The following is a 57,671-nucleotide window of genomic DNA, read 5'->3' on the forward strand; positions in this document are numbered from 1 at the left end:
CCGTCACCGTCGAAGTCACCCGCCACGTACGACGCCCGGCCCGACTCCCAGTTGCCGACCCCGGAGTCCCACACCTGCCGGGGGGCGGTCCCGTTGTCCACGTCCAAGAACACGAACAGCTTGGTGTGCCCGTTGCCGTAGTCGTAGAAGGCAGCCACGTCCTGCACGCCGTTGCCGTCGAAGTCACCGGCCACCGGCTTGCTCCGGGCGGCGTCGTAGTTGCCGGCACCGGAGTCCCAGTTCTGCGTCTCGCCGGCCGCCGGGCCACCCAGTCTGCCGAAGGTGAACAGGCGGGTCGTGGCACCCGGGTAGTCGTAGAACGCCCGGATCTTGTGGGCCTTGCGGGCGGCGGCCTCGTCGAGCCCGTACGCGTCGTACTGACCCTTGCGGAGGAACTCGGCGACGTCACCGGCCGAGCCGGCCAGGGCCTGCCGCGCGGCCTTGGCGAGGTTGCGGTGCAGGGCCTGCTCGGCACGGGTGAGGACGTCCTGCACCCGGCGGCGGTCCTCGGCCTCCAGGTCGTCCAGGGCCTTCTGGTGGTCGGCGTCCTTGGCCTGGTGGATGCCGGTGTCGATGAAGGCCTTCCACACCGCCGGGTCGGTGCTGCGGGCGGCCGACACGGCGGCGGCGTGAACATTGCTGCCGCCGGCCGCATGGTTCCAGACCGCGCTGACGAAGTCGCGGTCCGGCAGGTTCAGCAGCTCCTCGGTGACGGGCAGCCTGATGCGGTGGGCGGCGGACTCCTTGGCGGCGCGGGCGAGCGCCCGAGCCTTCTGCAGGGCGTCCTGGATGTCGTCTTCCTCGATGCGGCGCTCGATGGCCTTCTTGGCCGCGGCCGCCATGCCGGAGGAGATGAACTGCTTCTGCTCCTCGGGGCTGCCCTTGCGGACCGCCGCCGCGGCTACCTTGACCTCGACCCACTTGGGGTCTTCGACGACGCGCTCCCAGATCAACTGGACGAACTCGGCGTCGGCGCCCCGGAGCAGGTCGTCGCCGGCCACGACACCGATGCTGGCGGCCGCCGCGGCGCGCGCCTGGTCGGACAGGCGCTTGGCGGCAGCCTTCTGCCTCTCCCGCTCGATGTCGCGGTCGTAGGCGGCCCGGACCCCGGTGACGATGAACTCGGCACAGGCCCGGTCCGCCGAGGCGCCGGCGAACGCGTCCTCGGCGGCGACCCGCACCTCGAAGAACTCGGGCTTGTCCTTGACGTGCTTCCAGATCTCGATGACGAAGTCGCGGTCGGCGCGCTCGACGAGCGCGAAGTCGTCGCCGCGGCCGAACATCCGGGCGACGGCGAGCTTCTGCTCGTACGTCGCCTCGGCGGCGTTGCGAAGAGTGACGGACAGCCCGGGTACCGGTGCGGCGTGGGCGACCGCCGGCAGGCCGGCAGTGAGGGTGACCGTGGCCAGGCCGGCGGTCAGCAGCCGCCCGGTCAGGGCGCGGGTGGAGGCGTTCATGCGTGTGAGTTCCCCGTTTGACAACTAGTGACAAGGCATCCGGAGACAGCCCGCCGCAGGGTCCGTCCGGACCGGAGCAAGCAGGCTGGTCGGCCCGTGACGGCCGTGGATGCGATCGGGAACGGTAACGGGTGTGCGGCGGCAAGGCAACGTACGCCGGTCGGCGTCCCGCCGCGAGATGCTCCGCCGCTGGTGGACGGCATGGAGTTCTTGATCACCCGGCGCCGGGGGAACTGCCAACCGACCAGCGACAGCGGCAACCTTGACCCGAGCAAAGCTGTGGAACCTTCGGGTCGCGGCCCGCTGTGCCGGTGGGTGAACCGCCCTACTCGATGACGGCGTACGTCCAGAACGTCTGCTCGGTGAGCGGTGCGGCGGACGGGTCCTGAGGTGGAGAAGCCTTTGTTCCCCGCCTACGAGCGTTGATATCCATGCCCAACGCGATGAGCAGCGCCGGGACGACCACGGCGGCAACAGCGAGGATGATCATCTTGGACACATCCTTATGTCGGGTACTCATGAGCATACGCAGTTGACTCCAGACGTCACACCACCTGCACGAACAGGTTCACGAGAGGAACCGAGCGACCTCGGTACACGCTCTAGTGCCGTACGGAATCCGAGCGGGGCACCGCGGGCTCGGTCCTGGTGCTTCTGGCGTAGGCGACCCGGGTGTCCGATGCGCCCGCGCTGGCGGCGTCTTCGATGTCCCGGTGGGCGGGAGCATCGGACACCGGAGTACGGTCCTCGCCGACCGTGGGTTCGGCCTTGGGACGCCCGCGGCGGGTGTCCCAGATGTCCCGGGCGAGGATCTGCAGGATGCCGGCGACCGGGATGGCCAGCAGCGCACCGAGGATACCGGCCAGCTCCACCGCGACCAGGATCGCGACGAGGACGGTGAGCGGGTTCAGCTTGACCGTACGGGCGAAGATCATGGGCTGGAGAAGGTGGTTCTCCAGCTGCTGGTACAGCACGAAGAAGACGAGGACCACGATGCCGGCGGTGGTCGACGCGACGAACGCGGCGGCGGTGGCGACGACTGCGCCGAGCGTGGCGCCGACCAGCGGGATGAGGTCGGCCAGCCCGACGAACAGGGCGATCAGACCCGCGTACGGGACGTCCAGCACCGCGAGCACCACGTAGGTGAGCGTCCCGCAGATGACGCTGATCAGGAGGTTGCCGGTGAGGTAGCCGGTGATCGTCCTGGCGCAGTCCTGACCGACGCGCCGGATGTGCTCGGCGCGGCGGGGTGCGAACAGGGCCAGGAAGCCGTCGACGATCTTGGGCGCCTCCAGGACCATGAGGTAGGCGAGCACGAAGATGGTCGCGATGCCCGCGACGCCGGTGGCCACCGAGCGGAGGAAGGCCAGCGTCGGCGCGCCCAGGCCGGACGCGTACTCGCGGATCCGGTCGGCGTTGTTCTGGGCGTACTCCATCAGGTTGAACCGGTCGACGAGCTGCCCGGCCGGACCGCGGCCGTTGCGGAGGTCCTCGACGATCTTCGGGAAGTCGGCGATCACCTGGCCGCTCTCGCGCACCAGCGGCACGACGAAGAGCGTGATCAGACCGCCCAGGAGCGCGAAGGCCGCCACGAAGACCAGCAGTGTGGCCAGCCAGCGCTTGCAGAACGTCGCCTTGCGGGTCATCCAGGTCACGGCCGGGTGCAGGGCGACCGCGAAGAAGCCCGCGATGACGATCCAGGTCAGCACCCTGCGGGCCTCGTACCCGAGGAACAGCACGGTGACCGTGGCGAGCAACAGCCCGATGACGACCATCGTACGGCGCGCGACCATCCTGGTGTCCGTTTCACCCATGACGTTCGGTTACCCCACGACAACCAGCAGTAACCTTCTGGCGACCGCAGGCCGGGTCACGGGACGTCCGTCAGCGCGGGCTCGATGGGCCGGCGCAGGAACTCGTGCAGATCCGCCAGCGGGGCAGGCCTGGCGAAGAGGTAGCCCTGGGCGAGATCGCAGTCGAGGCTACGCAGACGCTCGGCCTGCGCCGGGGTTTCCACTGCCTCGGCGATCGTGACGAGGTCGAGGCTCCGGCCGAGTTCCAGGATCGCGCGGATGAACGCGAGCTCGCGGGCGCCGCCGTTGTCGATCTGCCGGGCGGTGAAGGAACCGTCCATCTTGAGGATGTCGACGGGCAGCTCCCGCAGGTACGCCAGCGACGAGTAGCCGGTGCCGAAGTCGTCGATCGCGATACGGACCCCGTGCTCGCGCAGTTCCTGCAGTTGCGCGGTGACGGTGGCCGCGTCGGTGACCGAGGTGACCAGCACCGTCTCGGTGATCTCGACGATCAGAGCCGCGCCGGGCACCTCGCCGGCGTGCAGCACCTGCAGCAGTCGCGCGGCGAACAGCGGATCGCGCAGCTGGTGCGCGGACACGTTGACGGTGACGGCGACCCGATGGTCGCGCCAGAGCCGGTGAAGGTCCCGGCACACCCGGCGGATCACCCAGTCGCCGATGGCGACGATCGCCCCGCTCTGCTCGGCCAGCGGAATGAAGCGGTCCGGCGGAATCCGGGTGCCGTCGGGGCGGGTCCAGCGCAGCAACGCCTCCGCGGCCGCCACGTCGCCCGTCGCGAGATCGATGATCGGTTGATAGTGCACGTCGAACTCGCCGGCATCCAGGGCGTCGTGCAGCTGTGCCACGAGCTCCGTGTTGGCCAGGCGTTCGGCGTGCATCTCCGGGTCGAAGACCGCGATCTGATCGCCGCCTCGCATCTGGGCCGTGTGCAGGGCCAGATCCGCGTCGCGGAGCACCGGCGGGCTCGGCTGCCCGGCCGTCACGGCCACCACGCCGATGCTGGCCGCGAAGCGTCGCGAGGCCAGCCCTTGCAGCCGGTACGGCTGGTGCACGGCGACGAGGATGCTCTGCGCCAGCTCGTGGTCGCCCGCGTCGGCCTCGGCGAGCACCGCGAACTCGTCGGCCGCCAGGCGTACCACGGTGGCGCTGCTCGGCACGGCGGCGCGGATCCGTTCACCGGTCTCGACCAGCACGGTGTCGCCGGCCTGGTGGCCGAAGGTGTCGTTGAAGTCCCGGAAGCCGTCGAGGTCCACCAGGAGCAGCACTCGGCGGCGACGGCCGGGGCGATCGAGGTGCTCCTGCAGCATGACCCGGTTGCCCAGGCCGGTGAGCGTGTCCAGGTGCGTACGACGGTTGAGCAGCGTGGCCAGCTGCGACAACCGGACGATCAGCAGCACCGCCATGGCGGCGCCGAGGACCTCGAGCACGATCAGCCGCGGCGACTGGCTGCCGGGCAGGGCGGCGGAGAGGCTGAGGATGGTCAGCAGGCTGATGCCGAGGGTCAGGGACACGTAGATCGCCATCCGGCGGCGCGACGCCGGCGACGGGTTGCCCGGCACGCTTCCGGTGCTGCGGGCCATCGACGGGTGCAGGCCCGCGGCACCGATGATCACGTACGCACCCAGCCAGCCGAGCGCGGTGAGCCGGTCGTAGCTCTCGCCGGCCAGCAGCAGCGCGTAGTAGCAGGAGTCCGTCAGCACGAGCAGTCCGGCCGCGGTGACCATCAGCCGGTAGGCGGGAGTGCGCACCCGGGAGATCACCACGACCCGTACGGTCAGCACCAGGATCAGCAGGTCCATGCCCACGTAGAACAGGTAGCTGGCCATCCGCAGCCCCGTGAAGCGGCCGTCGAACAACAGCGGCGCGACCACCAGCGTCCACAGCGCGGCGGCGCCGGCGACGGCGACGATGGCGGCGTCCACGACGCCGCTCCGCTGCTGGGCGGGCCGCACCCAGCGGTAGACACTGACCGCCAGGAGCACCAGCGTGGCCGCGTAGCAGGCATCGCCGACGGAGGGGAAGCGCGGCACCCCGGCCGGATCCATCGCCAGCGCCCAGCCGATGTTGGCCAGCAGCGACATTCCCATCGCCGCGGCCAGCAACCACCACGGCGCCGGCCAGACCGGCCGGTGCCGCCGGACACCGACCGCCAGCGCCACCATCGCCGAGGCCGCGACCAGCATGTACACCCACACCCGCACCGCCGGGACCAGCAGCGACCCACCGAGCAGCGCGAGCGCCCCTGCGCCGAGGTACCAGCGGTGCACGGAAATCTCGCGGCTCACCACCTCTTGATAACAACGCTCGGTTGCCATGGAGCCACGATCCGGAAGAAGCCCACGTTCCGGACGAATCTCTGCAAACCGCAACAGCGACTCCGCCAGTGCCGTTTTCCGCAGTAGATGATCTTGTGTAAGGTGTCGCGGTCATCGATGGACGGGGAGCACTGGTCATGAAGATCTACCTGCGTGCGCTCGGCGCCGGCTTCGTCAGCGCCGGCGTGCTGGCCATGCCGGCGGCCGCCGCGGCCGAGCCGGCGACCGACACGGCGAAGGTCGTCGCCGTGGACGAATACGACGCCGCCGGCAAGCCGCGGATGTACCCCATTCACCGGGGTGAGGAGATCCCCCTCACGTTGCGCGTGGCCAACGCCGGCGCGGCGCCGACCAAGGTCGTGGTGAACGTCGGGGTGGTCAACGACCTCGACCTCCCCAGGAGCTCCGAGAACTGCTGGTACTACGTGGACAGCAACCTCGACGGCGCCTGGTGTGAGCTCGACCAGGAGCTGGCCGCCGGCGCGGCGTACGAGACCTCGCCAGTGCGCATCGCCGCCACCGCGGACGCCAAGCCGGACCGGGTGCAGACGGTCATCCACCGGTGGTTCACCCAGGACTGGGCGGAGAAGCAGGGCGGCATCGAGGCGCTCGCGAAGAAGGACAGCGGGCGCGGCACGGCGCCCGTCAAGGGCACCCGGGACACACTGCGGCTGCAGCCCAAGGCGCTGACCATTCCGGCCGACGCCAAGTGGGTCGGCTTCACCGGCGTCAGCCTGATCACCCCGCCGGGCGCACCCACCGGCACTCCGACCGCCCGCCCCAGCGCCACCGCCTCGGCCGGCGCCGAGGCGCCGGCCAGTGCCGGCCCCTCGTTCCCGCCGAGCGTCACCGCCACCCCGGCGGCCGCGGGCGCCGGCGGGTCGGCCGGCGACGGCGGCCTGCCGGTCACCGGGGCGAAGGTGGCGACCGTCGCCGGCGGCGGCGTTGCGCTGCTGGTCCTCGGGCTGGCCGGCCTCCTGCTGGCTCGCCGGCGGCGGAACCGCTTCGTCGCCTGAGCTTGCCGCACGAACGGGCCTCGCCGACCCCGGCGGGGCCCGTTCCGCTCGGCGCCCGTCCACGGTGGCCGCCGGTGCCTCTGGTCCCGCCGGCGTCCCACCGCTAGAACGGACGTATGGGCGCATGGCAGAGGTGGAGTACCGCTCGAGGCGCGTCCGCGCGGGGCCGGGCGACGGGACGGAATGTCGTGCTGCTGGGGGCCGGTGTGCTCGTGGCGGCTACCCTCCTGGTTCTGGTGCCGGCGCTTGCCCACCCGCCGCTGAGTCCCTCGGATCTGGGCGGCGTGGCGACGGCGGAACGCCAGATCGCGCTGCAGCAGGCGCAGGCACAGTTGCGGGACGGCCTGCGGGCCAGCCTGCTCCAGGCCGTTGCGGGTGTCGTCATCGCGCTCGGCGCGCTGGCGACCTGGCGGCAGGTGCGCGTCAATCAGGACGGTCATCTGACGGCCCAGTTCTCCCGCGCCGTGGAGCACGTCGGGGAGGAGAACCTCGATGTCCGCATAGGTGGGATCTATGCGCTGGAGCGCATCGCGCGGACATCGCCCGAAGACCAGGTGACGATCATCTTCATGCTCACCGCCTTCGTGCGTAACCATGCGCCCTGGCCGGACGGGGGTGAGTCCCATCCCACCCCGGTCGTCGACACCACGGTCGCCTGGCTGCGGGTCCGGCAGCCGGACGTGCAGGCGGCCATGAACGTGCTGGGACGGCGGGCGGCCGGCCGCAGCAGCGGACGGCTGTATCTCGCCCGCACCGACCTCCGGAGCCTGCAGATGAACGACGGCACGGAGCTGACCGATGCGAACTTCCATCACGCCAACCTGGCGCGGGCCTGGCTGCGGGCCGTGAATCTCCGAAACAGCGGGTTCCGGAACTGCGACCTGCGGCTGGCCAACCTGGCGCAGGCCGACCTGCGGTCCGCGGATTTCCGAGGCGCTCACCTGCGCGGCGCGGATCTGCGCGGTGCCGATCTCCGGAACGCAGACCTGCGAGGCGCCGACCTCACCGGCGCGGACCTCACCGGCGCCGACCTGACGGATGCGGTGCTCGATCAGGGACGACCTTGACGCGCTCCGGCCTCGCGGCGGCACTGCGCCGAGCCGGCAGGAATCAGGTGAGCCCCAGAATGGCGGCTCGCGTCGGGCGACGGTCGATCTCCATGTAGCGGTCGGCGCCCTCGAGAACCTCGAAGCCGGACCGCCGGTACACCTCGTGAGCGTCCTTGGTGGCGAGCAGGAAGCGGGGAACCCCTACCGCGGAGAGGTCCTCGAGGATGCTGTCGACCAGCCATCCGCCCAGGCCCCTCCCCCGGTGCCCGACGTCGACGAACACGTCACAGATCCACGCGAAGGTCGCTCCGTCGGTGACGGCCCGGGCGACGGCGACCTGGTCGCCGCCGGCGAAGACGGAATAGGGCCGCGAGCCCTCGATGGAGCGCCGCACCTCGTCGTAGGCACGTCCGGCGGCCCAGTAGGACTGCTCGCACAGCCACTGGTGGACCCGATCGACATCGACGCGCGCCGCGTCGGTGGTCAGTACATAGCCGTCACGCTGACGATCCCCCATGAAACCTCCTCGACTTGCCCGCCCAGGATGGTAGACGGACGGTACACGGCGCCACCGCGTGGCCTAAATGCGTTGTGCGGCGGGGGACCACCACGGAGAATCCCGCTCGTCCGATCTTCGGGAGGCTGGGTTGGCTGGCGGGGACGTGCGCGGGTTCGTCCGTACGGACATGGCAGGCGTTCGCGCCGCTTTCGTGCAGAACTTCAGCGACGGTGCGGAGGTGGGAGCCTCGTTCTGCGCCACGGTGGACGGTGAGACGGTCGCCGACCTCTACGGCGGGTACGCCGACGCGGCCCGCACCCGGGTCTGGGAACGCGACACCATCGTCAACGTCTACTCGACCACCAAGACCATGGCGGCCCTGACCGCCCTGCTGGTCGCCGACCGGGGCGAGCTCGACTTCGCGGCGCCGGTGGCCCGCTACTGGCCGCAGTTCGCGGCCGGCGGCAAGGACGAGGTCACGGTCGCGCAGGTGATGAGCCACTCCGCGGGGCTGTCCGGCTGGCGCGAGCCGTTGCGCCCGGAAGACCTCTACGACTGGGAGAAGGCGACCGCGTCGCTGGCGGCCCAGGAGCCGTTCTGGAGGCCCGGCACCGCTTCCGGCTACCACGTGGTCACCCAGGGGTTCCTGATCGGCGAGGTCGTGCGGCGGATCACCGGCCGATCGCTGGGCAGGGTGTTCCGCGAGGAGATCGCCGAGCCGCTCGGCGCCGACTTCCACATCGGACTACCGGAGTCCGAGGAACCCCGGGTCGCCGAGCTGATCCCGCCCGATCAGGAGCCGTTCTCCGGCGACGTGACGGAGCTGCAGGACAACGCGGCGCACAACCCGCGGCTCGACACGTCGGTGGTCGACTCGCGGGCGTGGCGCGCCGCCGGGATATCCGCCGCCGGCGGCACCGGCAACGCGCGCGCCGTCGCGCAGATCCACACCATCCTCGCCAACGGCGGTGTGGCCCGGGGCCGGCGCTTCCTGTCCGAGGCGACGTGCCGCAGCGCCCTGCAGGTCCAGGTCGAGGGCACGGACCTGATCCTGGGCACACCCGTCCGCTTCGGACTCGGCTTCGCGGTGGGAGGCGACTTCATGCCCAACCCCCGCACCCTGTACTGGGGCGGCGCGGGAGGCTCGCTGGCCATCATCGACATGGACGCGCATGCGACCTACGCGTACGCCATGAACAAGATGAGCGGCGGCCGCACGGGCGACCTGCGCGCCTTCGGACCCGTCTCCGCGGCCTGGGAGGCCCTCGCCCGATCCGGCGGACCGGCCGTGAGCTAGCCAGCTGCCCGCCGTCAGCCCGCCGCGACCGTCACTCCCGGGTACGGCTGGTAGGACTGGTCCGGGTTGCGACCGTCCGTGGCCCTGCAGGTGGCGCTGACGTGCCAGCCGCCGGCCCCGGACCCGGCCGGCAGGGTCAGCCGCACCGCGTTCCAGCGCCCGGCGACGCTCACCGGGGCGGTGCCCTCGACGACGGGCTTTCCGCCGCGGATCGCGTCGTGCACCGCGACCTCGACGGTCTGCGCGGGCTTCGGGTAGGCGCCACAGCCGCCGCCGTCGGTCACCGTCAGGACCTGACCCGGCCGCGCCGCCGCCGGGCTGACCCCGAGGATCGGCTTGGTGGTGGTCACGGTCTGGGTGAAGGTGTACGCGGCCAGGCTCCGGCCGCCGGTGCGCTCGTTCGGATCGGTGGACGCTTCGCAGTCGACGGTCGCCCGATGGGTGCCCGGCGCGGCGTTCTCGGACGTGCGCACCCAGGCCCCCCTGCTGAACTCGTCGTACGGCTCGGCGTAGGCCTCGGACGGCGCCTGGCCCGCGCCGCGCGTCACGACGAGGACGTAGCCGCTGCTCACCGCGGGGCAGGCGAAGTCGGTGGCGTACGAGACGAACCCGGCACGGCCGCTGGGCCGGTACACCGTCAGCGGGCCGCGAAGCTTGGCCGCCGCCTTGGCGCCCAGGTCGGCGAGTTGCGGCCCGAGCCGGTAGCTCATGTGGACGACCGTGCCGGCGACCATCGCCATCCGGCCGGCCGAGGTGAGCGGGTTGTAGAGGGCCGGGCGGTGGTCGCAGACGATGTCCGCCAGGTTGCACAGGCTGAGCACCCGGGCGCCGATCGCGCCGAACCTGCGCCCGCTCGCCAGCGAGAACTGGGGATACCAGAGGCCGACGCCCTTGGCTCTGTTGCCCGCGGTGCCGAGCATCTGCCCGTCGTCGCCCGGCAGCCGGTCGCCGTCGCCGATCAGCACGATCGCGTCGATCCGGTCGGTCACCCGGCTGCCGAGGACCTGCACGCTGCGGTGGATCACCATCGCGCCCTGCGAGAAGCCGGCGAGGACCAGCCGCTCACCCCGGCACAGCCGGGTCCGCTCGAGCAGGAACGTGTTCAGGTCACGTTCTCCCTCGATCAGGCTCTCCATGAACGTACCGATGCCGGGATGGATCATCGTCGGGAGCACGGGTGCGGCCCGGTAGGGCAGCGCGTACGCCGTGACGCTGCGGCCCTTCGCCTTCGCCTGGAGGGCGTGGTAGACCGTGGTCACCTCGGCGCCCATCCCGGACTTGTCGTACCCGGGCCATCCCTTGTCGGCCTCGCCGGACCCGGCGACGCCGACGAACAGCACGTCGCCGCACTTCGGCGGGGCGACCGCAGCGTGGGCGGGGGCGGGCACGGCCAGGGCGGCGGCGGCCAGGACCAGCGCCGCGAGGATGCGTCTCATCAGGGCAGCATGGCCCTCGCGGACGCGGATCCGGGGCGCCATCGCCGGATGAGCGGTCAAAGCCCTCCGGAAGGGGTCGGCCGCTCGGCCGGCTCCGCCCGCCAGGTGGACCACTGCCCGCGTGCGGCCACGCGGGAGCCGGTCAGGCGGGTTCGGCGGGGAGCGTGGCCGGAGGGTGCGGTCCCGCGTGCACGACCACCCGGTTGCGCCCGCCCTGCTTCGCCAGGTACAGCGACTCGTCGGCCCGGGCGAGGAGGCCGTCCGGCTCGGTGTCGGCGGCGGCGAGGTGCGCCACCCCGACGCTGATCGTCACCGCGACCGGGCCGGCGGCCGTCTCGATCGGGGCCACGGCGACGGCGGTGCGCAGCCGTTCGGCGGCGTCCACGGCGCCGTCGCCGATGTCCGGCAGCAGGACCGCGAACTCCTCGCCGCCGTAGCGGCCGAGCACGTCGGTCTCCCGGCTCTCCGCGCGCAGGCGCGCCACCACACCGCGGATGACGTCGTCGCCGACCTGGTGCCCGTACGTGTCGTTGATCTTCTTGAAGTGGTCGATGTCCAGCATGACGGCCGCCAGCGAGGTGCCGCGGCGCCGCGCCAGCGCCAGCTCCCGCCGGCCGGCGTCGAAGAAGTGCCGCCGGTTCGCGATGCCGGTCAGGCCGTCGACCGTCGCCAGGTGGTGGACCTGGCTGAACAGGCGGGCGTTCTCGTACGCGACCATGCCCTGACCGGCGAGCGCCGCGGCGACCTCCACGTCGGCCTGCCGGTAGGCGTCCGTCCCCGGCGAGGTCAGCACCAGCACGCCGAGGGACTCGTCGCGGGCCCGCAGCGGGACGGCGAGTCAGGAGCCGGCCGCCGCCGTGCCGCCGGTGAGCAGCGCCGACCATGCCGGCGGGGCCGGATACACCGTGGCCTGCGCGACGCCGAGCAGGTCCACCACGGCCGGCCCGGGGTCGGTCACCAGCGTCTCGGTGAGGCCGTCGCCGTCCGCGGCGTGCAGGACCGCCACCGTCGTCGCCGCCGGCTCGCCGAGGACCAGCCAGGCCCGGTCCCTGCCGCGGGCCCGGGTCATGGTGACGAGCAGCCGCCGCAGGACCACGTCCGGCTCCAGGGTGCCGGCCAGCCAGGTCATCGCCTGCCGCAGGCCCTCCGCCACGTCCCGTTGCCGGTTGGCGGCCTCCACGGTCAGCTCCAGCTGGGCGGTGCGGGCCGTCTCCAGCGCCACGGCGACCTGGTGGGTGACCGCGGTGAGGATGTCCACGTCGTCGGCGGTGAAGACGCCCTTCGCCACCCGGCTGTCCAGGTACACCACGCCGAGGAGCCGGCCGTCGAGCTGGAGCGGGGCGACCAGGATGCTGCGCAGCCCGTACACGAGCATGCTCTGCGAGCCCAGCGCCTCGCCCTCCTCCGAGCCCGTCACGACCAGCGCCTGCCGGTCCGCGCGGACCCGCTCGACCAGGCTCGCGCTGTACCCGGTCAGCTCGGCGAGGTCGGCTCCGGCGGCGTCGCGGCCGACGTGCGGGACGAGGCCGCCGGTGGCCGGGTCGAGCAGGAGGAGGAAGGCACGCTCGGCGCCCAGGATGCGGATCGTCTCGTCCAGCGCGATCCGGGCCAGCTTCACCGGGTCGAGCACCCGGGAGGCGGCCAGGCTGACCTGCTCCAGGGCGGCCCAGCGCTGCCCGTGCCGGGTGCCGGAGACGCTCACCGCGTCGCGGTTCGGCGTCCGGGCACCGGAGACGGCGGTGCCGAACTCGGCGGCCACCCGCCGGGAGCGGTGCGCCCAGCCCTGCTCGTCGGCGATCGCCGTTGCGAAGCGGGCGTGGCGCAGCGCCGCGCCGGCCACCCCGAGGGCCCGGTATGCGCGGGCCTGGACGAGAGCGGCCTCGTACGCCGGCAGCGGCCCGTCGGCCGCGCGCAACGCCGGCTCGGCCGCGGCCAGGGCGGCCAGCGCCGCGGCGGGATCGCCGGACACCTCGTGCAGGGCGGCCGTCAGGATGCGGTGGTGGGCCACCAGGATCGGCCGCTGGGGCACGGTGGCGAGGACGGCGATGGTCCGCCGGGCCCCGGCCAGCAGGGCGTCCCGCTCGGCCTCTCCCCCGCGCCGGCACCGCTCGAGCTCGCCGTAGGCCCGGTAGACGAAGAGGCTGTGCTGCATCGCCAGCAGGTCCCGCGGGCGCAGCCCGGTGGCGTCGAACTCGCGGACCGCGGCGTCGAACTCCTCGCCCGGCTCCGGCCGCTCCAGCGTCGTCGCCAGCGCGGCGACGAGCCGGTCGATCCGCTGGTGCGTCGCCGCCCCGTCGTCGGCCAGCCCGGCCAGCCGGGCCGCGGCCTCGCCGTACCGGCCCTGCAGGGCGATCAGGGCCGCGTCGGTGGCGACCACGTTGCTCCGGGAGGCCTGCCCGCTGGCGACCGCCCGGGTGGTGCGCCGCGCGAAGAACGGCTCCATTTCGGCCATGTCGCCGCGCAGCAGCGCGTCCCAGCAGAGGATCGCGCAGCCGTCGAGGTAGAGGCCGGCGTCCAGCCAGCGGTGATGCTCGTCGAGCGCCCGGCGGATGCTCTCGCCGGAGTCCCGGCCGCTGCTGTAGGTGCCGATCGACTCGTGCCAGGCGACGTAGCCCGACGCCACCCGGTCGCCCAGCTCGACGGCGGTGCGGGTGGCCACCGCGATCAGCCGGTCGGCGAGCCGGTGCAGCTTGAGGATCCGCGCGACGAACCCGAGGGAGCTGTAGAGCCGGGCCATCTCCGGCGACCGCCCGGCCCGGTTCGCCACGTACGGCGAGCGCAGGGCGTAGACCAGCGACCCGGACGGGTTCAGCCGCCGGATCTCCGCCGCGCCGGAGCTCTCGTACAGCAGGCACATCAGGCGGTAGCGGTCGCGCCGGGCCGCCGAGGCGGTGCCGTAGCCGATGCCGGTCAGCCCGATCAGGCAGCCGACGACGAAGAACCACAGCGTCGTCAGCGCGCGCACGACCGGGTTGCGGGGCAGCGCCCGCCCCAGCTCCTCGAGGGCCCGGGCGTTCGCGTCGAGCTGCGCGGCGTTGTTCCAGCGGGTCTCCTCGACCCTGGCGATCTGGTGCAGCAGGTGCGCCCGCCGCACCGGCTCGCGGACGTCCCGCAGCGTCTCCTGCAGCGTCTCCACGGCCTCGTCGAACCGGGACGCGTGGTGGTACGCCACGCCGAGCAGCTCGCCGAAGTCCGCGTCCGTGGCGATCCCGGCCCGGGCGGCCGCGGCCGCCGCGGTCTCGAGGTGGAACAACGCCGTCTCCGGGGCGTGCTCGGCCAGGGCGAGGGTGCCGGCGCGGCGGCAGGCGTCGAAGCGTCCGGCCGGGTCGTGGCCGGGGCTGCCGGACGCCCGGTGGTGGGCGAGGGCGTACACCTGCTGCGGGTCGTCGCCGGCCACCCGGGCGAGCGCGTCGGCGATCCGGTCGTGCAGCGTCTGCCGGTCCCCGGCGTCACCGGCGCCTCGCAGCAGCGCCTCGCGGATCCGGTCGTGCAGGAACGCCACGTCCCCGTCGTCGCGGCGCTCGACCAGGCCGTGCCGGACGGCGTCGGCGAGGACGTCCGCGAGCACCCGGGCGTCGACCCCGCAGACGTCGGCGACCAGGCCCGGCGCGAAGCGTGACCCGACGACGGCGGCGACCCCGAGCAGGCGGCGGCTGCCGCTGTCCAGGGCGTCCACCCGCTGCAGGACCAGGTCCGCGGTGTCCGCGGGGAGGTTGAGGTCGTCCAGTCGGGGCACGTCGATGTGCCAGGTGCCCCAGCTGACCCGGGCCAGGCCCGCATCCACGATCGCCTTGACGTACTCCAGCAGCGTGAACGGATTGCCCTGGCTGCGGGCGGCGAGCCGGGCCGCCACCTCCCCGGTGATCCGCAGGCCGCCGTTGGCGCCGGAGACCAGCCGCCCCACGGCGGCCGCGTCGAGCGGTTCGAGGCGCAGCGTGGTGTCCAGGTGGTCGCCGAGGCGGGCGCGGAACTCCGCCACCGCGTCCCGGCTGGCCGCGTCGTCGCGGGCGGTGGCCACGACCAGCAGCGGCGCGGTCGCCAGCTCCGGCGCGAGCTGGTCCAGCACCCGCAGGGTCGCCTCGTCGAACCACTGCACGTCGTCGAGGTGCAGGACGGCGCCGCCGGCGGCGCGGGCGAGCCCGGCCAGGAACGCGGCCACCGCCGCGGCGTACCGGTCGAGGCCGACGTCGCCGACCGGGTCGGCCGCGTCCAGCGCCCCGGCGAGGGCGGGAGAGAGGTTCTTGACCAGGGAGGCGGTGGAGCCGGCGGCGACCTGGAGCCGGCGGACCGCCGGTCCGGCCTCGGTCGCGGGCAGCCGCAGCACCGCGCGGACGTAGGCGTCGACGGCGGACCGCAGCGGCGCGAGCGGCTGCGGATCATCCGCGGAGCTCTTGCCCCGCAGCACGAGGTGGCCGTCGCCGGCCGCCGCGTCGGCCAGCTCGTGCGCCAGGCGGCTCTTGCCGCCGCCCGGCGCGCCCTCGACCAGGACCACGCCGCCCCGGCCGCGCTGCGCCTCCGCCCACCGGACACTCAGGGTGGCCAGCTCGTCCGCCCGCCCCACCAGCGGGCTCTCCTGCGGCGCGACCGGCCGGTCGGCGGTGCCCAGCGGAAAGTCCGCGGTACCCGGCTCGGCCGCGGCGCGGCGCAGGTCCGCGAGCAGGCCGTCGCCGCTGGCGTACCGGTCGTCGGGGTCCTTGGCGAGCAGCCGGCGGATGATGCCGGACAGGGCGGGAGACAGCGCCGGGACCACCGCCCGCGGGTCGGGGACGGGGGCCACGGCGTGCCGGCGCAGCAGCTCGGCGACGTCGTCGGTGACGAACGGGGCGGCGCCGGTCAGGCACTCGAAGAGCACGGCACCGAGCGAGTAGAGGTCGGACCGGCCGTCCACGGCGCGGTGCAGCATCCCGGACTGCTCCGGCGCGCTGTAGGTCAGGGTCCCGGCGACGTGCTGCTCCGGCCCGTCCGCCACCCGGGTGGCCAGGCCGAAGTCGATCAACCGCGCGGTGCCGTCCGGCGCGATCATGATGTTGTCGGGCTTGACGTCGCGGTGCACGAGGTGCGCGCGGTGCGCCGCCGCGAGCGCCCCCGCGACGTCGATGCCGATCGCGATCACCCGGGCCTCGCTCAGCGGGCCGGCGCCGAGCAGCGCGGCCAGGCTCTGCCCCTCGACCAGCTCCATCAGCAGGTACGGCCGGCCGTCGGCGACGCCGACCTCGTGCACCCTGGCCAGGCCGGGGTGGTCCACGGCGGCGAGCAGCGCCACCTCCCGGCGGAGCGCCACCGCGGCCTCGTCGTCGTACCCGGCCGTCGCGCGCAGCGCCTTCATCGCGTAGACCGCGCCGTCCCGGCGCACCCGGTACACGACGGCCCGGCTGCCGCGGCCGATCTCGCCCAGCACCTCCAGCCCGGCGGGGCCGCCGGGCTGGGCCTCGCGGGCTGATCCGGCCGGCGCAGCGCTGCTCACCCTATTTCCGTCGGCGGGTGGACCGCCGAGTTGAGCGGATCCGCCGGAGGCGGCCGGGCCACCCTCGCCCGTACCAGGGAAAGATGTTCATGATCCCGGGCAACGTCGGCGACCGGCGGGGCGTATTGATCAGCGACACCCCGTTGAAAGGCTCCGCTGTGACGACTGAAGGATTCGACGAGTTCGTGGTGGGCCGCTCCGCGCGGCTGCTGCGGACCGCGTTCCTGCTCACCCAGGACTGGGCACTCGCCGAGGACCTGTTGCAAACATCCCTGGTCAAGGCCTGGTCGGCGTGGCGGCGCATCGACGGCGACCCCGAGCCGTACGTCCGCCGCGTCATGGTCAACACCAACACGAGCTGGTGGCGGCGACGGTGGCGGGCCGAGGTGCCGACCGAGCGGCTGCCGGAGTCGGCGACCGACCCGTACCCCGGGCACGACGAACGCGAACAGCTCTGGCAGGCGCTGCGCCGGCTGCCGGCCCGGCAGCGCGCCGTGATCGTGCTGCGCTACTTCGAGGAGCTGTCCGAGGCCGAGATCGCCGAGGCGATGGGCTGCTCGGTCGGCACCGTCAAGAGCCAGGCCAGCAAGGCCCTGGCGAAGTTGCGCCTCGACGAGACCCTGACCCGCGAAGGAGCCCTGCGATGAACCTGACCGAGCTGCGCGACGTGCTCGACGAGCGCTCCGCCACCGACCACAGCGACTTCCCGGGCCACCGGATGCTCGACGGCGTGCACCACCGGCTGCGGATCCGGCGCCGCCGCCGGCAGGTCGCCGGGGCCGCCGCGGCCGTCGTCGCGGCCGCCGCCGTGGGACTGGGCACGCTGGTCGCTCCGGGCCAGCACCGCGGCACGCCGGCCGACACCCCGCCGGCTCCCCCGCCGACGGCGACCATCGAGGGCTTCCCCGAGTACGACTCCGGCCACCGGGTCATCGCGGCGAACACCGGACTGCCGCCGGCGAAGTCGGTCTCGTTGACGTTCACGCCCCCCACCGTCGCCGGCCTGTCCTTCATGACCCGCTGCGAGGGCGGCCACCCGTACGTGCTGAGCCTCAACGGCCAGCCGATCAGCCAGGGCGAGGGATGCTCCGGGTTCATCACCATCCCCGAGCCGGGCAAGGAGCTCAACCTCGCGGCCGGCAAGCCGGCCACCGTCGTGCTCACCTTCACCGGGACGGCGCCGGCCGCCGAGTTCGCCGTGGCCGTGGGCGCGCCGGTGGACCCGGCCGCCTACCCGTACCCGGCACGACCGGCCACCCTGACGCCGCTGGACCTGCCCACCGACAACCCGCGCGCCAAGGACCCGGCCGACCGCATCCACGTCCTGCGGTCGTCCCCCGCCGACCCGCGGGTGGAGGTGACGAGGATGCTGACCTGGCCGGGCACGGACGTGACCGTCTACGCGAACACGCCCGGGGCGGTCACGGTGACCATCGACGGCACCAGGATGGAGCCCTGCCGGTTCTGGAGCTACGTCCTGGCCGCCTGCGGCCGGGGCAACGCCACGAAGGTGCGCAAGGGAGACGTGGTGACCCTGTCCGCCATCCCGGACGGCATGACCGGAGAGTGGGCGGTGGTCATCGAGGACTCCACCGTCGACGTCACGGAAGACTGAGGTTCCGGGTGCGGCGGCATCTGAGTCACCGGTGGACGGGTTCCGTGCGGTGTGCGGAAAGCGTCCCGTCGCGGTGGCCGACCAGGATCCATGGCTGGTCCCCTGCGGGGTGCAGTGTGGTGATCACCGCGGGCTCGGCGCGCATGCCGGGCAGGACGCCCAGGTAGCCGGCGGTGGCGTAGTCGTGGTGGTCGACGCTCAGTCCCGGCGTGCAGGTGAAGACATGTCCGTTGGCGACCACGGCGTCGGCGACCGGCGCCGCGGCCGGCGCGGACCAGCGGCACACGACGCCCTCACCGACGACGATCTCCTTGAGGCCGCCCCGGCCCGCGAGGAACACCCGGTCGCCGTGTGCCCACAGCCGGGCCGGGGTCTCGCCCTGCCGCCACTGCCAGAGCCGTCTCCCGTCCGGCCCGGTGACGGTGAGGGTGCCCCGCGGTCCGGCCGTGATCCGGCGGCCGCCGGGTAGGTAGGCCGCGGCCAGGACCGGCGTACGGTCGGCCGACGCGTCGAGCACGGCACCGGTGCGGGCGTCGGCCTCGACCGCTCCGGCGTCCGTGGCGACGACGAGCCGGTCGCCCGCGGGATCCGCGGCGACGGTGTGCACCCGGGCCGGCAGGTGCGTGATCCAGCCCTGCCGCCCGTGCCGGTCGAGCCGGAAGAGCACGCCGTCGGTGGTCGTACCGATGACGCCGCCCGCTACCGGGGTCACCTGCCGGACGGCGCCGAGCCCGGTGCTGTGATGGTCCTCGACCACCAGGTGCCATCGGAGGTCGTGCCGCAGGTGAACGACGCCGATGCCGGAGTCGGTGGCGACATAGGCGAGCGTGGCGTCGTCGACGGCGGCCTCCACGCCCTGGACGGCGCAGGAGTCGAAGGCGGTCTGCACGCTGTGGGCGGCGCAGGAGCCGAAGGTGGTCCGCACGCCAGAGGTGCGCGGTGCGCCGGGCCGCCGGGCGGTGCCGGGAGCGCCGTCGTCGACGATCGCGGTGACCTCGGCCGTGGCGGCGTCCACGCTCGCGGTGCAGAGCCAGGTGTCGCGGATGAACTGCACCAGATAGCCGGCGCGGCCGTACGCGTGGGTCGTGCGTACCCCCGCGACCCGGCCACCGCCGGCCTCCCGCAGCGCGACGTCCACGGCTCGCGCGATGGCGGGCTGGTCGGCCGCCCCGACGGGTTCCTCGGCGACTGCCCGCCACGACGTCGCGTCCGGCATGGGTGTCTCGCGCATCTGTGCCTCCGTGGTCTCGCCCATTTCCGTGAGGGGTCACGCACGCCCTCACACCACGGATCGGCGGTACACCGGAAACTGGTCCGTCCCTGGACGTTTTCTGGTCTTAGGGGAAGCGCTTGTCCCTCACGTGGCGTCATGCCACATAGTCGGAGGCGTGGAGGAGCACCTGACCGTAGGGCGTGTGGCGGAGCTGGCCGGCGTAACCGTTCGCACGCTGCATCACTACGACGAGATCGGCCTGTTGCAGCCGTCGGCGCGGACCGCCGCGGGATACCGGGCCTATTCGGCAGACGATGTGGAACGGCTGCGGGAGGTGCTCGCCTACCGGCGGCTGGGTTTCGGATTGCGGGAGATCGCGGATCTGGTTGGCGACCCGGCCACCGACGCGGTCGCGCATCTGCGCCGGCTACGGGGTCTGCTGGTGGAGCAGCGTGACCGTGCCGCTGCCATGGTGACGGCCATCGACAGGGAACTGGAGGCACGAGCAATGGGAATCAGGACGACCCCGGAGGAGCAACTGAAGGTGTTCGGCGCGCAGTTGTACGACACCATCGGATCCGCCTACCCTGCCACGCGGCGCACCGAGCCGCGGATCGCCGCGCGCATCTGGGACGCGCTCGGGGACGCCCGAACGGTGTTGAACGTCGGGGCAGGCACCGGCTCCTACGAGCCACCGGACCGTGACGTCACGGCGGTGGAGCCGTCGGCGGTCATGCGAGCACAACGTCCCCCAGGTGCCGCACCGTGCGTGGCCGCCGGAGCCGAGAGCCTGCCGTTCGCCGACCAGTCCTTCGACGCCGCGATGGCGGTCAGCACCCTCCATCACTGGCCGGACCCGGTCGCCGGGCTACGTGAGATGCGGCGGGTGGCCCGCCGCGTGGTGGTGTTCACGTACGACGCCGACAACACCGGTTGGCGCGAGCGGTTCTGGCTCACCCGCGACTACCTGCCAGAGTTCGCCGGCCTTCTCGTCGGCTGGCCGTCCTTGGCCGACTTGACCCGGGCGATCGGGGGCCGAGCGGAGCCGGTGCTCATCCCGTGGGACTGCGCTGACGGCTTCTTCGAGGCGCATTGGCGCCGGCCCGAGGCGTACCTGGACGAGGATGTGCGCCGGGCGGTTTCGGTTTGGACCAGGGTCGGGTCGCGGGCTGAGGAGCGGGCAGTAGGCAAGCTCCGCGAAGACCTGTCCTCGGGCCGGTGGGCTGAGCGCAACCGCGACCTCGTCGCCCTCGACGCGGCAGAACTCGGCCTCCGTTTGCTCGTAGCCTGAATACCATCCGCCGGGGCCGCTACGCCGGCACCCGCTCGGCCGGGAAGGTGACCACCGCGTCGATTCCCGTGCCGTCGGCCGGGTGCAGGGCCACGTCGCCGCCGCCGGCGGTGGCGAGCTTGCGGACCAGCGACAGGCCCAGCCCGGTGCCGTCCTTGGCCGCGTCCGGGGCTCGCCAGAACGGGTCGAGGGCCCGCTCGCGCTGCTCGGCGGGCAGCCCGGGCCCGGCGTCGACGACGTGCAGCTCCACCATGCCGTCCGGCCCGGGCCGCCAGCTGATCTCGATGGTGCTGTCCGGGGGCGCCACCCGCAGTGCGTTGGACACCAGGTTGTCGATGATCTGCTCCACGGCGCCCGCCACCGCGGTCACCTGGGTGGTCTCCGGGCCCGCCGCTGCCAGGCGCACCTTCTTCTCCGCTGCCAGCGGCGACCACAGGTAGATCCGCTCGGCGACCGCGTCGGCAAGCACGACCGGCTCGCGCGACAGCGAGCTCTGCTCCGACCGCGCCATCGCCAACAGCGTCTCGACCATGTGCGCGAGCCGGTCGGTCTCGGTGATCGCCGCCTGCACGTCGCGGTGGCTGTTGCCCGGGATATCCGACTCGAGGTTTTCCAGGCGGAGGCGCAACGCCGCGAGAGGGGTCTTGAGCTGGTGCGAGGCGTGCCCCACGAAGGAGCGCTGCGATTCCAGCAGGCTGTGCATCCGTGCCGCGGTGGCGCGCAACGTGGCGGCGAGCCGCCGCAGTTCGGGCGGCCCGGTCGTGGCAGGCGGCGGCAGCGCCCCGTCGGGCAGGCGCCGGGTGGCGAGCTCGAGCGCGCGGACGGGCTTGCTGATCCAGCGCGCCAGCGCCAGTGCGATCAGCGCCACCGCCGCCAGCACGGCCACGCCGACGCCGGCCAGCAGCAGCCAGAACTGCTCGATCCGCGACGTCAGCGGGCCCTTGGGCACGGTCACCCGGACCGCGCCCTGCGCGGCCATGCCGGGATTGATCGGCGCGGCCACGGACATGATGCCGACCCCGCCCGATTCCGCGACGCGGGTGCTGATCTGCCCCTGGCCTTGCAGAACGGTACGGATGTCCGGCGCGGTGGCCAGGCTCCCGGCGGGGTGTTCGTCCGGATGCGTGCTCGCCAGCAGGTGCCCCCGGATGTCGACCACGTCGACGTCGCCACCCAGGCGCTGCGCCGACTCGTGCGCGAGCAGGTCGATCTGCTCCCGCTGACCGCTGCGCAGGGCCGTGTCGACGAACGCGGCGAGCACCTCGGCGTCGTGCTCCAGCTGCCCGAACGCGTGCTGCGTCTCGCTGCGGTGGTAGACATAGCCCAGCGGCACCTCGAGCGCGATCAGGATCAGCAGCGCGAACGTGAGGTAGGTCAGCAGCAGCCGCCTAGTCATGGCTGCACGACGAGGCGGAACCCGACACCACGGCGGGTCTCGATCCAGCCCGGGGTGCCGAGCTTGCGGCGCAGGCTCGCCACGTGGAAGTCCAGGGTCTTGCCGCGGCCGAAGAAGTTCGGCTCCCAGACCGTCTCGAGAATGTCGCGGCGGGCCACGACCGCGCCCGGATCGGCCGCCAGCATCACCAGCAGGTCGTACTCCTTGGGCGCGAGAGCGATCACCGCGCCGTGCAACCGCACCTCACGGGTCCGCCGGTCGATGACCAGCGGGCCCACCCGCTGCACCTGGGCACCCGGATCCGGTGCGGCGGTCACCGGCCGGGCCCGGCGGCCGACCGCGTGCATCCGGGCCACCAGCTCCCGGATGCTGAACGGCTTGGCCAGGTAGTCGTCGGCGCCCAGCTCCAGACCGACGATGCGGTCCGCCTCGTCACCGCGGGCGGTGAGCATGATCAGCGGGATGTCGCCGGTGCTGCGCAGCCGCCGGCACACCTCGATGCCGTCGATGTCGGGCAGCCCCAGGTCGAGCAGCACCATCTCGGGACGCGGCGCCGCCAGCGCCGCCGCCCCGGTAGCGACCCGCTCCACCGCCATGCCGTACCGGCCCAGACCGGCGGCCAGCGGCTCGGCGATCGAATCGTCGTCCTCGACCAGCAGAACCCTCATCCCAGCATCTCCTGTCCTGTGCCGGGCGGGCACCCCGGGCGGTGAGGGATACGTACGGTCGCCACGATTGGTTGAAGCAGCAAGCAGACGGCGCGGAAGCAGCCCGGTCGCGATACGGACCTGTGCCGACGAACCGGTTCTAACCGGAACGTCTCCGGCGTCGCGTGGACACCAGATGCACGACGACCTCACTCAGCGCGACCAGGCCGATGAGGGCAAGCGTGATGTTCGACTTCAGGCTGGCGCTGTCGGCCTTCCTGGTCTCCTCCGCCGAGCGTACGGCCAGCGAGTTCCAGTCGTCCGCGCCGGAGGCGAGCGCGGTGGTCAGTTCCTTCTCGACGCCGCCCGCCGACGGCGGTATGCGAGCCATGATGTCGGCCAGGGCGGCGCTTCGGCCGGCTGCTGTCTCCTCGGCACGGGCCAGCTCACCGGCTTCGGCGACGGACCTGGAGTCCTTGTAGACGGCGTCGATCTCTCTGGCAGTCGCGGCGATGCTGCCTTCCTGAGCCGTCTGATGCGCGGTGGTGAGGAATTCCGTGCGTGTCAGGCTGAGGCTCTTGACGCTTCGGGCCTGCACGGTGTGCCGTGCCGACTCGGCCTGGTAGCGCTGCTCCTGCGAGCTGAACACCAGCTGGGTCAAGGGGAGGAGCACTCCGGCGGCCCAGATCGCCAGCAGCACCAGGGCTATGCGTGACTCTTCGCCCGTGGCCTCGCCGGGCTGCTCGTAGAACTTGAGGGGATCCGGGGTGAAGTTCCGGCTGCGTGCGGAACGGCGCCGGCGTGGTGTCCGTACGCAGGCGCCGATGACGGCCAGTCCGGTGATGACCGCGGTGAGCAGGGCGGTCCAGCCGGCGAGCCGGGCGAGTGCGTCGCCTTCCCGGCGGGGGATGTCCGGGTTCGGAGTGGGTTCCCGTGCGGCGGTGACATCCGCGAGCCGGAGGTGCAGGTTCGAGCCCCCACCGGGCAGCGCGTACTTCGGCTCACCGAGCAAGGTGCCCGGGTCGGCCGCCTTGCGCACGGCGAAGGCTGTTTGCGCGGCGATCTGGTGCTGGGTTCGTGCGGCGGGGTTGGTGTCGGCCAGCGGCGCCAGGACGTCGGCACGGATCTGGGTGGCCGCAACCCGGAATGCGAACGGACCCTCGTTCGCGTACACCTGCCGGGTGTCGTCCTGGTAGACGCCGGACCGCGCCACCTCGACCCGGATCGCTTCCTGCCAGGCGCTGGCCGCGTCGCTGTACCGCCATCCGGCGAAGAAGGTCAGCGTCGCGCCGGCCACGATGGCGATGATCTGGACGACCACGCGGTTGCCGCCGATCCGGTCCCGCAGGGTTCGCAGGTTCATGACTCGCGCAGCAGGATCAGGGCGCCTTGGCCGCTTTCCTGCAGGTGCAGCGCGTGAGTTCCGGCGCGGAAGGTGAACACGCGGCGATCCAGAGGTTCCGGCTTGCCGACGTAGTCGCCGGCCGGGTCCTCCGGCATCTTCCGCGTCCGGGTGGATCGCGACGGTCTCAGTTCCAGCCGCGTGCCGGTGGTCACGTAGGTCCCTTCCTGGTCGCGACGGAAGACGAACCGGCCACTCGGGATCTCGTATTCGATCGCTTCGCGGGAGGCGTACCGGCCGTCGGCCGAGAAGCGGAAACGCATCTGCGTGGTGGACGCGGTGCAGATCCATTCCCCGACGATGGTGGTCGTACGGGAAGCGTCCGGCGACGTCGGAGCGGTGCAGGCGGGGCCCGGGCCGGGCGGTGGCGGGGCCGGGTGCGTCGGGGACGGACGAGGCGGTGGCGGCGTGGACGGGCCCGTGCACCCGGCCGGCAGGAGGGTGGCGATGATGATGACGAGACCGGTCACCGCCGGGACAGCGGTGGTGAGCCTCCGGGTGTCGGTCGTGGGTCGCGCCGCCACTGTCAAGCCCTCACGTAGCTGTAGTAGCCGGCTGCGTCGTAGGTGATCCCGAGGACTTCGATACCGGCGGCGTTGGTGTACTCGTACCGCGCGGTCTGCTCCTCGCCGGTGGCCAGGTAGAACGTCATGCGTGAGCCCTGCACCACGAGGACCCCTTCCTCAGGCTCCTGGCTACCGGCCCGAGTGCGGGCATACCGGCCGTCGGACGCGATGACCAGGAATTGTCCGGTCTTGGCACCTTCTCCCCCGGTCCAGTCGCCGACGAGAGTACGCGGAACATCGCCCTCCGGAAGTGACACTGCTCCGGTGGACTCCACCACGGGCGGCGGTTGGGGCTCCTCGGCCGTGCCCGTCGGAACGACGGTCACGGGCGCTGGCGGTACGTACGGCTCGGTCGACGGGTCGCATCCGCCGGTGCTCGATGCAACGAACAACGCGGAAGCGAGCAGGGCCAAGACTCTCGATCTCATCGGCTTCCCTCGTGGCACACGCACGATTCCTCCTCGGACAAGTGCGGACGGAGGAGTTCGCTCCGTCCCGCCTCGACCCTGCCGGTCGCGCGTCCTGAGTGGGCAGTGGTGGCCCGTACCGAATTTTCCGTCCGATCATCCCGGCGGAATCGGTACGTGCAGTACCGGGACATCCAGCGCTGTGTCGGCCACAGTGGGGAGGTGAATTCCGGTCGGCTCGGGACGTTGGCGGCACTGTCGGCGATCGCCGTCGCGGTGACGTTCACCCTCGGCGTGGACGTGATCAACGCGATGTCTCCGGTGGTGTTGCCGGCCGGCGCCGACTATTGGGTGCCGTACCAGGGCTGGGTCTCGCTGCTGGCCGGAGTCCCGCACGCGGTGCTGGGCATCCTGCTTCTCCGGACCAGACCGAGGCACGCTGTCGCCTGGTTGCTCACGCTCTCCGGCATGGCCTGGTTGCTCGACGCGATGTCCGGAAGCTGGGTGCGTCACGCCATGCTCACCGGCTACGACCAGCCGGGCGTGCTGGCGGCGATCTGGCTGCTCGATCGGTTCGGGTCGCTACTGATCCCGTTGACCGTGGCGACCGTCCTGCTGTTCCCCGACGGCCGGCTGCCGCGGCACCGCTTCTGGCGATGGCTGTCCCTGGCCGGTATCGGCCTGACCCTGCTCCTGCCGTTCGCGGCGCTCACCGCCCCGGCGGCCATGCTGAACCGGGTCACCGGTGCTCCGGCGCTGTTCGACGGCCCGGTCACACCGGACGTGCTGACCCTGCCGCTGCCGTACCAGGTGTGGGAACTGCTGTATGCGGTCGGGCTGCCCGCGCTGTACCTGGGCATGGTGATCCCCTTCGCCGTGAGCGTGCACCGCTACCGGCGTGCGGGCGGCGAGGTTCGCGCCCAGATCCGGTGGCTGGTGTGGGCCGTCCTGGTCTCCGCCATCGTTCCGATCGCGGGCGAGCCGCTTCCCGAGCCGCTCCGCTCCGGCTCCCTGACCGGCTCCTTCGGGCTCGTCGCCGTGGCGATCGCCTTCGCCGTGATGCGCCACCGGCTGTACGCCATCGATCGCCTGTTACCCGCCACCGCCGTCTACGGTGCGCTGGCCGTGTCGTTCATCGTGGTCGACGCCCTGGTCATCACCGTCGCGGGACAGATGATCGACGAGCGGGGCGCCGCACTGACCGCGATGGCGGCGGTGAGCGCCGGCTATCTGCTGGGCCGCGACTTCCTCTGGCGCTGGGCCCGGCGCCTGCTGCTGGGCGCCCGGGTGGACTCCGCGCTGGTGGCGACGCTGGCCCGCCGCCTGGAGACGGCCTCGGGCGTGGAGATGCAGCTCACCGAGCTGGCCGGCGCGCTGGCCCACGCCTTCCGGCTCGGGTTCGTCGCGATCCGGCTGCAGCGCCTGGACGGAACGCTGACGACCGTCGTGCACGGCGCGGCCACCGAGGAGACGATCGTTCTGCCGGTCGCCTATCGCGGTGAGCCGATCGGCCAGTTGCAGGTCGTCCGGCGCGACGGTGCCCGGCTCAGCGACCGCGACCAGCGCATGCTCGGCGATCTGGTCCGGCAGGCCGCGGCCGCGACCCGGGCGACCGACATCAACGTCGCCCTGGAACGCGCCCGTACCGAACTGGTCCTGGGGCGCGAGGACGAACGCCGCCGGTTGCGCCGTGACCTGCACGACGGCCTCGGCCCGTCGATCGGCGCGGTACAACTACGCATCGAGACCGCCCGCAACCTGGCCGCCAGCCGTCCGGAGGCCGTCGACGGGCTGCTCGCGAGCGCGGCACGCGACATCGGCGCCATCCTCGACGAGATCCGGCGGGTCGTCTACGAGCTCCGGCCGCCGGCCCTCGACGAACTGGGCCTGGTCCGGGCCGTCCAGCAGCACGCGGACGCGATGCAGACGGCGGAGTGTCCCGTCGAGGTGAACGCCGCCGAGCCCTTGCCGGTGCTGCCGGCCGCGGTGGAGGTGGCCGCCTACCGCATCGTGTCCGAGGCACTGGCCAATGTCGTCCGGCACGCCGGGGCGACCCGGTGCGCCATCTCGATGAGCACCTCGGTGGACCGGGACGAGCTGCTGATCGAGGTATCCGACAACGGACGCGGGATGGCACCGGACCGGGCGCCCGGCGTCGGCCTCATCGCCATGCGGGAGCGGGCCGGTGAGCTCGGCGGACGCTGCGCGGTGGAGAGCACCGGCGAGGGCGGCACTCTCGTGCGCTGCCGGCTTCCGCTGAGTCGTGCCGACATCGACGGCCGCGAGGAGAGTGACAGACGTGTCGGAGTGTGAACGACAGATCCGGGTACTGCTCGTCGACGACCACCCGGTCTGGCGCGAGGGACTGGCCGTGCTGCTCGCATCGGTGCCGAGCGTCGAGGTGGTCGGCACCGCGGCGGACGGGGCGGCGGCCGTGGCGGCGGCCGCGCGGGAGCAGCCCGACGTGGTGCTCATGGACATCCAGATGCCGGTCATGAACGGCGCCGAGGCGACCCGGGAGGTGACCGCGCAGAGCCCGCACATCGCGGTCGTCGCCCTGACCATGCTCGAGGACGACGAGACGCTGTTCAACGCTCTGCGCGCGGGAGCGATCGGCTACCTCCTCAAGGGCGCCACGCAGGCGGACATCCTCCGGGCCATCACCTCGGCGGCCAACGGCGAGGCCCACTTCGGACCGGCCATCGCGCGGCGCATCACCCGATACTTCGCCGCCCAGCCGACCTCGGCGAGCAGTCTCGCCTTCCCGCAGCTCACCCAGCGGGAGAACGAGGTGCTGAAGCTCATCGCGGACGGTCTCACCAACGCACAGATAACGGCCCGGCTGACGCTCGCGCACCAGACCGTACGCAACCACGTACACAACATCTTCGCGAAGCTCCACGTCGCCGACCGGGCCGAAGCGATGACCCGGGCCCGCGAAGCGGGTCTAGGCCATCGACGCGGCCTGAACGGTCCGATCTAGCCACCGACGAACGGGTTTGCAGGACGGTATCGACCCGCTATCAACCTCCTCGCACATGGTTGATCATCAATTTAAGCTTCCTCCGTAGCGTCTGCTCCAACGTCGAAGGACGTAGATCCCCCAGGAGGAGCAGATGCGTTCAGCCAGCACGAACAGACCGTCCATCCCGAGCCGCGGAAGGCGGATGGTCACTCAGGTGACCGTCGCGGCCGCCGGCCTCGTCCTCGCCGTGACCGCCGCGGGACCGGCATTCGCGGCCGAAGCGGTCGGGACCGTCGCGCACGCCGGGAGCCCGTCGGCGATCCCCGGCAGTTACCTCGTCACGCTCAAGGCCGAGCCGGTCGACCGCGCCCGCGCCGACCGGCTCACCCACCGGTACGGCGGCACCGTCACGCGCGTCTTCGGCCACGCGGTCGAGGGCTACACCGCCCGACTCACCGCGCGGCAGGCGGCCCGGCTCGCCGCCGATCCGGCCGTCGGCTCGGTCGAGGCCGACCAGCGCGTCACGGTCGCCGACACCCAGACCGGGGCGCCCTGGGGCCTGGACCGCAGCGACCAGCGCGATCTGCCGCTCGATCAGAGCTACACGTACGGGCCCAGCGCCGGCGTGACCGTCTACGTGATCGACACCGGCGTCGCGACCGCCCACCGGGACTTCGGGGGCCGCGCCTCCTCCGGCTACGACGCCGTCGAGGGCGACGACGTCGCGCAGGACGGCAACGGGCACGGGACCTTCGTCGCCGGGGTGGCGGCCGGCTCCACCTACGGGATCGCCAAGAGCGCCCGGGTCGTCGGGGTCCGGGTCCTCGGCGACGACGGCTCCGGCACCACGAGCGGCGTCATCGCCGGCATCGACTGGGTCACCGCCCACGCCACGCCCGGCCGCTCGGTGGCCAACCTCAGCCTCGGCGGCGGCGTCAGCAGCACCCTGGACGCGGCCGTACGCCGGTCGATCGCCGCGGGCATCCCGTACACGATCGCCGCGGGCAACTCCGGCGCCAACGCGAGCACCACCTCCCCCGCCCGGGTCACCGAGGCGCTCACCGTCGGCGCGACGGACCGCACCGACGCCCGCGCGCCCTGGTCCAACTACGGCTCCGTCCTGGATCTGTTCGCACCCGGCGCCGGCATCACCTCCGCCTGGCGGACCAGCACCACCGCGACCTACACCGGCAGCGGCACGTCGTTCTCGGCGCCGCACGTAGCCGGGGCGGTTGCTCTTCATCTCGCCGCACACCCCGGCGCGACGGTGGCGGCCGTCAACGCGGCGATCGTCGGGGCCGCCACGACCGGCGTGGTCACCGGACCGGGCGGCGGCTCCCCGAACCGTCTGCTCCACACCGCCACGCTCGCCGGTTGACCTGCCTCATCCCGCTCCACGGCCCGGCCGGGAACCTCCCGGCCGGCGCCTGTGCGCGAGGACGCCCAGCGCCGTTCAGACGACCGTGACCGGGTGAGCCACCACCGCACCGAACAGATATCCCAGCGTGTTGTAGGACGTCTGCGCCGGCTGGGTGGCGCCGGTGACGTCGGTGGCCCGGGCGCGCACGGTGTACGCCCCCGGCGCGCCCGGGCGCCAGGGGAACTCCCACCGCTGCCAGCCGGCGGCCTCGCCCCGGCCCAGGGCACAGGCCCGCTGCCAGGTCATCCCGCCGTCCGTGCTCACCTCGACGTGGCGGATGCGGCCGTTGCCCGACCACGACCGGCCACGCAGGACATGTGTCCGGCCGGCCGGCAGGGAGGCGTTCCACGGCAGCTCGAACGCGCTCTTGACGACCTGGCGGTCGATCAGCTCGCCGCCGGCCGGGTAGTCGGGGCCGAAGAGCCGGTAGAACTGGGTGTTCCACGGCGAGAACAGGGGCGACGCCGACACCTCGATGCGGCCCACCCACTTGACGGAGGCGATCCCGATCCACGACGGTACGACCAGCCGTACGGGAAAACCGTGGTCGGGTGGCAGCGGCCGGCCGTTCATCTCGTAGGCCAGCAGCACATCGTCGAGTGCCTTGACGACCGGCAACGGCCGGCGCACGGGGCCCAGGTTCACCCCGCCGGAGACGAAATCCGGATCGAGCCCTTCCGGCTGCACGTCGACCGCGGCGCGGGTCAGCCCCGCACGGCGCAGCACCGTGCCCAGGCGGACCCCGCGCCAGCGGGCCACCCCGACGGCGCCCAGCCCCCACGCCGTTCCCGACACGCTCTGGCCCTGCTGGCCGCCGAAGAAGCTCCGCCCGTTCCCGGCGCACTCCAGGAACGCGGTGACCGACTCGGCCGGCAGACGGCGCAGGTCGGCGTAGCCGAACTCGACCGGCGCCTCGGCCGTCGGGCTACCCCGCAGGCCGGTGCCGAACAACCGCAGCCGCCACGTCTCCGCGTCGACGACCGGCGTACGGGTGTGGTTGCGGACGAAGAACCGGTCGACCGGCACCAGATGGCCGGCACCGGTCATCGCCTCCCACCGCATCTCGGCGTTCGTACCGAAGACCGTGAACAGCTCCGGCGGCAACGGCTTGAGGATCGGGCCGGCCTGGGCCTCGGGCGCGGCGGGTCGCTCGGCGGCGGACGCGGCCGGGGGCCGTCCGCCGGCGAATGCGGCCGCGCCGGCCCCGAGTGACAGGCCGGCCGCAAGTCGGGCCACGTCGCGGCGGGTCAACCGGGCGTCCGTCGCCAGGCCGGCCCGCCACTGCCGCAGCCGGGCACGGTCGTAGTCACGTTCGTCGAGCGGTTGCTGGTCCACCATGGCCGACTCCCCTCAATAGGCTAGTGAGCCTACCGCCCCGATAGGATTAGGGAGGGGTCGAGGCATCTCGATGCCGCAGGTGGGCCGAGGCGATGAGGGCCACCGCCCGGTCCGCGTCGTGGGCCAACTCGTGCAGGACGGGCCGCGCGAGGGTCCGGGGCATCTCCAGAAGGGCCTGGGTGAGACGGATCCGGACGGCCGAGTCCGCGGTGGGGGCGGCCAGTTCGCCGGTCAGGGCGCTCATGATCCGGTCCGCGCGGGCGGGGTCCTCGGACAGGGCGCCCAGGGCCTCGGCCGCCTCGACGTCGTTGGCACCCTCGACCACCATGCCGACGAGGGTGGGGACGGCCGCGGCGACGCCGCGCGTACCCAGGGCCAGGGCCGCGTGCCTGCGGACCTCCGCGTCCGCGTCGCCGAGGGCGTCGGCGAGCACCGCGTCCGCCTCGTCGCCGGTCATCTCGGCGATCGCCCGGACCGCGCGGCGGCGGACGTCGACGTCCGCCGAGTGCATGCCGCGGGTCACGCTCGCCAGGCCCGCACTGCCCGCGCGCGCGAGGGCCCACCGCAGGGCGCCCGCGACGTTCGGGTCGGACTCGACGAGGACCGCGCCGGCCAGCAGCTCGGCGGGCACCCGTACGTCCTCGCCGGGCGCCAGGACGCTCTGCTGGCGGGACGCGGCACTGGGCGAGGCGATCCCGTGCATGAGCTCCACGATGCGCAGGACGCCCTGCCAGCCGGCGGGCGCCGAGGCATCCACCGTACGGAGCCGGTCCAGCAGCTCGCGATCGCGTTCCAGCCGGTCCTCGGTCCACTTGATGAGCTCGCCGATCACCGCGGACGGCGTGCAGGTGGGGTCCTCCAGCGCACGTCCGATCTGCCGCAACGACAGGCCCAGCGACCGCAGGCTCTCCACGTGGAACAGCCGCCGGATGTCGTCGTCGGAGTACTCGCGGTAGCCGCCCACGGTACGACCCGTCGGCCGCACCAGCCCGAGTGAGTCGTAGTGCCGCAGCATGCGGGTGCTCACCCCGGAGCGGCGTGCCACGTCACCGATCAGCACGCCCGGCCCTCGGTCTCTTCCGCTGCCATGAAGTCGTCCGCCGTGAACCTCGGCGCCTCTACCTGCACGTCGTCCTCCCTGACCCAGTCCACGCCGAGCGCGACGACGCGCTTGGCCTCCTCGACGGCCACGTCGAAGCCGGCGTCCGGGTCGCGCAGGAGCAACACCGTGGCGCGGGCGTGCGCCTGCACCTCCGGGTCCGCGCTCGCCATGCCGGCCTCGAGAGCCGGCACGGCGGCCTCGCCCAGGCCGACCAGCGCCCGGCTCAGGCTGAGCTGCACGTTCCGGTCGCCGCGACCGAGCTGGGCGGCCAGATCCCCGGCCAGCGCCCTCTCCTGCCCCTGCGGGACGAGGACCACGGCGGCCCGCCAGGCGGTCCGCGCCACCTCGTCGTCGAGGTCACGCAGCAAGGAGCGGACGATCCAGGGGTACGCGTCCTTGTTGCCGAGCTTGGAGAGCGAGTGCAACGCCTGGATCCTGGCCTGAGTACGCTCCGACCGGAGCTCGGCGCGCAGCCTGGGCAGCGTGACATCCTGCGGAAGACGGGTCAGCGCCCAGGTGAGCATGTCACGCACGAAGAAGTCGGGCTCGACCGCGCACCGCTCCACGAGCACGTCGACGATGCCGGGATCGGGATGCGTGCCGACCGCCAGGGCCGCCTGCAGGCGGGTCGACGACGCCCCGGCCCGCAAGGCGGCGACCGCGCGGCTGTCGAGTGGGTTCCGAGTCGGGTTCATGAGTACCACCTCCAGGACACACCCAAGACCTTGTCACTGTGTCAGGGTCAACCCGGCCGGCCGGACCAGTGGGCTGATCAGTCCCCCGGCAGCAGCCCCGCGTCCCGGGCGACGAGCGCGGCCTGCACCCGGTTGGCGCAGCCGAGCTTCGTGAGGATGTGCCGTACGTGGGTCTTGACCGTGCCCTCCCCGAGGTACAGCCGCTCGGCGGCTTCGGCGTTGGACAGGCCGAGCCCGATCATCACCAGGACGTCCCGCTCACGGGCGGTCAACAGGCCGACCACCCGCCGGGCCTCGGCCGTACGGCCCGCGCCGGCCGTCACGTACCGGTCGACCAGCCCCCGGACGACCCGGGGCGAGAGGATGGCGTGCCCGTTCGCGGCGGCCCGCACGGCGTGGATGAGATCCTGCGGCCCGGTGTCCTTCAGCACGAAACCGGCGGCGCCGGCGGCCAGCGCCCGCGCCACGTACTCGTCCTCACCGAAGGTCGTCAGCATCACGACCCGGACCGCCGGGGCGCGGGCCGCCAGCTGCTCCGCCGCGGTCAGGCCGTCCATTCCCGGCATGCGCACATCCATCAGGACCACGTCGACCGCCAGCCCGGCCGCGAGCTGGAGCGCCTCGGCGCCGTCCCCGGCCTCACCGACGACCTCGACGTCGCCGGCGTGCGACAACACCATGCGCAGGCCGGCCCGCACCAGCGCCTCGTCGTCGGCGACCAGGACCCGCACCGGGCCGGCGGCACCGGTCACTTCGGTTCCTGATCCCCGGCGCGGACCGGGAACTCGTCCACGGCGACGAGCCGGTCGACCCGGAAGCAGTACCGGACGATCACTTCGTTCTCCCCGCTGTCGTCCCAATCCAGCAGGTAGCGACAGGTCGAGTCGGCCGGCAGGGGCGTCTCCACCGCCTTGGCGGCCAGGCGGGCGAGCGGATCCTCCGTACCGACGATGGTCTCGACGTCGGGCTGGGTCATGCCGATCCGGACGGATTCGGCCGGCGGCTCCTCGTAGGGATCGGTCCCCGGCACGACAAGTGACGCGCCGTTGAGGACTGCGGAGACCAGGGCCGGGATGCCGACCAGGCTGACGGCGAGAACCCCGGCGATTCCGCGCCGGCCGTCCAGGCTTCGCCGGTGCGCGCCGCTCCCCCGCCGGGCCGGGACGGACGCCGGGCCCGCCGCGCCGGCCGCCACGGGCCGCCCCGGCGAGCCGTCCGGCGGGCGCTGGCCGGCCAGCGGCAGCTCGGCCAGCACCCGGAAGCCGCCGCCCGCGGTGGCGCCCGCGGAGAAGACCCCGCCGAGCAGGCGCACCCGTTCCTGCACGCCGACCAGGCCCAGGCCGGTGCCCGGGGAGCACGGCGCTGTCCCCCGCACCCCGACCGGGCCGCTGGAGACCTCGATCCTCACCCGGCCCGGACGCCGCTCGACCACCACCGCCGCCTTCGCGCCGGGCGCGTGCCGGTGGATGTTGGTGAGGCACTCCCGCACCAGCCGGTGCGCGGCGCTGCGGGCCGGCAAGGGAGCATCGGCGAGGTCGTCCCCGTGCCAGGCGAACGCCACGGGTACGCCCGCCGAGCGGGACTCCGCCACCAGCAGGGCCAGGTCGGTCCTCGTGCCGGTCTGCGCCAGCGGCTGCAGCGGCGGCTCGCCCGGGTCGGCCGAGCGCAGCATGCCGAGCGTCGAGCGGAGCTCCTGCATCGCGGCGTGGACCGTGCCACGGATCAGCCGGGCCTCGTCCGCGCCCGCCGGCGTCCCCGCCGCTGTCCCCGTCGCCCGGACTTTCGCGGCCACTGTGCTGGCCGCCCCGCTCCCCTCGCTTCCGGTGGTCTCGGTGCCGGTCGTGGCGAGTTCGAGCGCGCCGGCGTACAGCGAGATGAGGCTCAGCCGGTGGCCGAGCTGATCGTGCATCTCCTGGGCGATGCGGGACCGTTCCTGCAGCCGGGCGGCCGAATGCGCGAGCCGATAGTTGTCCTCCAGGTAATGCGCCCGCTCGCGGAGTGCCGCGACGAGCCGGTCCACCTTGCCGAGCAGCACTTGTACGCCGAACGGCAGGCCGACGCAGATGAGCAGCGCGACGGCGTGGCCGGCCAGGACGATGGTCCAGCCGTAGTGGGCGCAGACCACGGCGACGACGAGGTCGACCAGCACCGCCAGCCCGACCGAGATGCGCAGCCGGCGCTCCGGCCGGACATGACCGGCGGCGCGGAAGGCCGTCAACGCCAGCAGCGCGCCGGCCGCCGGCCACAGGGCGAAGAACGCGGCGGCCCCGACGAGGGCCGTGGCCGGGAACCTCAGCCGGACGAGCGCGAGGAGCACCGTGCCGCCGAGCAGGGCGAAGACCCACCCCGAGCCGGACTCGCAGTCGAAATAGGCCCACGCCGGATCGAACGACAGCTGGTCGACACCCCAGCTCACCGCGGCGACGAGGACGGCCAGGCCGAGTTGCCGCACCACCCGCCTACCGCGCCGCGCCGTGCTCCCCTCAGCCTGTGTCACGCCCGACAGTACGAGGCTGACCGAACCGCGGTTCATCGCGAACGGGCTGGTCAGCGACGATCCGGGCAGATACGGCCCCGCTCGCCGCACGCGACCGGGGGCGCCCGACCCCGCCGACCCTGGGTGTCCGGCGACATCGGGCGCCCGGTCGGCCCCCTTCATGCCGATGACCGTGCGTCCGGCTGCGAACGCAGGTCAGTCCCGCATCTCGGCGTTGTCCGCCGCGTTCTCCATCTCGCCCATCTGGCGGACCGCCGCACCGGCACCCGAACCGTTACCGCCCTGCTCGGAGCCTGGGCGCCCGTTCTGTCCACCCTGCTGGTTGCCATTGTTCTGCTGGTTGTCGTACTGGTTCTGCCGGCCGTTCCGACCACCCTGGTTGCCGTTCTGGCCTTGGTTGTTGTTCTGGCCCTGGTTGTTGTTCTGGCCCTGGTTGTTGTTCTGGCCCTGGTTGTTGTTCTGGCCCTTGCACCGGTCCTGACCCTGCTGGTTCTGACCCTGCTGGTTCTGACCCTGCTGGTTCTGACCCTGCTGGTTCTGACCCTGCTGGTTCTGACCCTGCTGGTTCTGACCCTGCTGGTTCTGACCCTGCTGGTTCTGCCGGGCACCCTGTTGCGCCGCGCGCAGCTGCGCGAGCGCCTGGCGCGCGTTGTTGAGCGCCTGAATAGCGCTTCCTCTCGCGGCACGCAGCTGTTCGACCGCTGCCCGCGCATTGGCGGCCTTGTTCTGCGCGTCCTGCTGCGCCGCATTGTTGCCCCTGTTGGCCGCCGCGTTCCGCTGCGCCGCCTGCGCGGCCTGCACCGCCCGCTGCGCCTTCGCCCGCGCCGCCCGGAACTGCCTCAACTGCGTGAAGAAGGTCTGCCGCGCGGCTTGGAACTGGTTCTGAGCCTGTTGCACGCCACCCTGCTGGTTCTGGCCCTGTCCCTGACCCTGGTCCTGGCCTTGGCCCTGGTTCTGGCCCTGGCCCTGGCCCTGGCCCTGCCCCTGGTTCTGCCCCTGGCCCTGGTTCTGCCCCTGGCCCTGGTTCTGCCCCTGACCCTGGTTCTGCCCCTGACCCTGGTCCTGGTTTTGGCCTTTGCCTTGGCCCTGGCCCTGGTTCCGGCCCTGGTTCTGGTTCTGACCTTGGTTCTGGTTGTTCTGGTTGCGGCCGGCTCCGGCGGTGTTCGCGCCACGTCCGGAGAGGGCAAGCACGTCGCAGTTGTTCCGGACGGTGCGGTTGCCCTCCAGCGCCGAACTGATGCCCGGAATCGTCGCCATCGTGCCGGCCGCCGCCACCGCGGCCACGACCACGGCGATCTTGATTCCCTTCCTTCCCTTCCTGCTTTGCATGGTTACCTCCTCGAAATCGGCTGCGCTTCGGGTGACAGCTGACCGTTTCTACGGGACCGGCAACGCATTCGGTTCAATGCTGGGAAATAATTCTTCAAGCGCCATTGAAAGACAAAAGGAGGTATGCCCCGCGCCATTTTCGACGGGGGCATTCCTCGTTCAACCAGTTGTTGCGTACGGCAGTGCAAAAGTGAACGCAGATTGCGAGCTACCGTCCGGTCCCCGGGATCTCGTCGGCGCCGAATCGGCGATCCATCGACATCCCGGATCGACATCAACAATCGCAGGAAAGTCCGCGCCGTTCTTCTACCGAGCGACCCGGACGCCTCTACCGATCGGGAGAGCGGCCCTCCGGCGGCCGGCTTCGTTACGGCCGACGGCGGCTCTTCGCCGCGCCAGGCGACCCGGTCCTGCACAACTCGGCCCGGCGACCCGGTGCGACCCGATGGCCCACGGCCACAGCCAGGACCAGAGCCACAACCGGAGCTACGACCACGGCCACAGCTACGACCACGATCACGACCACGATCACGACCACGACCACGACCACGACCACGACCACGATCACGACTACGCAGCTACAGCGACAGCCACAGCTACGACCACGGCCAAGGCCACGGCCACAGCTACGACCACGGCCAAGGCCACGGCCACAGCTACGACCACGGCCAAGGCCACGGCCACAGCTACGACCACGGCCAAGGCCACGGCCACGGCTTCGACCGCGGCTACGGCCCGGCCCGGTGAGCCGGCTGTTTGCGGCGACGGACGCGCTGCTGGTACACATCGGCTTCGACGTGACCGGCCACCCCTTGACGGGGCGACGACGCGGCGACACGGCGTGGTCGCCGGGCGTGGCACGATCCGGGGATTCATGATCTTGCCTCCGCGGTGGATCATAGGCGCGGGCACGACGGGGTGAGAGGGATCATGAGAACTGGTGAAGTGACCGGCCGGGCCGGACGGCGGCCGTGGCGCACGATCGTGGCGGTGCTCGCGGCCGCGAGCGTGCTGGGCAGTGCCGGATGCAGCGGTGGCGACAAACCGGCCACCGCGGCGGCCAAGGTCGGCGCGAGCGCGTCCGCGTCCCCGTCCGCGCAGCCCGCCGTGGTCACCGTGGCGGTGAAGACGCCGGCCACCGGCGCCACCCGGGTCGCGGCCAGCACCGCCATCGCGTACACGACGCAGCACCCCGCAGGCACCACCGTCGAGGTCAAGGACGCCGACGGCAAGCCGGTCAAGGGTGTGCTCGACACCGACGCCAAGGAGTTCCGCCCGGCCAAGGCGCTCGCCTGGGGCAAGAAGTACACCGTGACGGTCCGCGGCGCGACCGCGGGCGACAGCGCCACCAGCACCTTCACGGTGATGAAGAAGCCCTCGAAGCTGGTCACCGCGGACAGTTACCTCCGCGACGGCGCCACCGTCGGGGTCGGCATGCCGTTGATGGTCACCTTCAGCCACGGGGTCGGCAAGAAGCACCGCGCCGAGGTGGAGCGCCGGATGAAGGTCACGGCCACGCCCGTACAGGAAGGGACCTGGCACTGGCTCAGCTCGACCGTCGTGCACTACCGCCCCAAGGTCTTCTGGCAGCCGCGGACGAAGATCTCCTACCGGCTGGCGCTCAAGGGCGTGCCCATGGGCGGCGGCTGGTACGGCGAATCGGACTCCACCTTCGACGTCGAGATCGGCCAGTCGCTGGTCATGACCGTGGACAACAAAACCAAGCAGATGACCGTCAAGCGGGCCGGCAAGGTCGTCAAGAAGATCCCGGTCAGCATGGGTAAGCCCGGGTTTCCCACGGTCAGCGGCACGATGCTGGTGATGGAGAAGGAGCGCCGCACCGTCTTCAACACCATCGGCCGGTTCACCGGCGAGGACGCCTACAACCTGGAGGTCGAGTACGCCCAGCGGCTGACCTGGGGCGGCCAGTACATCCACGCCGCTCCCTGGTCGAACTGGGCCCAGGGCCAGACCAACGTCTCCCACGGCTGCCTGAACGTCTCCCAGGGGCTCGGCGAGTGGCTCTTCGAGAACACGCTGATCGGCGACCCGGTCACCATCACCGGCACCGGTGAGCACGTCGCGGAGGGCGACGGCTGGACCGACTGGAACATGAGCTGGAAGGACTACAAGAAGGGCAGCGCGCTGTAGCCGCGCAGGACGACGGCAGTAGCGGAGCAGCGGTCGCAGCCCGGGCACGGACCGAGCCATGAGAGAGGCGGCGGGCTTCCGCGCCCGTCCGCGTCGCTCAGCAGTGGATGGCAGCCGCCCTGGCCACGGACCCGCCGTGGCCGGGGCGGCTGCTTGCGCGATTCGTCCGGTCGATCGCCGCGCCGGCGCGGGCCGGGACCGGCCGGCGGGGCCGGCCTCGGTCGTCAGGGTGTGGAGATGGCGTCCATCAGGTCGCCGACCGACCGGTCCGGCAGCGCGCGAGCGACGTCGGCCAGCGCGACGATGCCGACCAGCTGGTGTCCGTCGATGACCGGCAGGCGCCTGACCTTGTACTGGCCCATGGTGCGCAGAATCTCGTCGGCGTCGTCATCGGCACCGATGGTCACGGGTTTGCCCTGCGCCACATCGGCCGCGGTCACCTCCGCCGGGTCGCGGTCAGCCGCGATCGTCTTGATGACGATGTCGCGGTCGGTGAGCATGCCCTTGAGCTGGTTGTCCTCGCCGCAGATCGGCAGGGAGCCCACGTTCAGCTCGGCCATCTTGTGGGCGGCCTCGGCGAGCGTCTCGCGGTCTTTGACGCAGGTGACGTCTGCGGTCATGATCTCTCGTGCGGTGGTCATCACGGACTCCTTCGCGTGGGACGAACGTCGTGCACAACGTCTTGGTCAACACCGAGATACCCGCTCCCGGCGGCCTTCAACGCGATCAACCCACCGATCGCTCGACCGATCCTGCGGCGTGAGACCAGTGAATCCCCTGTGCCGTACGTGTTCGCTGAGCCGCTGCCCAACCGACACGCTGAGCCGCTGCCAACCGACACGCTGAGCCGCTGCCCAACCGTCACGCTGAGCCGCTGCCCCACCGTCACTGCGTCATCGCGGTCGCGCTGCGCTCTGCCCGGCACCGGCCCGACAGCCCCGTAGTCCGGTGGGTCGCGGACCAGACGTCGCCGGTCGTTTGCTCGGCGAGCCGGCGCTCACCCAGCAGACGCAATGTCGCCCGGACGGTCCGTTCGGGATGTCCGATCGCCCGGGCGATCTCCACCGGCCCGGCCGGCCGTCGGGCCAGCTCGTCCAGGACCGGTTCCTGGCAGGCCCAGACGCGGTCGCGGACGACGATCTGCACGGCCTTGCCCAGCAACGCCACCACCGCTGCGGCGACGAGCGCCCACGGCAGCAGGCGATCGGTCCGTCCGCCGGCGACCGCCGCTATGTACAACCATGTCGTGAGCAGGGTGAGGTAGATGACCCAGCTCCCCAGCTCGACACCCACCACCCCCAGGTGCAGGGCGGGGCCGTCGCGGAACTGACCGATGCCCGGAGGGACCCGCAGCAGCTGCTCGATTTCGGCCGCCTGGTGGCGAAGCCGGATGCATTCGGCGATCTGCCTGATCTCGTAGAGAAAGAGCCCGAAGGTCACCGCGAAGGCGAAGAATCCCACCGGCACCGCCCAGCGCAGGCCGGGTCCCCGGCTCTGGTCGGCGGAGCGCACGACCACCAGCACGCCGGCACTGGCGGCGACCGGGAACAGCGCCAGCAGCTTGCCGCGGAAGTCCGTGATGGCGGCATGCGCCTTGCAGATCTCCGTGTACTGCAGCTCGAGGACGGACCGCTGCGGGTCGGTGGACATGGAGCCATCCAAGCCCGCCGCAGACCGCGACGCCGTCAGGTGACCGACATTTCAGCACCGCGACGGCGCACAGCGGTCACAGAGGTCCCAGCACCACGTCGCGGTCCTCGGACAGCGTCAGCGTCTCCAGGACAGTGAGGAGCTGGCGTTCCTCGTACCTGAAGTGCGACTCCATGATTGCCGCCACACCCTCCAGATGCTTCTGCAGCTCCGCGCGCGGAGCGGCGCGGGATACGGCGGCCTGCAACCCGGCCACCAGGTGAGCGATCATCGAGTGGTCCTGCCGCAGATAGTGCAGCGCGTCGCGCAGGTGCGGGTATCTCTCGGCGACCGCGGGGAAGAGGTGACGGTCCTCGCCCTCGTGGTGGGCCGTGAGTGCGGTGCAGAACCCATGACAGAACAGCAGCAGGTCTCTGGCCACCGGCTCGATCGCCTCGCCGCCGGCGACTGCCTGCCGGGTCACGGCCAGGGCCTCGCGCAGCCTGTCGTGGACGCTGCGCAGCTCCCGGCTCCAGGCGACCAGCCTGGTCTTCTCGCCCTCACCCACGGGTGAAGGGCGAAGGGCCGACGATCATCATCGTCGTGCTCCCCTCGGTCCGGCGCCTCCATGCCTGACACGGTCTGCCACCGGCACGCGACGCTGTAGCCCATCCTAGCCACTGCCTTCGGCCGCCCACCGGCGCGTCCCGGCATTGTCGCGATCTGCCATCCTGGGGATGGTGACAGCTCATCGAGGCACCCGGGTACGCCGCGGTATCGTCGTCGCGGTCCTGGGACTCGGCCTGGTCGGCGCCGCCGCGATCATCGTGCCGATGCTGCGGCCTCCGGGGCCTCGCCCCGCCTTCCAGCTTCCCGTGCCGTGCGGCGAGACCTGGACGCTCGGCACCTACCCGGGACACGACGACCACGACGTGGACCTCTTCCCCGCCAAGGGGGAACCGTGGGGCCGGCCGGTACTCGCGTCCGCCTCGGGCACCGTCACGGAGGCCGGGATCAACGGGACCTTGGGCGGACGCACCCCGGACGACCCCGACGGCCCCCGCGGCCGGGGCGGCGGCTACTGGGTGAAGATCGATCACGGCGGGAAGTGGAAGACGCTGTATCTGCACATGCTCGAACCGCCGCTGGTCCGCGAGGGGCAGCACGTGCGGCGAGGGGACCAGATCGGCCGCATCGGCAGCACGGGCGACTCCGGCGCACCGCATCTGCACTACGAACAACACCGAGGCTTCGAGAAGGTCGAGACGTACTTCGACGGTGTGCCGTCGGGGATCACCAGCGACGACCGGGAGTATTCGGTCTCCCGCCGCAGCAACAACTGCGACGCCGGTGCCGGCGAAACCGGCCCGCAGAAATGACGATCGGGCATTGAGCCGGCATTGACAGATGCCTATCACGTTGGGTTGAATCACCGGCACGGCTCGGCGCGGCATCCCATCTGCGGGTGTGACGCGCTCAGTGAACTCGTTCTGACCCGGCCGTCTCGCGTCTGCGCCGCCCCGTACCTCCAGGGTGAGAGAGACGCGTGTGTCGCCGCGCTCGCGGTGGCTCGGAGGCCGGGTCGTCCCATCGCAGTGAGCTCCCGCCTCCTTCGCTTGGCGAACTGGATCCCCTGACCGGGAGGCGACGTGATCGCTCGCTGGAAACCACTCATCGGCGCTGCCGCCGCGGCCGGGCTTGCCCTGGCCGGCGGCGTGGCGCTGGCTCGTTCCGCTGAAGCGGCGGAGACCCTGCTGACCGCGGGGCGGCCCGCGACCGCTTCCTCCACCGAAGGTGCCGGGTTCGAGGCCAGCAAGGCCGTCGACGGCGGCACCTCCACCCGGTGGGCCAGCGAGGAAGGCGCGGGCGACCAATGGATCGCCGTCGACCTCGGTGCGACCGCCACCATCACCAAGCTGCGGGTCGTCTGGGAGGCCGCGTACGCGAGGACGTACCGGTTCGAGGTCTCCGACGACTCCCAGACCTGGACGCGCGTGTGGTCGACCAGCGCCGGCGACGGTGGCGTCGACAGCAAGTCGGGCCTGTCCGCCACCGGCCGCCACGTCCGGATCCTGGCGCAGGAACGCGCGACCGCCTACGGCTATTCGATGTTCGAGTTCGAGGTGTACGGCAGCAGCGGCGGCACCACGCCTCCGTCGTCCCCGCCGCCGACCAGCCCGCCCCCGGGCGGCGGCGACGCCAGGCCGTTCACCGCGATCGCGGTCGGTGACGTGGCCGTCGATCCGGACAAGGAGCCCGGTGACGCCGCCGAGCGGGCCGTCCTGGAGAAGTGCAAGTCGCCGACGGCGCCCGACTGCGCGCACAAGCTGACGTCGGACCGGGCCGTCGCCGAGAACCCGGACCTCGTCCTGGTCATGGGTGACGCCCAGTACGACGACGCGAACCTCACGCTGTACCGGGCCTACTACGACAAGACCTGGGGCCGGCTGAAGTCCAGGACGAGGGCCGTGGTCGGCAACCACGACCTGTACGACGACGACGGCTACGACGGGTTCAAGAAGTACTTCGGCAGCAACGGCACCGGGCCGGGCGGGACGACCTGGTACAGCTTCGACAAGGAGAACTGGCACTTCATCGCGATCGACTCGAACTTCATCGAGGAGGAAGGCAGCGACGTCGACTCGAAGAAGCAGCTGGAGTGGCTGAAGAGGGACCTGGCGGCCACCACGAAGCCGTGCATCGCGGCGTTCGCGCACCATCCGCGGTTCTCCTCCGGCGACCACGGCAACAACAGCGGGATGAAGCCGTACTGGGAGGCGCTGTACGCGGCCCGGGCCGACCTCTTCCTGAACGGTCACGACCACTCGTACGAGCGGCTCGGCCCGCAGGACCCCGGCGGCAGGGCGACCGCCGGCGGCATCGTCGAGCTGGTGAACGGCGCCGGCGGCGCGCCCTTCTACGACCCGGGTGACGCGACGGCGCCGAACAGCCAGAAGACCGTCTACGGCAAGCTCGGCGTGGTCAGGCTGCAGTTCGGGACGAACACCTTCAGGTGGGACTTCCTGCCGACCGGCACCAGCCGGACCCCGCTCGACAGCAGCCCGACGTACACCTGCCACTGATGTACCTCGCGCAGCAGAACACGACCGACCGCCTCCGGGCGCCTCGCGGTCGCGGCCGGGTCGCCGCGAACGTCCTGGCGCTCGGGGTGGTCAGCCTGGTCACGGACGTCTCGTCCGAGATGGTCACCGCCGTCCTGCCGCTGTATCTGGTGCTCGGCCTCGGTCTCGGCCCGCTCCAGTTCGGCTTCCTGGACGGCCTCCACGGGGGCGTGACGGCGATCGTCCGGATCGCGGCCGGCCGGGTCGCCGACCGTACCCGCAGGCGCAAGCTCGTCGCCGGCAGCGGTTACGCCTCTCCGGCGTCTGCAAGCTGCTGCTGCCCGCCGCCGGCGCCTCGGTGCCGATGCTCGCCGGGGTGCTCGCCGCCGACCGGTCCGGCAAGGGCATCCGGACGGCGCCACGCGATGCGCTCATCGCCGCCAGCAGTTCACCCGAGATGCTGGGCCGGTCGTTCGGCGTACACCGGGCCCTGGACACCGTGGGCGCGCTGGCCGGGCCGCTGGTCGCCGCCGGACTGCTGGCCAGCACCGGAAACCGGTACGACACGGTCTTCGTCGCCGCCTTCTGCATCGCGATGGTCGCCGTACTGCTGCTGGTGCTCTTCGTCCGGGACCGGCCGCCGCCGACGCCGGCGACCCCGGCCACGACGCCGTGGGCCTGGACGCCGCCCGTCCGCCGGGCGTGCGCCGCCGCGGCGCTGCTCGGCGCCGTCACCATCGGCGACTCCTTTGTCTACCTGCTGCTCCAGCAGAAGATGAGCCTGTCCCCCGCGCTGTTCCCGCTCCTCCCGGTGGGCACCGCGGCCGGCTTCCTCCTGCTCGCGGTGCCGTTCGGCCGGCTCGCCGACCGGTACGGCCGCCGGACGGTCTTCCTCGCCGGTCACCTCGCGCTGCTCGTCGTGTACGCCGCGCTGCTCGGTCCAGCCAGCGGCACCGTTGTCGCGGTGGTCGTGCTGGCCCTGCACGGCGCCTTCTACGCGGCGACGGATGGAGTGCTGATGGCCCTGCTGGCCCCGGCTCTGCCGGCCGGGTCGGCGGCGACCGGGTTCGCGACGGTGCAGACGGCGCAGGCGGTGGCCCGGCTGGTCGCCGGGATCGGCTTCGGTGCCGCCTGGACGGCCTGGGGACCCGGCAAGGCGCTGATCGTGACCGCGGCCGGACTGGTGGCGGCGCTCGGCGCCGCGATGGCGCTGCTGCGCCGGGTGACCCCATGACCGCCCGTACCCGATGGCTGGCCGCCATCGCCGGAACTCTGCTGCTCCTCATCGTGGCCGCGGTTCACGCGGTCCGGTCGCGCCCCGCCACCGGCCCGTCGGCGCAGGCGGTCGCCCGCTGGCGGCCGGGTGGGGATCTCCTGGTGCGCGACGCCGCGACCGGCCGGGTGGCGTCGGTCCGGGACGGCATCCGGGACGCGGGCGGGCCGGCCTGTGACCGGACCTACCAGTCCGCCAGGACGATGATCTGCCTCAGGGCCGTGGCCGGGCCCGCGGGGCCGCGGACCTCGATGACGCTGTACGACGACAAGGGACAGCGGTTGAAGGAGATCCGGTTGCCAGGGGTGCCGAGCCGGGCCCGGGTGTCGCCCTCCGGACGGGTCGTGGCGTGGACCCGGTTCACCCTGGGCGACACGTACGCGAGCGGGAAGTTCAGCACGCGGACCTCGTTCTACGCCATCGAGACCGGCTACCTCGTGACGACCATGGAGACGATCGCCCTCTACCGGGAAGGCAGGCGTTTCACGGCGCCCGACCTCAACTACTGGGGCATCACCTTCGTCGACGACAACTTCTTCTACGCGACCGCCGGTTCCGGAGGAAGGACCTGGCTGATCCGAGGCGACACCGACCAGTGGCGCGCCGATGCGGTGGCGCCGGACGTGGAGTGCCCGTCGTTGTCGCCCGACGAGACGCGGATCGCGTACAAGCTGAAGATCGGCGGAAGGTGGTACCCGGCGGTGCTGGACCTGGCCACCGGGAAGGTCACCCGGCTCGCGGACACCGAGCCGTTCGACGACCAGATCGAATGGCTGGACGACGACAACGTCGCGTACGGCCGCGAAGGCGGCGTCTGGTCCGTTCCGGCCGACGGCACGGGCGGCCCGAGACTCATCGCCGCCGGGGCGTCGTCCCCGTCGCGGTGGAAGGCCGATCCCGTGGCCGCGCGCTGACCGCACCCGGACCGCCCGGCGGGATGCGCCGGGCGGCCGGCGCGGGATATCTGCGCAGGACCCACGCCTGCTGCCCGTAGGCGAACAAGGTCTGCGTGAGCCAGTAGAGCACCACGCCGATGGGGAACAGCGCGCCGGAGACGAGCAGTGACAAGGGGGTGCCGAACAGCATCAGTCGCTGCACCGTTCTCGCCGGTGGGTCGGTGGCCCATCCGGTCTTCAGGACCATCTGCCGGCTGGTGAGGAACGTCGTGGCCACCATCACCGCGATCAGGACCGCCGCCACGATCTTGGCTGTGCCGCTCGCAGAGATGAGACTCGCGGCGATCGGGGCGCCGAACAGTTGCGCGTTCGCCGCGCTGTCGAACTGTGCCAGGGTCCAGCCGTACAGAGTGCGGGAGGCCTCGCTCGTGACGGTCGGTCTGAGGTGACGCAACACGTGCAGCAGTCCGAACACGACGGGGGCCTGCAGCAGCATCGGCAGGGCGTTCGTCAGGGGGCTGACCTGCTCCGCCCGGTAGAGCTCCCGAAGCTTCTTGTGCAGGGTCGCGCGGTCCGTTCCGTACTTGTCCTGCAGAGCCCTGACCTTGGGTTGCCGCAGCTGCACCGCTCGTTGTGACCTGACCTGCCTCGTCACGATCGGAATCAGTGCCGTCCGGACGGTCAGCACCAGGAAGACGATGCCGAGCACCCACGACCAGTTCGTGTGCCACCCGCTCGCGTCGCCCAGCACCGCGTCCCAGGCGGCGTGCCAGAACAACAGGACTGCCGAGATCGCCGAGTAGACCACCGCCATCAGCGGACCGAACAGCGCACTCATCACGCCACCCGCGGGCTGCGAGGAGCCTGCGACGAGGCTCGTGAACACTCTGTGACGGCGAGGCTGGGCAGGACAACGGGCATGACGAACCCCTCGGAGGACGGCCGGCCGGATCGGGACATGGGTGGTCGCCAGCGGCCGTGACGAGCGGTGCGAAGGAAATGAGCGATGCTCAGGCGGCCGCGGGCAACCCCGTGGGCCCTCTCGGCCGGGTACGTCCCGCGGCGTCGGGATCGCGATGGCGGGGAACGCCGGTACGCCCGGCGCGTTCTCGCCACGTCCGGTGGGTGGTTCCCCGGTTGACCCAGGTGGTGCGGCGGCTCAGCACCACGGCGGCGGCGAGCACAGCGATCACCAGCACGCCGGCCACGGCACCCGTACCCACGAACAGCCCGGCCGGGCCGGCATCGGTCAGCACGCTGACCACCTGCCAGAAAGCCTCGAACCAGATCACGCCGCTACCGTACCGCCGGGACGCAACCGTCTGGCCCGGCCGCATGGCGCCGGGCCAGACGGTAGGCGCGTTCCAGAGCAGACGATCGGCGGCTCTTTCATGGCGGGCGACCAAGCCGGCCGCGGAACGGGACGGCGGCCCGGCCCGTTGATCCGCTGTTCTTCGGCGCCCGCCGATGCCTGGTGGGCGGTGAAACGAAAGAGAGTCATGAGCCAGTACGCGCCCTACGGCCAGCCGCCACCGACGGTCGTGCCCTACAGCCAGAGTGCGGCTGGTCCGTCGGGCTCAGTTCTCGTCGTGGGTGCCGACGAGGATGCCGAGGCACATCTCGTCGGCGGTGCCTTCACCCCAGACCACGTAGCGGGGTGGCAGGGAGCGCAGCTGCGGGAGCTGCCGGCGTAGTTCCGCGTCGTGGGTGCAGGTCACCCGCAGGGTGTCGCCCGCCGCCACGGGGACCGGCGCCGCCTGCAGCCGCAGCCGCTGGTCGTCGAAGTCGTACGCGTCGATGTCCAGCAGCGTCCGGGCCGCCGGCGTCCCCGGGTTCAGTTCGACCCGGATCGCCCGGCCGAGCAGGTGCATGTGCCCGCCGATGCCATGGATCCGGCCGGCCTGCTGCACCCGGTGGTCGCAGTGCTGGGTGCTGCCCGGCACCGGCCGGCCTGCGCTGCACTGTGCCAGCAGGTGACCGGCGGTCGCGGCTGGTCCGGCACCGAAGCGGCGGGCCACGTCGGCGACGGCGGCGGCGCGGTCGCACAGCGGGCCGGACTCCGCGGGCGGGCAGGGCAGCTCGACCGGCGCCGTGAGCAGCGTGGTGTGCAGTGGCCGGAGACGCTTGCCGGTCAGCCGCAGCCGGATGCCGGAGCGGTCGGCCGGCCGCGTGGCCGGGTCGACCGTCAGGAGGCTGTAGTGCACCTGCATGACGAGCCGGCTGCCGGCCGGCATGGCGAACCCGACGTCCGGGCTCAGCACGGTCTCGTTCCCGCCCGGCGCCCAGCTGGCCACCCACACCGCGGGACCGCCCACCCCGGCGTCGCCGAAGCAGGTCCAGCCGGGTCCCGGGGCCGCGTCGTCGCGCTCGCGAGCGGCGGCGACGGCGCTCCCGTCGATCCGGAAGAAGATGGCGTGGTGGACTATCTCGGTGTTCTGTGGGAGGAACTGGCTACCGGTCAGGAACGCGTCGGCGGGCAGTCCCGGGTCGACGAGGAAGCACCGGTACTCGTCGGTGCCGCCCGCGGGAGGCGCGGGCGTGTACGCCTCCGGCATCGTCACGCGGACGAACCGCTCGCCGGCGCGCAGGGGTTGCGCGGGCGCGGAGGCGGAGCCGGCCCGGTCGCCGGGCACCGGGCCGGAACCGGCCGGGTCGCCGGGGACCGGTGCACCGGAGCACGACGCGAGGAGCACGGTCGTCAGCCACGCCGCGGCCCATCGGCCGGCGCGCCGCGGCCGTCCCGTTCCGATTCCCACCATCTCGCCTCCGCGGGCCAGACTAACCGCCTGAGGACCTCCACCCCGGCGCCGTGCGGCGCCGGGGTGGGTGCGGTCACCCGATGTAGATCTCGACGCGGCGGTTGACCGCCTTGTTGCGGTCCGAGGTGTTGGGGCGTACGGGTTGGGTCTCGCCCCGTCCGGTGTGGGTGGCGCGCAGGCCGGTGTAGGTGCGGCGGAAGTAGGCGGCGACCTGGGCGGCGCGGCGTTGCGAGAGGGTGGCGTTCGAGCCGGCCGTGCCGTCGGCGTCGGTGTGCCCCACCATCAGGGCGGTGCCGAAGCCGTACGTCCGTGCCTGCCGGGCGACGGTGTTGAGGACCCGGCGGGCGTTGGCGTCGAGCGAGAACTCGCTGACGGGGAAGTACACCACGGCGAGCAGCCGGTTCGTGGCGCCCGGCGGGGTGATCCGGGCGGCGACCGGCTCGGCCAGGGTGCCCTGCGCGCCGACCGCGACCACCCGGACGGCGTCGCCGCTGTCGAGGGCGACGCTGCTGATCCGGCAGGTGCGAACGGTGGCGGGGACGGTGCAGACCCGGTTGCCGTTGAGGGTGACGCGGTAGCCGACGAGGTTGGCGGCCGGTGAGGGCCGCCAGGACACCGCGGAGTCGACCCGGGTGGACAGGGTGCGCGAGGTGGGCCGCCCGTCGACGTACACGGGAGCGGCGAGGCTCGTGCCGGCGCCCGGGTCGGCGAGGATGGTCCCGGTGACGGCGGTCACCGGGGCGGGGAGCACGGTGACGGTCAGTGCGGTCGCGGCGCTCGCTTCGTCGTCACGGACCTCGACGGGGATGGTGACGACGCCGCTGAAGCGCGGGTCCACGGTGAGCGTGAGCGTGGTGCCCGACACGGTACGCCGGATCCGCGTGGCCGCGCCCTCGGTGCCGGTCGGTGTTCCCGCGGTCAGGACCAGGTCGTCGCCGTTGGGGTCGCCGGTGGTGAACGGTACGACGAGGGTCTCGCCCGCGGTGACCGTACGCGACGGCATCGCGACGATGGCAGGGGCGGCGTTGGGGACGGTGACGTGCACCGCGGCGGTGGCGGTCTGCCCGGCCGCGTCGCGTACCCGGTAGGTGAAGGTGTCGGTGCCCCGGAACGCCGCGTGCGACGTGTACCAGACGCCGTCGGCCCGCAGTTCGGCCGTGCCGTGCGCGGCCGGGGTGACCTGCTCGACGGTCAGCCCGGTGCCGAGGTCGTTGCCGAGTACGTCGATGCGCCCGGCGGCCCCGCGTACGGCCGTGACGGAGTCGCCGGCGGCCGCCAGGGCCGGTCCGGCGACGGTGACGGTGACGGTGGCGAAGGAGGGTCCGCCGGTCAGCCGGTAGGTGAAGCTGTCGGCGCCGGTGTAGCCGCCGGCCGGGGCGTACCGCACGGTGCCGCCGTGGAGGGTGACGGTGCCGTGCGAGGCGGGCGTGACGGCGGCGACCGTGGCGCCGGCCGGGTCGTTGGCCAGCACGTTGATCAGGGTGGCGGTGCGGAAGTCGACCGTCGTGGTGTCGGCGGCCGGGGCGGCGGTGGGCAGCACGGTGACGGTCACCGTGCCGGTCCCGGTGGTCGCGTGCGCGTCCTGGACGGTGTACGTGAAGCTGTCCGTGCCCCAGTGGTCCGAGGCGGGCTGGTAGGTCACGTCGTCGCCGCCGAGGATGACCGTGCCGTGCGCGGCCGGTCCCGCGGACAGGACGCTCAGCGGTCCGTCGCCGGAGTCGTTGGTGAGCGGGTGCAGGGTGACGGGCGCGCCGCTCGGAGTGTCCGCCTCGTCGGCGGTCACGATCAGGGCGGCCGGCGGGGTGGTCACCGGCGGCACGACCGGGGCGGTCACGGTCACGGTCACCGTGCCGGTGGACGTGTTGCCGGCCAGGTCCGTGACGGTGTACGTGAACGTGTCGGCGCCGGTGTACGGCGCGGTGCCGGCGTACTCGACCCCGGCGCCGCCCGCGGTGATCGTGGCGGTGCCGTGTCCCGGCGCGGTGACCGAGGTCACCGCGAGCCCCTGCCCGGTGTCGTTGATCAGGACACCGATGGTGGTGGGCGTACCGGCGACCGCCGTGGCGGTGTCGTCCTGGGCCTGTGCCGGGTTGCCCGACGGGGCCAGGACGGTGAGGTTGACGGTGGCCGTGCCGGTGCCGCCGCGGCCGTCGGCAACGGTGTAGCTGAAGCTGTCCGCGCCGGTGAAGCCGTTGGCGGGCGTGTAGCTGACGACGCCGTCCACGACCGACACGCTGCCGTTGCCGGGCTGGCCGGCGCCGGTGACCGTCAGCGGGTCGGCGTCGAGGTCGATGTCGTTGCCCAGCACGCTCACCGTCGACGTGCGGTTGTCCCCGACGGTGACCGTGTCGTCGCCGGCGGCCGGGAAGGTGTTGACATTGACGGTGCCGGTCGCGGGCGCGTGGTCGGTCAGGGCCGGCGTGGTGTCGATGGTCGCCGAGCCGACGGTGGCCACGACGGCGGTGGACCGGTTGCCCGGGACCGCCGGCAGCGCCAGGTCGAAGGCGAGGGTGTCGGCGGTGCCGGCGACCGCGAACGGACCCTGGAACACGAGGGCCGAGCCGGTGGGCACCCCGTCGGGAACCGGGGTGCCGCGCCAGCGCACCGAGCCGGGCACCAGCGTGGCGCCGGCGGGCACGGTCGCGGTGAAGGAGTCGAGGACCGCACCGGCGGAGCCGGAGACCGTCGCCTGGTAGGCGGCCGTACCGCCGGTGTCCGGCAGCTTCGCGGGGCTGGCGGAGGCGGAGACGGTCAGGTCGTTGACCGACGGGCTGATCGCCGGCAGCGAGGCGATGCTGCCCAGGTCGGTGTGCTTGATCTGGGTGCCGGAGGCGATCTGCTGTACCGGCAGGACGCTGGTGTCCGAGCTGGTGAAGCCGACGGCGCGGAAGGTGTAGACCGCGGTGTACTCCTTCGACGCCGAGCTCAGGCCGCTGACCCGCAGCAGGTCGGTGTACGAGTCCCCGCCGGTGAACGACAGGCTGGTGCCGACGAGCCGGTACGCCCCGGCGGGCCACGCGCCGGAGGCGGCCGGGCTCATCCAGAACGACGACGGGTCGTTGGCCGAGCCGGAGCCGATGGTTCCGGTGTCGCCCTTGACGGTGATGGTGAACGTACCGCCGATGCGGGGTGTGCCCGCCGACACGGTGACGCTGGTCAGCTTGTTCGCCGCCGCCTTGATGGTCTCCTCGACGGCGGTGAAGCCGCCGGTGTCCGCGCACACCTGACCGGAGCCGGGCAGGTCGGGGCGGCCCTGCCAGACGCTGACGGTGTGCCGTTGCGCCGTGGCGCTCTGCGCCTGCGCGGTGAGGTAGAAGAACCGCGACGCCGAGGCACCGGCGCCGAGCACGGGCACCTGCTGCGCGGACGGCTGCCCGGAACCCAGGGCGACGGAGCCGCCGGCGAAGTCGGTGAGCGAAACCCACAGGTCGTTGCGCGCGCTGCCGGACGTGTCGGTGATCCGGTAGCCGGCGTACGCGCCGCGCAGCACCGGCGTCGACGAGGTGTCGATGTAGAAGTTGGGCCCGTGCAGGGCGGCGACGGTCAGCCCGGCCGACGTGCAGGACGGCGGCAGAGCTACGGCGGGGGCGGCCGTGGCGACGACGGTGGTCGCGGTCACGGTGAGGCCGGCCACACAGCCGGCGAGGAGACGACGCTTCACAGAGCCAAGATCGGCAGCTTCGGCGAACGAATGAGGCCCCGGGGACGCCGCTTTGTTTCATTCCGGGAGCAAGGCACCGCGCTGCTCCGGAACATGAAATACCTTCCGGGCACCAGGTGACGTAGCGTGCTGCCGTGGCTTCCTCTCCATTGGAGACAGGTGATCAAGTCGCCTCGATAGTGGGTGCGGCCGCGGGCGTCCTGTCGCTCGTGCTGTCGGTCGTCACGCTCGCCCTTCAGCGCCGGGCCGGGCAGCCCTCCCGCGCCGGCCGGCGGTGGGCCGGTCTGGGCCTGTCCGCGGCGCTGCTCTCCATCGCCGTGGTGCTCGCACGACGGGTCTGGGAGCTGACCTGGCACGGGATCGACTGGCTGACGCTCGGCTCCGGCGGGGTGGCGCTGGCATCGCTGGTCGCGGCGGGGATCGCCCGCGGCCGGGTGCCGAAGCTGACCGGGCCGCTCCGGGCCCTGCTCGAGCAGCAGTACGCCGAGGCCGAACAACCGTGGTACGACTTCGGAGCGCTCTGTCCGCCCGGCCATCGCTTCATCTACGTCGAGCAGCGCACCACCCCGGTACGGCGGCGGACCGCGCCGGAGGGGCGCCTGCTCACGGTCGCCGAGATGCTCCAGCGGAGCAGGAACGTCACCGTGTCCGGCGGCCCGGGCGCCGGGAAGTCCTTCATGGTCGCCGAGATCGTCCTCCGGAGCGCGAGATGGTGGCTCTCCGCACGGGGGTGGTCGCGTCCCGGAGGCGCACCGTACGGGCCGGTGATCCCGGTCGTCGTTCAGGCGCGGGCCCTGCTCGACGCGGACCTTCCCGCCGCGCTGGCCACGACGTGGGGACATGTGGACGGTGTGACCCGCGAGCTGTTCACCCGGCCGCCGGCGCCGTACGCGTCATGGCTGATATTGATCGACAGTCTGGACGAGGTGGTGGATCCGGCCGGGCGCGCCAGGATCCTGCGCCGGGTCGGCGCGTACCTCGACACGGACGGCACCGGGAGCCGGGTCGCCGTGGCCAGCCGCCCGCTGTCCGAGGGCGAGCTGAGGGAGCTGTGGGCCCGCGACGTCCAGTCGTTCCGGTTACGGTCCTTCACCGCCGACGACGTCCGCGCTTTCGCACTCGGCTGGTTCACCTTCCGGCTCGGCGCGCCATCGGGGGTCCAGGAGGAGGTCGGCCGGTTCCTGTCCCGGATCCGGTCGGCGGGCCTGGAACCCGTGGTACGGGTGCCGCTGCTGTGCAGCATGGCCGCGCTGGTCTACGACGCCGACCGGGATCAGGAACTGCCGACCAGCCGCGCCGACCTCTACGGGGAGTTCATCGGGCTGCTGCGCCGCAGCCGCGACGGCGTCGAGCCGTCCGGCGCCTTCGACGTCTGGCTGGCGACCGAGCTGAGCCACCTGCTCACGACTTTGGCGGTGGCCCAGATCAGGCAGGACCGGCGCCGCCTCGTGGACGTCGCGGCGGACTGGGTCCGCGCGAACGCTCCGGACGACCTGCGCGCGGCGCCGCAGGCCGCCTGGATAGGTACGGTGCGCAGCCGCCTCATGGCCAGTGGGCTGTGCACGCTGCAAGGACCCGACATCGCCTTCATCCATCACAGCGTGGCGGAGTACCTTGCCGCGGATCCTTGCAGCGGGTGCTGGGAGCCGGAGGGGATTCGCGCTGGATTGCTGGACACAGCGACGCGCAGCGCGGCGTTGTTCGCGTTGGCCCGCTCCGGCCTCGCGGCGGAGCCGGTCGTCGAGAACCTGCTGGACGGCGGGCCGGAGAATCTGCTGGCTGCCGGCCTGGTCCTCGCCGACGGCATCCGGGTGGCGCCGCCGCTGCGCCGGCGGGTCATCGACGCGCTCTTCGAGATCCTCCGCGGTGACGACGCGAGTGCACCCGACTGCCTCGCCGTGCTGCTCTCCCTGGCAGCCGCCGAGGAGACGCGGCTGAGGCTCGAGACGCTCGCGCAGGACGGCACGGAGAGCGTCTGGGTTCGCGCCACCGTCGCGGATGCGCTCGCCGATCTGGGTTCGCCGGCCGGCCCGCGGGCACTCCGGGACCTCGCCTCGGGCAGGTCGACCGCGGACGCCGTCGTCCGGCGGTGGGCGGCTGCCCGGCTCGCTGCCCGGAGCCAGCCCGCCCCGGCGAGCCGGCCGGCCGCGGTGGCACCCGTCCCGGCGGAGACCACCGGGATGGGCGTCCTCGGCCGTCGCGCACTCAAGGAGACACTGTCCGACACCGGAGCGGCCTTGACCGACCGGATGGAGGCCGCCGCCACCCTGTATCGCCTGTCGGAGGCCGTCGCCGAGCAGGCGCTGAGGGATTGGGCACTTCCCGAGGCGAACGATCCGGACACCCGCTGCCGGGCGGCGACCGTCCTCAGCCAGGGCGGCGACCGGGCCGGCACCCAGGTGCTCGCCGGCCTCGCCGCGTCCACCGATCCGGAGGTACCGGTCGAGGTGCGGCGGCGGGCGGCCCATGCCCTCCTGCCCGTCGACACCCAGGCCGGCGTGCAGGCCCTGCTGCGGATCGCGGTGGACGAGCGGGCACCACGCCCGGAACGCCAACTGGCCGAGGCGAGCCTGGCCGATCACGGCGTCCTCGTCCCGCGCCGGCCCCGCCGCCTCCGGCAGCCTCCGGAGCCCGCGGATCCGCTGGCGGTGATCGCCGGCGTGGTCGCACAGAGGTGGTCCCTCGAGGCGGCCCGCCAGGACAACGACTGGCTGAGTCTCGGAGCGGTGTGGACCACCCGGCGGAGACCGCGCATCGCGCTGACCGTCACGACCATGCCCGACCTGGTACGCAAGCATCGTGTGGAGGCGCCGGCGCTGCTGGCGGTGATCGGGGACGCAGGCGCCGGAAAGTCGACCACCGCCGCCGGTTTCGTTCGCGAGCAGCTGCGGAGCCGGGAGAACCACGAGGCGGTCGCCGTCCTGCTGCCGATGTCCACCTTGACCTCGGTGACGGACATTCTCGGCTGGGTGGTCGATGCCATCCCCTCGGCCTACCCGGAACTGCGCACGCACGGTGTGACGGACGAGCAGCTGTGGCGACTGGTCCGTTCCGGCCGGCTGCTGCTGGTTCTGGACGGGCTGGACGAGGTGCCCGCCGGCGATCGCGGACCGGTGGTGCGGGCGGTCACCGATGCCGTGACCCCGACCGGGTCGCACGTGGTGCTCACCTGCCGCACCGCGGAGTATCAGGAGTTGCTGCGCCGCGGAGCGCGGTCCACGTTGTGGCGGATGCCGGTCGTCTCGCTCGAGCGGCTTTCGGCGGGTGACATCGCCTCGGCCATGGAGAGCGGCCTGACCGCCATGGACCGCCACCGGTGGGAACCGGTGCTGACGGAGATGCGACACAACCCCACGGGACGGACGGCGCACATCCTGTCCTCGCCGCTACTGCTGAAGCTGGCTCGCACGGTCTACAGCAGTCCCGGGACCAACCCCACCGAGCTGCTGGATCCCACCCTCTTCCCGGCCCGGGAAACCGCCCTGCGCCACCTGCTCGACCGATTCGTGCCCGCCGTCTACGACCGGCACCGGGCCGCCCGGGCGGCCCGGTGGCTCACCTTCCTCGCCGTCCTGATGGAGCGGCAGGCGACCACGTCGTTCGCGTGGTGGCGGCTGCCCCTCGCCGTCTCCCAACCGGTCCGCAATCTCGTGGGTGTCCTGACGGCAGTGTGCCTGCTGCCGTTCGTGACGTCGATCACCGGTGAGCTTTCCTTCGCGGTGGTGCTCAGCGGCTTCTTCGGCGTCGTTGCACGGCATGCCAACGGCGTCCGCTTCCTCCCGGTCAGATGGAAGTTCCACAGCGCGAGAGGCACGCTTCGCCGCCAGCGGGTCGTCACCGGCATGACCATCGTCATCACCGGGATCAGCTCCGGCATCGGCGTCTGGATCGTCACGGACGACCCGGCAACCGGGGCGACAGCCGGAGCGTCGATCGGACTGGCGCAAGCCGCCCTCACCCCGTGGGCCTGGTGGATCCTGGCGCGCATCTGGCTGGCCACCTCGGGGCTGCTGCCCTGGCGACTGCTCACCTTTCTCCACGACGCCGACCGGCGCGGAATCCTGCGGTCGTTCGGCGACTCCTACGGATTCACCCACCTGGAAGCACAGCGGCACCTGGCCGGACGCGAATCCCGCGTCCCACGCCAGCGCGGATAATGGCGTGACAATCGCGTTCGGGGCCCGGAAACTCTCCCGGTGATCTTCGATGCCGTCCTCCGTCACGTGCGCCCCCCGTCACGGCTGGCCGGACGGTTGTCCGCCCAATCGCTGCTCTTCGCCCTCGGCGAAGGCACCTTCATGACCGGCTCGGCGGTCTTCTTCACCCAGATCGTCGGGCTGTCCGCCGCTCAGGTCGGTCTCGGGCTGACCTGCGCCGGGATCGCCGCGTTCCTGGCGGCGTTGCCGATGGGCAAGCTGGTCGACCGCTTCGGGCCGAAGAGGATGTGGGCCCTCAGCGCGGCCGGGCAGGCGGCGATGTTCGCGGTGTGGCCCTTCATCACCGGCTTCCACGGCTACGTCGCCATGGCCGTCGGGATGGAGGTCATCGGTGCCCTCGGCAGCGCCGCGTACGGCGCGTACACCATCGACGCGCTGCCGCCCGAGGAACGGGTGAAGTCCCGGGCCTACATGTACTCGGCCCTGAACCTCGGCTTCACCCTCGGCTCCCTCGTCGGGGGCGTCGCCCTGGCCTTCCACTCCAACGACGTCCTGCACGCGCTGCCCTGGTTCACCGCCGTGGTCTTCCTGGTCAACGCGACCGCCATCACCCGGTTGCCGCGGGCCGCGCACGACAACCGCACCTCGGGGGACCGCAAGGCGCAGGTCCCCGGCCCGGGGCCGTTGCGCAATCCCGGCTGGCTGCTCTCGAACTTCTTCGCCGGGATCTTCTGGACCAATCAGGTGCTGCTCAACGTCGTGATCCCGTTGTGGCTCGTCGAGCAGACGGACGCACCCCGGGTGCTGCTGGCCTTCCTGTTCGGCACCAACACGGTGATGTGCATCTTCCTGCCGATGGCAGCGGCACGGGGAGTCGACGGGCTGTCCACCGCGCTGCGGGCGGTCCGGTTGTCGTCGGCCTTCTTCGTGCTCTCCTGCCTGATCACCCTGGCGACCCACGACACCGTCGGCTGGGTCACGATCGCCCTGGTGTGGCTGGGGCACGTGACCGTGACCGGGGCCGAGCTCTACCTCTCGGCGGCCAACTGGACGTTCGAGGCGGAACTGATGGACCCCCGGCAGCGGGGCGCCTACCAGGGGGCAGGCGAGATGAGCGGCACTCTCGGCAAGGTGTGGGCGCCGGCGGTCTACACCTTCCTCGCGATGAACTGGGGCGCCACCGGCTGGTTGCTGATCGCCGGCATCATCGTGGTGGCCACCATCGCGATACACCCGTCGACCCGGCTGGCGCGACGGTTCCTCGAGAGGCACGTCCCCGCCGAGGTACTGGCCGACGCCCGTACCTCCAAGTCCCACCGGGACGAGGGCGTCCCCACCGACCAGCCGGTGCCGAACCACACCCCCGACCCGGTCCGGTAAGGCCGGTGGGCTGCGGGCCACCGGCCTTACCGGACCGGGTTCAGGACCACTTGATCGGTACGCAGTTCCCGGTCTTGTAGGTGCCGCGGCTGTCCGGAACGAGGCCGTGCCCGGACTTCGCGATCCGTGCGCACACCTTCGGCGAGTCGCCGATGGCCCGGATGAAACGCTGGTCTCTCGTCGAGATCACGGAGGGCTGCTGGTCCTCGACGTACCAGAATCCCTGCTGGTGGTCGGGGACCTGGGAGCCCATGATCTCGTCCGGGGGGTTCGTGCCGTCGCTGCCGTAGAGATGCAGGTGGAACCCGCCTTTGATGGTGGGCGTGGTGCCGGCGAATCCCGCGTCGTATGCCACGGTGAACCGGCCGTCGGCGACGGTCGCCGAGGTCAGGCAGACCCAGCGGGTGTTGCGCTTGATCTCGGTCGTGCACTGTTCGTCCGCCGGGAGGGTGGGCTTGCCGGCCGCCGGGGCC

Annotated in this window: 43 protein-coding genes and 1 pseudogene (1 of these 44 running past the window's edge); 16 read left to right on the forward strand and 28 right to left on the reverse strand. The window is 72.3% G+C overall.

The genetic code is table 11. The features are described 5' to 3' along the window. The 4 genes from IEY99_RS29960 to IEY99_RS29975 form a co-directional block, all read right to left on the reverse strand. The coding region (locus IEY99_RS29960) for a VCBS repeat-containing protein (RefSeq protein ID WP_229799374.1) at nt 1-1,457 on the reverse strand (1,457 nt) is incomplete at its 3' end. A 325-nt stretch (nt 1,458-1,782) separates the two neighbouring features. After that, complete coding sequence (locus IEY99_RS29965; protein WP_194505981.1) at nt 1,783-1,977, reverse strand: hypothetical protein; 195 nt, start codon at nt 1,975-1,977, stop codon at nt 1,783-1,785. Between the two features lie 82 nt (nt 1,978-2,059). Further along, nucleotides 2,060-3,250: an AI-2E family transporter gene (locus IEY99_RS29970; RefSeq protein ID WP_229799375.1), complete on the reverse strand. Its 1,191-nt coding sequence runs from the start codon at nt 3,248-3,250 to the stop codon at nt 2,060-2,062. A 77-nt stretch (nt 3,251-3,327) separates the two neighbouring features. Then, on the reverse strand, nt 3,328-5,586 hold the full coding sequence (locus IEY99_RS29975; RefSeq protein WP_189207469.1) for a putative bifunctional diguanylate cyclase/phosphodiesterase: 2,259 nt from the start codon (nt 5,584-5,586) through the stop codon (nt 3,328-3,330). 137 nt (nt 5,587-5,723) lie between these two features. Here IEY99_RS29975 and IEY99_RS29980 point away from each other — a divergent pair, with 137 nt between their 5' ends. Beyond that, entirely contained in the window at nt 5,724-6,602 is an 879-nt protein-coding gene (locus IEY99_RS29980) for an LPXTG cell wall anchor domain-containing protein (protein ID WP_189207470.1), read from the forward strand. 188 nt (nt 6,603-6,790) lie between these two features. Then, nucleotides 6,791-7,669, forward strand: coding sequence for a pentapeptide repeat-containing protein (locus IEY99_RS29985; protein ID WP_189207471.1), 879 nt, complete (start codon nt 6,791-6,793; stop codon nt 7,667-7,669). Nucleotides 7,670-7,712: 43 nt separating this feature from the next. On the opposite strand, the gene IEY99_RS29990 is transcribed toward IEY99_RS29985, so the two are convergent. Next, nucleotides 7,713-8,168 (reverse strand): GNAT family N-acetyltransferase, encoded by a 456-nt coding sequence (locus IEY99_RS29990; RefSeq protein WP_189207472.1) that lies wholly within the window; start codon nt 8,166-8,168, stop codon nt 7,713-7,715. A gap of 169 nt (nt 8,169-8,337) precedes the next feature. Between IEY99_RS29990 and IEY99_RS29995 the strand changes: the two genes are divergently transcribed. Next, nucleotides 8,338-9,447, forward strand: a complete 1,110-nt coding sequence (locus IEY99_RS29995; RefSeq protein ID WP_189207473.1) for a serine hydrolase domain-containing protein — start codon at nt 8,338-8,340, stop codon at nt 9,445-9,447. Nucleotides 9,448-9,461: 14 nt separating this feature from the next. On the opposite strand, the gene IEY99_RS30000 is transcribed toward IEY99_RS29995, so the two are convergent. The 3 genes from IEY99_RS30000 to IEY99_RS30010 form a co-directional block, all read right to left on the reverse strand. Further along, a complete protein-coding gene (locus tag IEY99_RS30000; RefSeq protein ID WP_189207474.1) occupies nt 9,462-10,883 on the reverse strand; it encodes a cutinase family protein in 1,422 nt (473 codons plus the stop codon). A gap of 142 nt (nt 10,884-11,025) precedes the next feature. Continuing rightward, nucleotides 11,026-11,682 (reverse strand): GGDEF domain-containing protein, encoded by a 657-nt coding sequence (locus IEY99_RS30005; protein WP_189207475.1) that lies wholly within the window; start codon nt 11,680-11,682, stop codon nt 11,026-11,028. A gap of 39 nt (nt 11,683-11,721) precedes the next feature. Then, the gene (locus tag IEY99_RS30010) at nt 11,722-16,347 is read right to left on the reverse strand and encodes a protein kinase domain-containing protein (protein WP_189207476.1); all 4,626 of its coding nucleotides are present in this window, start codon (nt 16,345-16,347) and stop codon (nt 11,722-11,724) included. Between the two features lie 158 nt (nt 16,348-16,505). Between IEY99_RS30010 and IEY99_RS30015 the strand changes: the two genes are divergently transcribed. Then, complete coding sequence (locus IEY99_RS30015) at nt 16,506-16,994, forward strand: SigE family RNA polymerase sigma factor (protein WP_229799376.1); 489 nt, start codon at nt 16,506-16,508, stop codon at nt 16,992-16,994. Then, complete coding sequence (locus IEY99_RS30020) at nt 16,991-17,962, forward strand: hypothetical protein (protein ID WP_189207477.1); 972 nt, start codon at nt 16,991-16,993, stop codon at nt 17,960-17,962. Before IEY99_RS30015 ends, IEY99_RS30020 begins: the two co-directional genes overlap by 4 nt. Before the next feature lie 25 nt (nt 17,963-17,987). On the opposite strand, the gene IEY99_RS30025 is transcribed toward IEY99_RS30020, so the two are convergent. Beyond that, nucleotides 17,988-19,193: a WD40 repeat domain-containing protein gene (locus IEY99_RS30025; protein ID WP_189207478.1), complete on the reverse strand. Its 1,206-nt coding sequence runs from the start codon at nt 19,191-19,193 to the stop codon at nt 17,988-17,990. A gap of 157 nt (nt 19,194-19,350) precedes the next feature. Here IEY99_RS30025 and IEY99_RS30030 point away from each other — a divergent pair, with 157 nt between their 5' ends. After that, on the forward strand, nt 19,351-20,466 hold the full coding sequence (locus IEY99_RS30030; RefSeq protein WP_189207479.1) for a MerR family transcriptional regulator: 1,116 nt from the start codon (nt 19,351-19,353) through the stop codon (nt 20,464-20,466). 19 nt (nt 20,467-20,485) lie between these two features. On the opposite strand, the gene IEY99_RS30035 is transcribed toward IEY99_RS30030, so the two are convergent. From IEY99_RS30035 to IEY99_RS30055, 5 genes are all read right to left on the reverse strand, one after another. After that, on the reverse strand, nt 20,486-21,862 hold the full coding sequence (locus tag IEY99_RS30035) for a sensor histidine kinase (RefSeq protein ID WP_189207480.1): 1,377 nt from the start codon (nt 21,860-21,862) through the stop codon (nt 20,486-20,488). Beyond that, nucleotides 21,859-22,530, reverse strand: coding sequence for a response regulator transcription factor (locus IEY99_RS30040; RefSeq protein WP_189207481.1), 672 nt, complete (start codon nt 22,528-22,530; stop codon nt 21,859-21,861). Before IEY99_RS30040 ends, IEY99_RS30035 begins: the two co-directional genes overlap by 4 nt. Before the next feature lie 139 nt (nt 22,531-22,669). Next, on the reverse strand, nt 22,670-23,872 hold the full coding sequence (locus tag IEY99_RS30045) for a hypothetical protein (RefSeq protein ID WP_189207482.1): 1,203 nt from the start codon (nt 23,870-23,872) through the stop codon (nt 22,670-22,672). After that, a complete protein-coding gene (locus tag IEY99_RS30050) occupies nt 23,869-24,174 on the reverse strand; it encodes a hypothetical protein (RefSeq protein WP_189207483.1) in 306 nt (101 codons plus the stop codon). The genes IEY99_RS30045 and IEY99_RS30050 overlap by 4 nt, the downstream gene beginning before the upstream one ends. 263 nt (nt 24,175-24,437) lie before the next feature. Next, nucleotides 24,438-24,803 (reverse strand): hypothetical protein, encoded by a 366-nt coding sequence (locus tag IEY99_RS30055; RefSeq protein WP_189207484.1) that lies wholly within the window; start codon nt 24,801-24,803, stop codon nt 24,438-24,440. Nucleotides 24,804-25,106: 303 nt separating this feature from the next. Between IEY99_RS30055 and IEY99_RS30060 the strand changes: the two genes are divergently transcribed. The 3 genes from IEY99_RS30060 (at nt 25,107) to IEY99_RS30070 (ending at nt 29,227) form a co-directional block, all read left to right on the forward strand. Continuing rightward, a complete protein-coding gene (locus tag IEY99_RS30060) occupies nt 25,107-27,197 on the forward strand; it encodes an ATP-binding protein (RefSeq protein WP_189207485.1) in 2,091 nt (696 codons plus the stop codon). Continuing rightward, nucleotides 27,184-27,867 carry a response regulator gene (locus IEY99_RS30065; protein WP_189207486.1) on the forward strand — a complete coding sequence of 228 codons (684 nt, stop codon included), beginning with the start codon at nt 27,184-27,186 and terminating at the stop codon, nt 27,865-27,867. The genes IEY99_RS30060 and IEY99_RS30065 overlap by 14 nt, the downstream gene beginning before the upstream one ends. 184 nt (nt 27,868-28,051) lie before the next feature. Further along, entirely contained in the window at nt 28,052-29,227 is a 1,176-nt protein-coding gene (locus IEY99_RS30070; protein ID WP_189207487.1) for a S8 family peptidase, read from the forward strand. A 75-nt stretch (nt 29,228-29,302) separates the two neighbouring features. Here IEY99_RS30070 and IEY99_RS30075 read toward each other — a convergent pair whose 3' ends face one another. The 6 genes and pseudogenes from IEY99_RS30075 to IEY99_RS30100 all read right to left on the reverse strand — a co-directional run bounded on the left by IEY99_RS30075 (nt 29,303) and on the right by IEY99_RS30100 (nt 36,230). Further along, nucleotides 29,303-30,607 (reverse strand): sulfite oxidase, encoded by a 1,305-nt coding sequence (locus tag IEY99_RS30075; RefSeq protein WP_189207488.1) that lies wholly within the window; start codon nt 30,605-30,607, stop codon nt 29,303-29,305. Nucleotides 30,608-30,653: 46 nt separating this feature from the next. Continuing rightward, the gene (locus IEY99_RS30080; RefSeq protein WP_189207489.1) at nt 30,654-31,667 is read right to left on the reverse strand and encodes a MerR family transcriptional regulator; all 1,014 of its coding nucleotides are present in this window, start codon (nt 31,665-31,667) and stop codon (nt 30,654-30,656) included. 104 nt (nt 31,668-31,771) lie between these two features. Continuing rightward, nucleotides 31,772-32,404 (reverse strand): annotated as a pseudogene (locus IEY99_RS30085) (HEAT repeat domain-containing protein); the annotation flags it as partial. A gap of 77 nt (nt 32,405-32,481) precedes the next feature. Then, the gene (locus IEY99_RS30090; protein ID WP_308427100.1) at nt 32,482-33,156 is read right to left on the reverse strand and encodes a response regulator; all 675 of its coding nucleotides are present in this window, start codon (nt 33,154-33,156) and stop codon (nt 32,482-32,484) included. Further along, complete coding sequence (locus tag IEY99_RS30095) at nt 33,153-34,901, reverse strand: sensor histidine kinase (RefSeq protein WP_189207490.1); 1,749 nt, start codon at nt 34,899-34,901, stop codon at nt 33,153-33,155. Before IEY99_RS30095 ends, IEY99_RS30090 begins: the two co-directional genes overlap by 4 nt. Before the next feature lie 195 nt (nt 34,902-35,096). Continuing rightward, nucleotides 35,097-36,230, reverse strand: coding sequence for a hypothetical protein (locus IEY99_RS30100; protein WP_189207491.1), 1,134 nt, complete (start codon nt 36,228-36,230; stop codon nt 35,097-35,099). A 930-nt stretch (nt 36,231-37,160) separates the two neighbouring features. On the opposite strand from IEY99_RS30100, the gene IEY99_RS30105 reads away from it, so the two are divergent. Next, nucleotides 37,161-38,381 (forward strand): L,D-transpeptidase, encoded by a 1,221-nt coding sequence (locus IEY99_RS30105; RefSeq protein WP_189207492.1) that lies wholly within the window; start codon nt 37,161-37,163, stop codon nt 38,379-38,381. Nucleotides 38,382-38,605: 224 nt separating this feature from the next. Here IEY99_RS30105 and IEY99_RS30110 read toward each other — a convergent pair whose 3' ends face one another. From IEY99_RS30110 to IEY99_RS30120, 3 genes are all read right to left on the reverse strand, one after another. Next, the gene (locus tag IEY99_RS30110) at nt 38,606-39,022 is read right to left on the reverse strand and encodes a CBS domain-containing protein (RefSeq protein ID WP_189207493.1); all 417 of its coding nucleotides are present in this window, start codon (nt 39,020-39,022) and stop codon (nt 38,606-38,608) included. 244 nt (nt 39,023-39,266) lie between these two features. Then, on the reverse strand, nt 39,267-40,031 hold the full coding sequence (locus IEY99_RS30115) for a hypothetical protein (RefSeq protein WP_189207494.1): 765 nt from the start codon (nt 40,029-40,031) through the stop codon (nt 39,267-39,269). Between the two features lie 76 nt (nt 40,032-40,107). After that, nucleotides 40,108-40,578: a hemerythrin domain-containing protein gene (locus IEY99_RS30120; protein ID WP_189207495.1), complete on the reverse strand. Its 471-nt coding sequence runs from the start codon at nt 40,576-40,578 to the stop codon at nt 40,108-40,110. A 169-nt stretch (nt 40,579-40,747) separates the two neighbouring features. On the opposite strand from IEY99_RS30120, the gene IEY99_RS30125 reads away from it, so the two are divergent. The 4 genes from IEY99_RS30125 to IEY99_RS30140 all read left to right on the forward strand — a co-directional run bounded on the left by IEY99_RS30125 (nt 40,748) and on the right by IEY99_RS30140 (nt 45,259). Beyond that, the gene (locus tag IEY99_RS30125; protein ID WP_189207496.1) at nt 40,748-41,389 is read left to right on the forward strand and encodes a M23 family metallopeptidase; all 642 of its coding nucleotides are present in this window, start codon (nt 40,748-40,750) and stop codon (nt 41,387-41,389) included. 270 nt (nt 41,390-41,659) lie between these two features. Then, nucleotides 41,660-43,093 (forward strand): discoidin domain-containing protein, encoded by a 1,434-nt coding sequence (locus IEY99_RS30130; RefSeq protein ID WP_189207497.1) that lies wholly within the window; start codon nt 41,660-41,662, stop codon nt 43,091-43,093. A 343-nt stretch (nt 43,094-43,436) separates the two neighbouring features. After that, entirely contained in the window at nt 43,437-44,306 is an 870-nt protein-coding gene (locus IEY99_RS30135) for an MFS transporter (protein ID WP_229799394.1), read from the forward strand. Beyond that, nucleotides 44,303-45,259, forward strand: coding sequence for a TolB-like translocation protein (locus tag IEY99_RS30140; protein ID WP_189207498.1), 957 nt, complete (start codon nt 44,303-44,305; stop codon nt 45,257-45,259). Before IEY99_RS30135 ends, IEY99_RS30140 begins: the two co-directional genes overlap by 4 nt. Here IEY99_RS30140 and yidC read toward each other — a convergent pair. The 4 genes from yidC to IEY99_RS30160 form a co-directional block, all read right to left on the reverse strand. Then, a complete protein-coding gene (yidC, locus tag IEY99_RS30145; protein WP_229799377.1) occupies nt 45,198-46,079 on the reverse strand; it encodes a membrane protein insertase YidC in 882 nt (293 codons plus the stop codon). The genes IEY99_RS30140 and yidC overlap by 62 nt on opposite strands. A gap of 172 nt (nt 46,080-46,251) precedes the next feature. Continuing rightward, the gene (locus IEY99_RS30150; RefSeq protein WP_229799378.1) at nt 46,252-46,533 is read right to left on the reverse strand and encodes a DUF6412 domain-containing protein; all 282 of its coding nucleotides are present in this window, start codon (nt 46,531-46,533) and stop codon (nt 46,252-46,254) included. Between the two features lie 285 nt (nt 46,534-46,818). After that, the gene (locus tag IEY99_RS30155; protein WP_189207499.1) at nt 46,819-48,000 is read right to left on the reverse strand and encodes a monooxygenase; all 1,182 of its coding nucleotides are present in this window, start codon (nt 47,998-48,000) and stop codon (nt 46,819-46,821) included. A 73-nt stretch (nt 48,001-48,073) separates the two neighbouring features. Beyond that, nucleotides 48,074-51,661, reverse strand: a complete 3,588-nt coding sequence (locus IEY99_RS30160; protein WP_189207500.1) for an Ig-like domain-containing protein — start codon at nt 51,659-51,661, stop codon at nt 48,074-48,076. A 134-nt stretch (nt 51,662-51,795) separates the two neighbouring features. Here IEY99_RS30160 and IEY99_RS30165 point away from each other — a divergent pair, with 134 nt between their 5' ends. Both IEY99_RS30165 and IEY99_RS30170 read left to right on the forward strand, forming a co-directional pair. After that, on the forward strand, nt 51,796-55,818 hold the full coding sequence (locus IEY99_RS30165; RefSeq protein WP_189207501.1) for an NACHT domain-containing protein: 4,023 nt from the start codon (nt 51,796-51,798) through the stop codon (nt 55,816-55,818). A gap of 39 nt (nt 55,819-55,857) precedes the next feature. Then, a complete protein-coding gene (locus IEY99_RS30170) occupies nt 55,858-57,198 on the forward strand; it encodes an MFS transporter (protein ID WP_189207502.1) in 1,341 nt (446 codons plus the stop codon). A 40-nt stretch (nt 57,199-57,238) separates the two neighbouring features. Here IEY99_RS30170 and IEY99_RS30175 read toward each other — a convergent pair whose 3' ends face one another. Continuing rightward, nucleotides 57,239-57,671, reverse strand: partial view of an Hsp70 family protein gene (locus tag IEY99_RS30175; RefSeq protein WP_189207503.1) — the 3' end only. The gene runs 1,541 nt beyond the window's last position; the window shows 433 of its 1,974 coding nt (coding positions 1,542-1,974); its start codon lies beyond the right edge, outside the window; it ends in the stop codon at nt 57,239-57,241.

The sequence above is a fragment of the Couchioplanes azureus genome (assembly GCF_014648355.1).
Lineage (GTDB): Bacteria > Actinomycetota > Actinomycetes > Mycobacteriales > Micromonosporaceae > Actinoplanes > Actinoplanes azureus.

Excerpts from the sequence above, each read along its gene's own strand:
- IEY99_RS29995 (WP_189207473.1), top strand. The coding sequence starts at position 8,338 with ATGGCAGGCGTTCGCGCCGCTTTCGTGCAGAACTTCAGCGACGGTGCG.
- IEY99_RS30105 (WP_189207492.1), top strand. The coding sequence starts at position 37,161 with ATGAGAACTGGTGAAGTGACCGGCCGGGCCGGACGGCGGCCGTGGCGC.
- IEY99_RS30040 (WP_189207481.1), bottom strand. The coding sequence starts at position 22,530 with ATGAGGGTTCTGCTGGTCGAGGACGACGATTCGATCGCCGAGCCGCTG.
- IEY99_RS29965 (WP_194505981.1), bottom strand. The coding sequence starts at position 1,977 with ATGAGTACCCGACATAAGGATGTGTCCAAGATGATCATCCTCGCTGTT.
- IEY99_RS30100 (WP_189207491.1), bottom strand. The coding sequence starts at position 36,230 with ATGCAAAGCAGGAAGGGAAGGAAGGGAATCAAGATCGCCGTGGTCGTG.
- IEY99_RS30020 (WP_189207477.1), top strand. The coding sequence starts at position 16,991 with ATGAACCTGACCGAGCTGCGCGACGTGCTCGACGAGCGCTCCGCCACC.
- IEY99_RS29970 (WP_229799375.1), bottom strand. The coding sequence starts at position 3,250 with ATGGTCGCGCGCCGTACGATGGTCGTCATCGGGCTGTTGCTCGCCACG.
- IEY99_RS30115 (WP_189207494.1), bottom strand. The coding sequence starts at position 40,031 with ATGTCCACCGACCCGCAGCGGTCCGTCCTCGAGCTGCAGTACACGGAG.
- IEY99_RS30050 (WP_189207483.1), bottom strand. The coding sequence starts at position 24,174 with ATGCGTTTCCGCTTCTCGGCCGACGGCCGGTACGCCTCCCGCGAAGCG.
- IEY99_RS30140 (WP_189207498.1), top strand. The coding sequence starts at position 44,303 with ATGACCGCCCGTACCCGATGGCTGGCCGCCATCGCCGGAACTCTGCTG.
- IEY99_RS30025 (WP_189207478.1), bottom strand. The coding sequence starts at position 19,193 with ATGCGCGAGACACCCATGCCGGACGCGACGTCGTGGCGGGCAGTCGCC.
- IEY99_RS30000 (WP_189207474.1), bottom strand. The coding sequence starts at position 10,883 with ATGAGACGCATCCTCGCGGCGCTGGTCCTGGCCGCCGCCGCCCTGGCC.
- IEY99_RS30135 (WP_229799394.1), top strand. The coding sequence starts at position 43,437 with ATGCTCGCCGGGGTGCTCGCCGCCGACCGGTCCGGCAAGGGCATCCGG.
- yidC (WP_229799377.1), bottom strand. The coding sequence starts at position 46,079 with ATGAGTGCGCTGTTCGGTCCGCTGATGGCGGTGGTCTACTCGGCGATC.
- IEY99_RS29990 (WP_189207472.1), bottom strand. The coding sequence starts at position 8,168 with ATGGGGGATCGTCAGCGTGACGGCTATGTACTGACCACCGACGCGGCG.
- IEY99_RS30110 (WP_189207493.1), bottom strand. The coding sequence starts at position 39,022 with ATGACCACCGCACGAGAGATCATGACCGCAGACGTCACCTGCGTCAAA.
- IEY99_RS29980 (WP_189207470.1), top strand. The coding sequence starts at position 5,724 with ATGAAGATCTACCTGCGTGCGCTCGGCGCCGGCTTCGTCAGCGCCGGC.
- IEY99_RS30075 (WP_189207488.1), bottom strand. The coding sequence starts at position 30,607 with ATGGTGGACCAGCAACCGCTCGACGAACGTGACTACGACCGTGCCCGG.
- IEY99_RS30070 (WP_189207487.1), top strand. The coding sequence starts at position 28,052 with ATGGTCACTCAGGTGACCGTCGCGGCCGCCGGCCTCGTCCTCGCCGTG.
- IEY99_RS29975 (WP_189207469.1), bottom strand. The coding sequence starts at position 5,586 with ATGGCAACCGAGCGTTGTTATCAAGAGGTGGTGAGCCGCGAGATTTCC.
- IEY99_RS30155 (WP_189207499.1), bottom strand. The coding sequence starts at position 48,000 with ATGGTGGGAATCGGAACGGGACGGCCGCGGCGCGCCGGCCGATGGGCC.
- IEY99_RS30125 (WP_189207496.1), top strand. The coding sequence starts at position 40,748 with ATGGTGACAGCTCATCGAGGCACCCGGGTACGCCGCGGTATCGTCGTC.
- IEY99_RS30045 (WP_189207482.1), bottom strand. The coding sequence starts at position 23,872 with ATGAACCTGCGAACCCTGCGGGACCGGATCGGCGGCAACCGCGTGGTC.
- IEY99_RS30035 (WP_189207480.1), bottom strand. The coding sequence starts at position 21,862 with ATGACTAGGCGGCTGCTGCTGACCTACCTCACGTTCGCGCTGCTGATC.